At 66.1% G+C, this 53,909-nt stretch carries 59 protein-coding genes, 1 tRNA gene, 1 pseudogene and 1 riboswitch (1 of these 62 running past the window's edge); of the genes and pseudogenes, 40 read left to right on the top strand and 21 right to left on the bottom strand.

The window, feature by feature from the left end; translation table 11 throughout:
• The 4 genes in view from mnmG to F3H32_RS13085 are tightly spaced (at most 9 nt apart) and all read left to right on the top strand, a layout consistent with a single transcriptional unit that may run on beyond the window.
• Nucleotides 1-1,859: the 3' portion of a tRNA uridine-5-carboxymethylaminomethyl(34) synthesis enzyme MnmG gene (gene mnmG / locus F3H32_RS13100; protein ID WP_149766248.1), read on the top strand. The gene continues 1 nt to the left of window position 1, outside the view; only the last 1,859 of its 1,860 coding nucleotides appear in the window; only part of the start codon is in view: it crosses the left edge, with 2 bases visible at nt 1-2; it ends in the stop codon at nt 1,857-1,859.
• On the top strand, nt 1,856-2,434 hold the full coding sequence (rsmG, locus tag F3H32_RS13095; RefSeq protein ID WP_149766247.1) for a 16S rRNA (guanine(527)-N(7))-methyltransferase RsmG: 579 nt from the start codon (nt 1,856-1,858) through the stop codon (nt 2,432-2,434). The genes mnmG and rsmG overlap by 4 nt, the downstream gene beginning before the upstream one ends.
• The gene (locus tag F3H32_RS13090) at nt 2,427-3,203 is read left to right on the top strand and encodes a ParA family protein (protein ID WP_149766246.1); all 777 of its coding nucleotides are present in this window, start codon (nt 2,427-2,429) and stop codon (nt 3,201-3,203) included. Before rsmG ends, F3H32_RS13090 begins: the two co-directional genes overlap by 8 nt.
• Before the next feature lie 9 nt (nt 3,204-3,212).
• Entirely contained in the window at nt 3,213-4,091 is an 879-nt protein-coding gene (locus tag F3H32_RS13085) for a ParB/RepB/Spo0J family partition protein (protein WP_149766245.1), read from the top strand.
• A gap of 85 nt (nt 4,092-4,176) precedes the next feature.
• Here F3H32_RS13085 and F3H32_RS13080 read toward each other — a convergent pair whose 3' ends face one another.
• Both F3H32_RS13080 and hrcA read right to left on the bottom strand, forming a co-directional pair.
• Entirely contained in the window at nt 4,177-4,719 is a 543-nt protein-coding gene (locus F3H32_RS13080; RefSeq protein ID WP_181900502.1) for a nucleotide exchange factor GrpE, read from the bottom strand.
• Nucleotides 4,720-4,726: 7 nt separating this feature from the next.
• Nucleotides 4,727-5,779 carry a heat-inducible transcriptional repressor HrcA gene (gene hrcA / locus F3H32_RS13075; RefSeq protein WP_115754440.1) on the bottom strand — a complete coding sequence of 351 codons (1,053 nt, stop codon included), beginning with the start codon at nt 5,777-5,779 and terminating at the stop codon, nt 4,727-4,729.
• An 85-nt stretch (nt 5,780-5,864) separates the two neighbouring features.
• Here hrcA and rph point away from each other — a divergent pair, with 85 nt between their 5' ends.
• The 14 genes and pseudogenes from rph (at nt 5,865) to F3H32_RS13005 (ending at nt 16,920) form a co-directional block, all read left to right on the top strand.
• The gene (gene rph / locus F3H32_RS13070) at nt 5,865-6,587 is read left to right on the top strand and encodes a ribonuclease PH (protein ID WP_149766244.1); all 723 of its coding nucleotides are present in this window, start codon (nt 5,865-5,867) and stop codon (nt 6,585-6,587) included.
• Nucleotides 6,575-7,180, top strand: a complete 606-nt coding sequence (gene rdgB / locus F3H32_RS13065; protein WP_149766243.1) for an RdgB/HAM1 family non-canonical purine NTP pyrophosphatase — start codon at nt 6,575-6,577, stop codon at nt 7,178-7,180. The genes rph and rdgB overlap by 13 nt, the downstream gene beginning before the upstream one ends.
• A gap of 1 nt (nt 7,181) precedes the next feature.
• A pseudogene (locus tag F3H32_RS13060) lies at nt 7,182-7,295 on the top strand (RidA family protein); the annotation flags it as partial.
• Between the two features lie 8 nt (nt 7,296-7,303).
• Nucleotides 7,304-8,488, top strand: a complete 1,185-nt coding sequence (gene hemW / locus F3H32_RS13055) for a radical SAM family heme chaperone HemW (protein ID WP_149766261.1) — start codon at nt 7,304-7,306, stop codon at nt 8,486-8,488.
• Nucleotide 8,489: 1 nt separating this feature from the next.
• Complete coding sequence (locus F3H32_RS13050) at nt 8,490-8,843, top strand: YbaN family protein (protein WP_149766242.1); 354 nt, start codon at nt 8,490-8,492, stop codon at nt 8,841-8,843.
• A gap of 101 nt (nt 8,844-8,944) precedes the next feature.
• Entirely contained in the window at nt 8,945-9,529 is a 585-nt protein-coding gene (gfa, locus tag F3H32_RS13045; protein ID WP_149766241.1) for an S-(hydroxymethyl)glutathione synthase, read from the top strand.
• Nucleotides 9,530-9,629: 100 nt separating this feature from the next.
• A complete protein-coding gene (locus tag F3H32_RS13040; protein ID WP_149766240.1) occupies nt 9,630-10,757 on the top strand; it encodes an S-(hydroxymethyl)glutathione dehydrogenase/class III alcohol dehydrogenase in 1,128 nt (375 codons plus the stop codon).
• Nucleotides 10,758-10,832: 75 nt separating this feature from the next.
• Nucleotides 10,833-11,468 carry an ATP-dependent Clp protease proteolytic subunit gene (locus F3H32_RS13035; RefSeq protein WP_149766239.1) on the top strand — a complete coding sequence of 212 codons (636 nt, stop codon included), beginning with the start codon at nt 10,833-10,835 and terminating at the stop codon, nt 11,466-11,468.
• Nucleotides 11,465-11,998 carry a GNAT family N-acetyltransferase gene (locus tag F3H32_RS13030; protein WP_149766238.1) on the top strand — a complete coding sequence of 178 codons (534 nt, stop codon included), beginning with the start codon at nt 11,465-11,467 and terminating at the stop codon, nt 11,996-11,998. The genes F3H32_RS13035 and F3H32_RS13030 overlap by 4 nt, the downstream gene beginning before the upstream one ends.
• Nucleotides 11,982-12,821 (top strand): S-formylglutathione hydrolase, encoded by an 840-nt coding sequence (fghA, locus tag F3H32_RS13025; protein WP_149766237.1) that lies wholly within the window; start codon nt 11,982-11,984, stop codon nt 12,819-12,821. Before F3H32_RS13030 ends, fghA begins: the two co-directional genes overlap by 17 nt.
• 189 nt (nt 12,822-13,010) lie before the next feature.
• A complete protein-coding gene (locus tag F3H32_RS13020) occupies nt 13,011-14,813 on the top strand; it encodes a methanol/ethanol family PQQ-dependent dehydrogenase (protein WP_149766236.1) in 1,803 nt (600 codons plus the stop codon).
• A 99-nt stretch (nt 14,814-14,912) separates the two neighbouring features.
• Nucleotides 14,913-15,587 (top strand): c-type cytochrome, methanol metabolism-related, encoded by a 675-nt coding sequence (locus F3H32_RS17930; RefSeq protein WP_149766235.1) that lies wholly within the window; start codon nt 14,913-14,915, stop codon nt 15,585-15,587.
• Nucleotides 15,584-16,393 (top strand): substrate-binding domain-containing protein, encoded by an 810-nt coding sequence (locus tag F3H32_RS13010; protein ID WP_149766234.1) that lies wholly within the window; start codon nt 15,584-15,586, stop codon nt 16,391-16,393. The genes F3H32_RS17930 and F3H32_RS13010 overlap by 4 nt, the downstream gene beginning before the upstream one ends.
• Nucleotides 16,390-16,920 (top strand): PQQ-dependent catabolism-associated CXXCW motif protein, encoded by a 531-nt coding sequence (locus tag F3H32_RS13005; RefSeq protein WP_149766233.1) that lies wholly within the window; start codon nt 16,390-16,392, stop codon nt 16,918-16,920. Before F3H32_RS13010 ends, F3H32_RS13005 begins: the two co-directional genes overlap by 4 nt.
• Here the strand turns inward: F3H32_RS13005 and F3H32_RS13000 are convergent.
• Genes F3H32_RS13000 through F3H32_RS12990 form a run of 3 tightly spaced genes read right to left on the bottom strand, consistent with a single transcriptional unit; the run spans nt 16,901 to nt 18,888 of the window.
• The gene (locus tag F3H32_RS13000; RefSeq protein WP_149766232.1) at nt 16,901-17,818 is read right to left on the bottom strand and encodes a YncE family protein; all 918 of its coding nucleotides are present in this window, start codon (nt 17,816-17,818) and stop codon (nt 16,901-16,903) included. The genes F3H32_RS13005 and F3H32_RS13000 overlap by 20 nt on opposite strands.
• Nucleotides 17,815-18,366, bottom strand: a complete 552-nt coding sequence (locus F3H32_RS12995) for an SRPBCC family protein (RefSeq protein ID WP_149766231.1) — start codon at nt 18,364-18,366, stop codon at nt 17,815-17,817. The genes F3H32_RS13000 and F3H32_RS12995 overlap by 4 nt, the downstream gene beginning before the upstream one ends.
• A gap of 3 nt (nt 18,367-18,369) precedes the next feature.
• A complete protein-coding gene (locus F3H32_RS12990; RefSeq protein WP_223191445.1) occupies nt 18,370-18,888 on the bottom strand; it encodes a DUF3280 domain-containing protein in 519 nt (172 codons plus the stop codon).
• A gap of 190 nt (nt 18,889-19,078) precedes the next feature.
• Here F3H32_RS12990 and F3H32_RS12985 point away from each other — a divergent pair, with 190 nt between their 5' ends.
• From F3H32_RS12985 to mobA, 7 genes are all read left to right on the top strand, one after another.
• The gene (locus tag F3H32_RS12985) at nt 19,079-20,227 is read left to right on the top strand and encodes an ABC transporter substrate-binding protein (protein ID WP_223191444.1); all 1,149 of its coding nucleotides are present in this window, start codon (nt 19,079-19,081) and stop codon (nt 20,225-20,227) included.
• An 8-nt stretch (nt 20,228-20,235) separates the two neighbouring features.
• Complete coding sequence (locus F3H32_RS12980; RefSeq protein ID WP_149766228.1) at nt 20,236-21,207, top strand: YVTN family beta-propeller repeat protein; 972 nt, start codon at nt 20,236-20,238, stop codon at nt 21,205-21,207.
• A gap of 222 nt (nt 21,208-21,429) precedes the next feature.
• Entirely contained in the window at nt 21,430-21,804 is a 375-nt protein-coding gene (locus F3H32_RS12975) for a cupredoxin domain-containing protein (protein WP_394349621.1), read from the top strand.
• A 43-nt stretch (nt 21,805-21,847) separates the two neighbouring features.
• A complete protein-coding gene (locus F3H32_RS12970) occupies nt 21,848-22,567 on the top strand; it encodes an ABC transporter ATP-binding protein (RefSeq protein WP_149766226.1) in 720 nt (239 codons plus the stop codon).
• Nucleotides 22,564-23,382 carry an ABC transporter permease gene (locus tag F3H32_RS12965; protein ID WP_149766225.1) on the top strand — a complete coding sequence of 273 codons (819 nt, stop codon included), beginning with the start codon at nt 22,564-22,566 and terminating at the stop codon, nt 23,380-23,382. Before F3H32_RS12970 ends, F3H32_RS12965 begins: the two co-directional genes overlap by 4 nt.
• Nucleotides 23,379-23,981 carry a hypothetical protein gene (locus F3H32_RS12960; RefSeq protein ID WP_149766224.1) on the top strand — a complete coding sequence of 201 codons (603 nt, stop codon included), beginning with the start codon at nt 23,379-23,381 and terminating at the stop codon, nt 23,979-23,981. Before F3H32_RS12965 ends, F3H32_RS12960 begins: the two co-directional genes overlap by 4 nt.
• The gene (mobA, locus tag F3H32_RS12955) at nt 23,978-24,580 is read left to right on the top strand and encodes a molybdenum cofactor guanylyltransferase MobA (protein WP_149766223.1); all 603 of its coding nucleotides are present in this window, start codon (nt 23,978-23,980) and stop codon (nt 24,578-24,580) included. The genes F3H32_RS12960 and mobA overlap by 4 nt, the downstream gene beginning before the upstream one ends.
• On the opposite strand, the gene F3H32_RS12950 is transcribed toward mobA, so the two are convergent.
• Genes F3H32_RS12950 through thiD form a run of 10 tightly spaced genes read right to left on the bottom strand, consistent with a single transcriptional unit; the run spans nt 24,577 to nt 32,017 of the window.
• Entirely contained in the window at nt 24,577-25,308 is a 732-nt protein-coding gene (locus F3H32_RS12950) for an ABC transporter permease (protein ID WP_149766222.1), read from the bottom strand. The genes mobA and F3H32_RS12950 overlap by 4 nt on opposite strands.
• Nucleotides 25,305-26,096, bottom strand: coding sequence for an ABC transporter ATP-binding protein (locus F3H32_RS12945; RefSeq protein WP_149766221.1), 792 nt, complete (start codon nt 26,094-26,096; stop codon nt 25,305-25,307). Before F3H32_RS12945 ends, F3H32_RS12950 begins: the two co-directional genes overlap by 4 nt.
• Nucleotides 26,093-26,767 (bottom strand): TenA family protein, encoded by a 675-nt coding sequence (locus tag F3H32_RS12940; RefSeq protein WP_149766220.1) that lies wholly within the window; start codon nt 26,765-26,767, stop codon nt 26,093-26,095. The genes F3H32_RS12945 and F3H32_RS12940 overlap by 4 nt, the downstream gene beginning before the upstream one ends.
• Nucleotides 26,764-27,705 carry an ABC transporter substrate-binding protein gene (locus F3H32_RS12935; RefSeq protein WP_149766219.1) on the bottom strand — a complete coding sequence of 314 codons (942 nt, stop codon included), beginning with the start codon at nt 27,703-27,705 and terminating at the stop codon, nt 26,764-26,766. Before F3H32_RS12935 ends, F3H32_RS12940 begins: the two co-directional genes overlap by 4 nt.
• Complete coding sequence (locus F3H32_RS12930) at nt 27,705-28,682, bottom strand: HesA/MoeB/ThiF family protein (protein ID WP_149766218.1); 978 nt, start codon at nt 28,680-28,682, stop codon at nt 27,705-27,707. The genes F3H32_RS12935 and F3H32_RS12930 overlap by 1 nt, the downstream gene beginning before the upstream one ends.
• Complete coding sequence (locus tag F3H32_RS12925) at nt 28,661-29,257, bottom strand: thiamine phosphate synthase (RefSeq protein ID WP_149766217.1); 597 nt, start codon at nt 29,255-29,257, stop codon at nt 28,661-28,663. Before F3H32_RS12925 ends, F3H32_RS12930 begins: the two co-directional genes overlap by 22 nt.
• Nucleotides 29,258-29,268: 11 nt before the next feature.
• A complete protein-coding gene (locus F3H32_RS12920; protein ID WP_149766216.1) occupies nt 29,269-30,033 on the bottom strand; it encodes a thiazole synthase in 765 nt (254 codons plus the stop codon).
• A 1-nt stretch (nt 30,034) separates the two neighbouring features.
• Nucleotides 30,035-30,232 carry a sulfur carrier protein ThiS gene (gene thiS, locus F3H32_RS12915; protein WP_149766215.1) on the bottom strand — a complete coding sequence of 66 codons (198 nt, stop codon included), beginning with the start codon at nt 30,230-30,232 and terminating at the stop codon, nt 30,035-30,037.
• Nucleotides 30,216-31,193 carry an FAD-dependent oxidoreductase gene (locus F3H32_RS12910; RefSeq protein ID WP_149766214.1) on the bottom strand — a complete coding sequence of 326 codons (978 nt, stop codon included), beginning with the start codon at nt 31,191-31,193 and terminating at the stop codon, nt 30,216-30,218. The genes thiS and F3H32_RS12910 overlap by 17 nt, the downstream gene beginning before the upstream one ends.
• On the bottom strand, nt 31,190-32,017 hold the full coding sequence (thiD, locus tag F3H32_RS12905) for a bifunctional hydroxymethylpyrimidine kinase/phosphomethylpyrimidine kinase (RefSeq protein ID WP_149766213.1): 828 nt from the start codon (nt 32,015-32,017) through the stop codon (nt 31,190-31,192). Before thiD ends, F3H32_RS12910 begins: the two co-directional genes overlap by 4 nt.
• A 66-nt stretch (nt 32,018-32,083) precedes the next feature.
• Nucleotides 32,084-32,188: riboswitch (TPP riboswitch) on the bottom strand.
• 125 nt (nt 32,189-32,313) lie between these two features.
• Here thiD and F3H32_RS12900 point away from each other — a divergent pair.
• Both F3H32_RS12900 and F3H32_RS12895 read left to right on the top strand, forming a co-directional pair.
• The gene (locus F3H32_RS12900) at nt 32,314-32,916 is read left to right on the top strand and encodes an HAD family hydrolase (RefSeq protein WP_149766212.1); all 603 of its coding nucleotides are present in this window, start codon (nt 32,314-32,316) and stop codon (nt 32,914-32,916) included.
• 72 nt (nt 32,917-32,988) lie between these two features.
• The gene (locus F3H32_RS12895) at nt 32,989-33,960 is read left to right on the top strand and encodes a hypothetical protein (RefSeq protein ID WP_149766211.1); all 972 of its coding nucleotides are present in this window, start codon (nt 32,989-32,991) and stop codon (nt 33,958-33,960) included.
• Between the two features lie 56 nt (nt 33,961-34,016).
• Here F3H32_RS12895 and aroQ read toward each other — a convergent pair whose 3' ends face one another.
• The 3 genes from aroQ to F3H32_RS12880 are packed head-to-tail and all read right to left on the bottom strand — an operon-like array spanning nt 34,017 to nt 37,050.
• Nucleotides 34,017-34,451, bottom strand: a complete 435-nt coding sequence (gene aroQ, locus F3H32_RS12890; RefSeq protein ID WP_149766210.1) for a type II 3-dehydroquinate dehydratase — start codon at nt 34,449-34,451, stop codon at nt 34,017-34,019.
• A 27-nt stretch (nt 34,452-34,478) separates the two neighbouring features.
• On the bottom strand, nt 34,479-35,180 hold the full coding sequence (locus F3H32_RS12885) for a response regulator transcription factor (protein ID WP_149766209.1): 702 nt from the start codon (nt 35,178-35,180) through the stop codon (nt 34,479-34,481).
• On the bottom strand, nt 35,173-37,050 hold the full coding sequence (locus tag F3H32_RS12880) for a PAS-domain containing protein (RefSeq protein WP_149766208.1): 1,878 nt from the start codon (nt 37,048-37,050) through the stop codon (nt 35,173-35,175). Before F3H32_RS12880 ends, F3H32_RS12885 begins: the two co-directional genes overlap by 8 nt.
• 112 nt (nt 37,051-37,162) lie before the next feature.
• Between F3H32_RS12880 and F3H32_RS12875 the strand changes: the two genes are divergently transcribed.
• From F3H32_RS12875 to F3H32_RS12845, 7 genes are all read left to right on the top strand, one after another.
• Entirely contained in the window at nt 37,163-39,139 is a 1,977-nt protein-coding gene (locus tag F3H32_RS12875; protein WP_115754424.1) for an AMP-binding protein, read from the top strand.
• The gene (locus tag F3H32_RS12870; protein ID WP_149766207.1) at nt 39,136-39,945 is read left to right on the top strand and encodes an ABC transporter ATP-binding protein; all 810 of its coding nucleotides are present in this window, start codon (nt 39,136-39,138) and stop codon (nt 39,943-39,945) included. Before F3H32_RS12875 ends, F3H32_RS12870 begins: the two co-directional genes overlap by 4 nt.
• 9 nt (nt 39,946-39,954) lie before the next feature.
• Nucleotides 39,955-40,935: a branched-chain amino acid ABC transporter permease gene (locus F3H32_RS12865; RefSeq protein WP_149766206.1), complete on the top strand. Its 981-nt coding sequence runs from the start codon at nt 39,955-39,957 to the stop codon at nt 40,933-40,935.
• 143 nt (nt 40,936-41,078) lie between these two features.
• Complete coding sequence (locus F3H32_RS12860) at nt 41,079-42,155, top strand: branched-chain amino acid ABC transporter permease (RefSeq protein ID WP_115754427.1); 1,077 nt, start codon at nt 41,079-41,081, stop codon at nt 42,153-42,155.
• A gap of 45 nt (nt 42,156-42,200) precedes the next feature.
• The gene (locus F3H32_RS12855; protein ID WP_149766205.1) at nt 42,201-43,481 is read left to right on the top strand and encodes an ABC transporter substrate-binding protein; all 1,281 of its coding nucleotides are present in this window, start codon (nt 42,201-42,203) and stop codon (nt 43,479-43,481) included.
• Between the two features lie 62 nt (nt 43,482-43,543).
• Nucleotides 43,544-44,368, top strand: coding sequence for an ABC transporter ATP-binding protein (locus tag F3H32_RS12850; protein ID WP_149766204.1), 825 nt, complete (start codon nt 43,544-43,546; stop codon nt 44,366-44,368).
• 18 nt (nt 44,369-44,386) lie between these two features.
• A complete protein-coding gene (locus F3H32_RS12845) occupies nt 44,387-45,604 on the top strand; it encodes a phenylacetate--CoA ligase family protein (RefSeq protein ID WP_149766203.1) in 1,218 nt (405 codons plus the stop codon).
• Between the two features lie 253 nt (nt 45,605-45,857).
• Here the strand turns inward: F3H32_RS12845 and ykgO are convergent, their stop codons facing one another.
• Both ykgO and F3H32_RS12835 read right to left on the bottom strand, forming a co-directional pair.
• Nucleotides 45,858-45,983: a type B 50S ribosomal protein L36 gene (ykgO, locus tag F3H32_RS12840; RefSeq protein WP_024842876.1), complete on the bottom strand. Its 126-nt coding sequence runs from the start codon at nt 45,981-45,983 to the stop codon at nt 45,858-45,860.
• A gap of 82 nt (nt 45,984-46,065) precedes the next feature.
• Nucleotides 46,066-46,140 (bottom strand) — tRNA-Val (locus tag F3H32_RS12835).
• Between the two features lie 180 nt (nt 46,141-46,320).
• Here F3H32_RS12835 and F3H32_RS12830 point away from each other — a divergent pair.
• The 3 genes from F3H32_RS12830 to F3H32_RS18105 are packed head-to-tail and all read left to right on the top strand — an operon-like array spanning nt 46,321 to nt 48,373.
• On the top strand, nt 46,321-47,184 hold the full coding sequence (locus F3H32_RS12830; protein WP_149766202.1) for an N-formylglutamate amidohydrolase: 864 nt from the start codon (nt 46,321-46,323) through the stop codon (nt 47,182-47,184).
• 18 nt (nt 47,185-47,202) lie between these two features.
• Nucleotides 47,203-48,090 (top strand): SPFH domain-containing protein, encoded by an 888-nt coding sequence (locus F3H32_RS12825; RefSeq protein WP_149766201.1) that lies wholly within the window; start codon nt 47,203-47,205, stop codon nt 48,088-48,090.
• A gap of 10 nt (nt 48,091-48,100) precedes the next feature.
• The gene (locus F3H32_RS18105) at nt 48,101-48,373 is read left to right on the top strand and encodes a hypothetical protein (RefSeq protein ID WP_188128661.1); all 273 of its coding nucleotides are present in this window, start codon (nt 48,101-48,103) and stop codon (nt 48,371-48,373) included.
• Nucleotides 48,374-48,425: 52 nt separating this feature from the next.
• Here F3H32_RS18105 and pyrF read toward each other — a convergent pair whose 3' ends face one another.
• On the bottom strand, nt 48,426-49,118 hold the full coding sequence (gene pyrF, locus F3H32_RS12815; RefSeq protein WP_188128660.1) for an orotidine-5'-phosphate decarboxylase: 693 nt from the start codon (nt 49,116-49,118) through the stop codon (nt 48,426-48,428).
• Between the two features lie 156 nt (nt 49,119-49,274).
• Here pyrF and clpB point away from each other — a divergent pair, with 156 nt between their 5' ends.
• From clpB to F3H32_RS12800, 3 genes are all read left to right on the top strand, one after another.
• Nucleotides 49,275-51,902, top strand: a complete 2,628-nt coding sequence (gene clpB / locus F3H32_RS12810; RefSeq protein WP_149766199.1) for an ATP-dependent chaperone ClpB — start codon at nt 49,275-49,277, stop codon at nt 51,900-51,902.
• Nucleotides 51,903-52,033: 131 nt separating this feature from the next.
• On the top strand, nt 52,034-52,930 hold the full coding sequence (msrP, locus tag F3H32_RS12805; protein ID WP_149766198.1) for a protein-methionine-sulfoxide reductase catalytic subunit MsrP: 897 nt from the start codon (nt 52,034-52,036) through the stop codon (nt 52,928-52,930).
• On the top strand, nt 52,930-53,556 hold the full coding sequence (locus tag F3H32_RS12800; protein ID WP_149766197.1) for a protein-methionine-sulfoxide reductase heme-binding subunit MsrQ: 627 nt from the start codon (nt 52,930-52,932) through the stop codon (nt 53,554-53,556). The genes msrP and F3H32_RS12800 overlap by 1 nt, the downstream gene beginning before the upstream one ends.
• The last annotated feature ends 353 nt before the right edge of the window (nt 53,557-53,909 follow it).

The following is a 53,909-nucleotide window of genomic DNA, read 5'->3' as shown; positions in this document are numbered from 1 at the left end:
TGGAACAATTCGATGTGATCGTCATTGGCGGAGGCCATGCCGGCGTGGAAGCCGCCGCAGCCGCTACGCGTATGGGCGTCCGGACCTGCCTGGTCACGCTGAAGCAGGACGATATCGGAACCATGTCCTGCAATCCTGCGATCGGAGGGCTGGGCAAGGGTCATCTTGTGCGGGAAATCGACGCACTTGATGGGCTGATGGGGCGATTGGGGGATGCCGCTGGCATACAGTTTCGGCTGTTGAACCGCAGGAAGGGGCCGGCCGTGCAAGGTCCGCGCGCCCAGGCGGACCGGAAGCTGTATCGAGCCGCGGCAGCACGTGCCGTAGCGGCGCAAGATGGCCTTTCCTTGATCTTCGGCGAGGCTGATGAGCTGTTGCACGAGCAGGGGCAGGTCATTGGCTTGAAACTGGCAGACGGGCGGGAATTGGGTGCGCGGCAGGTCATCTTGACCACCGGAACATTTCTGAATGGAATCATCCATATAGGCCAAGTCAGCCGTCCGGCCGGACGGTGGGGCGGCCAAGCCTCCACAGGGCTGGCGGCGTCTTTGCACCCGCTCAACCTGCCCTTGGGACGATTAAAGACCGGGACACCGCCGCGGCTGTTGCGAGAAAGCATCAATTGGGAAAGCCTGGAGCAGCAACAGGGCGACGACAGCCCGGTGATGTTCTCGTATCTCAACACAGTTCCTGCTGTTCCCCAGATCAACTGCGCCATTACGCATACGAATGGTGAAACGCACCGCATCATCCGGGACAACCTGGCCTTGTCAGCCATGTATGGCGGGCGGATCGATGGGGTGGGGCCGCGCTATTGCCCCTCGATCGAAGACAAGATCGTCCGCTTTGCGGGAAAAGAGTCGCACCAGATATTCCTGGAACCCGAGGGGCTGGACAGCGACCTGGTTTACCCCAACGGCATATCCACCTCCTTGCCGGAAGAGGTCCAGCTTGCCTATGTCCGATCCATTCGCGGTTTGGAACAGGCGCAGATCGCCCAGCCGGGATATGCGGTTGAATATGACTATGTCGACCCGCGCGCGTTGACACCGTCGTTGGAAACAAAGGCGCTTTCCGGCCTGTTTCTGGCCGGGCAGATCAACGGCACCACCGGCTATGAAGAGGCTGGCGCACAAGGGCTGGTTGCCGGGCTGAACGCTGCGCTCAAGGCCCAGGGCCGTGAACCGCTGCATTTCAGTCGCTCTCAAAGCTATATCGGCGTGATGATCGATGACCTTATTACCCGCGGCGTGAGCGAACCTTATCGCATGTTTACCTCGCGGGCCGAGTTCCGGCTGTCCCTGCGCGCCGACAACGCCGATCAACGTCTGACCCCATTGGGGATCGACATCGGCTGCGTCGGTCAGGGGCGGCAGGCTGCGTTTCTGGACAAGATGCAGCGCTATGTCGCTGCTCGTGAGCGCGCAGAAACGGTTTCCTTCACGCCGGCTGAACTTTCGCGGTCAGGCATCGTTGTGCGGCAGGACGGCGCGCGCCGCAGCCTGTTTACCCTGCTTGCGCAGAAGGATATTGAACCAGATCAGATACTTGCCCTGGATGCCGATCTGGCCGCGCATGAGCCGGCGACCATTCGGCAATTGGCCGCGGATGCTCTTTACCATCAATACGCGGATCGCCAGGAACGCGACGCCAATATGCTGCGTAAGGAAGAAGCGGTCGTGATCCCCGCCGGGTTTGACTATGACGCCCTGCCGGGGCTTTCCAACGAGCTAAAATTCAAGCTTAACCAACACCGCCCTGCGAACTTGGCTGCGGCGGCGAATATCGAAGGCATGACCCCCGCGGCGTTGACTCTTCTGCTGGCAGTTCTTCGAGCAAATAAGCGTCGCGCCGGATGAGTGTTTCACGTGAAACAGAGAGGCTTCGCGGTTACGCCTCCATGCTGCGGAAATGGAACCCGGCCATCAATCTGGTCGCGCCATCCACGCTGGACCAGCTTGAAACCCGGCATATTGCGGATAGCTTGCATCTAGCTGAAATCGCAGAAAGCACCCCCGGAGACTGGCTCGATCTGGGCAGCGGCGGCGGCCTTCCGGGCATTGTTATGGCGATCATGCGCCCGGATTTTTCGCTGACGCTGATTGAAAGCGATCAGCGAAAGGCCGCATTCCTGCGAAGCGTCGTGCGCGAACTGTCTTTGGGCGCCAAGGTCATCTGTCAGCGTATCGAGGTTTTGGACGGGCTGGATGCCGCCAATATCAGCGCCAGGGCGCTTGCCCCTCTGCCGCAACTCATGGCATATGTGAATCGACATCTGCATCCTACCGGCACGGCGTGGCTGATGAAGGGCCGCAACTGGAGGGCGGAAGTCGCACAGGCAAGGAATAACTGGACATTCGACCTCAAGCCCCACCAAAGCGCGACAGATCCTGACGCGGCCATTCTGGAAATCACGGGAATACGCCATGCCTGACACCCGCATCGTTGCCGTCGCCAATCAGAAAGGCGGAGTCGGGAAAACCACGACAGCGATCAATCTGGGGGCCGCCTTGGCAGAGCAGGGGCAGCGCGTTGTCATCATTGACCTAGACCCACAGGGGAATGCTTCTACCGGGCTGGGGGTGCCGCTAGAGGACCGCGAGCTTACCTCTTATGATCTGCTGACCGGCGAGCCGATGGTGCAAGACATGCTTCGCGACACGGCTATCGCCAATCTTTGCATTGTTCCTGCAAATAGCGACCTTGCCTCTGCCGATGTCGAGCTATCCAGCCGCGCCGGGCGGACCCAGCTATTGCGGCGGAAACTGACCAATCCGGGCGAATTCGACTATATCTTGATCGACTGCCCCCCTGCGCTTGGCTTGCTGACGGTCAACGCCATGGTGGCGGCGGATAGCGTCCTGGTGCCGCTGCAAGCCGAATTCTATGCGTTGGAGGGGCTTTCACAGCTTCTGATGACCGTTCGCGAGGTGCGCCAGACCGCCAACCCGGATCTGCGGATCGAAGGGGTGCTGCTGACCATGTCGGACAACCGGAACAATCTTTCCCAGCAGGTCGAGGCGGACGCGCGCAGCACGCTTTCGGGTCTGGTTTATCAGACCGTGATTCCGCGCAATGTCCGCCTTTCCGAAGCGCCGTCGCATGCGATGCCGGTTTTGCAATACGATCCAAACTCCAAGGGAAGCCAAGCCTATCGCGAATTGGCAAAGGAGTTCCTGTCCCGTCAACTCGCGACCGCCTGAGGAGGCATCATGGCAGAGAACAAGCTGGAAAAGCGCGGCCTGGGCAGGGGCCTTTCGGCGCTTATGGCGGATGTCGACCTGATTCCGTCAGAGCGGCCGGCTCCGCGACAGATCCTTCCCGTCGAGCAGTTGACGCCGAACCCCGACCAGCCGCGGCGCAGCTTCGCCCCCGAAGCGTTGCAAGAGCTTGCCGATTCCTTGCGGTCGCGGGGGTTGTTGCAGCCGCTGATCGTGCGGCCGCACCCGTCAGATCGCGGCCTTTACCAGATCGTCGCCGGAGAACGGCGCTGGCGGGCGGCGCAGATAGCGCAGTTGCACGAAGTTCCGGTCATCATCCGCGAACTGGATGATACCGAAGTTCTGGAAGTCGCGATTGTCGAGAATATCCAGCGTGCCGATCTGAACGCAGTGGAAGAAGCGGCCTCTTATCGCCAATTGATGGAGCGGTTCGGCCATACGCAGGAAAAGCTGGCCGAGGCTTTGAACAAAAGCCGCAGCCATATCGCCAACCTGCTGCGTCTTTTGAACCTGCCGGACCAGGTGCAAGCCTGGCTGAAAGAGGGGAAGCTGACCGCCGGCCATGCCCGTGCGCTGATCACCGCTCCGAATGCTGTCGATCTTGCCCGCAAGGTGATGGAAAAATCCCTGTCCGTGCGCGAAACGGAAGATCTGGTGCGCCGCCAGGCCGAGGGGCCCAAGCCGCAGAAACCCAAAAGCGCCCGGCAGGAAAAGGACGCGGACACCCGCGCGCTTGAAGGCGACCTGTCAGCGCATCTGAAGATGAAGGTGGCGATCAACCATGCCGGCATGGACGGCGGCCAGATGGTCATCACCTATCGCGATCTGGACCAATTGGATCGGCTTTGCCAGTTATTGGCGGGAAACTGACGCGATATCTGGTATAAAAGCTAAAGATATGCACTAAATGCGGACCCCGGAACCTTCCGGGGTCTTCGCCGCTTTTCTTTCGGGTTCAGCTTGCCGGGGTCGAACTGACGCCCACCTTTGCCGGCCGCAACAGGCGGTCATGCAGCATGAACCCGTTGTCCATGACCTGGATGATATTGCCGGCCACGGTGCCGGGGACGGGCGCTTCGAACATCGCCTCGTGCTGCTGCGGGTCGAACTTTTCGCCCAGGGCAGGGGTGATGACCTTGATTCCGTGCTTGGCGAAAACGTTGTTCAACTCGCGCAGGGTCAGTTCGACGCCTTCGATCAGGGCCGCGGCCGCGGCGCGCTGTTCCTCGCCGGCCACATCCAGCGCGCGGGTCAATGCGTCATGCACCGGCAGCAGGTCGCGCGCCAGCCGCGAGCCGCCATATTGCTCGGCATCCCGGCGGTCCTTTTCGGCGCGCTTGCGGGCGTTCTCGGCATCGGCCAAGGCCCGCATGAAGCGGTCGCGGTATTCGTCCCGCTCGGCGACCAGGGCCTCGACATCGGGCGAAGGCGCGTCATCGGTCAGAGGGTCGATGATCTCCTCATCCAGCGGGCTGCCGTTCGGGTTTTCGTTCGTCATGTCCTCATCATCCTTTCCGACCGGACAGCACCCGGCCGACAAGCTGCGCAGTATAGTCGACGATCGGCACGATGCGGCCATAGTTCAGCCGCGTCGGACCGATGACGCCGACCGCGCCCACAATCTTTCGGTCGGCATTCATATAGGGTGAAACCACCAGAGAGGAACCGGAAAGTGAAAAAAGCTTGTTTTCCGAGCCGATGAAAATGCGCACCCCCTCGCCCTGTTCGGCCAGTTCCAGGAATTCGGCGATGTCGCGCTTGCGTTCCAGGTCGTCGAACAGGCTGCGGATCCGGTCCAGGTCGGCCAGCTCATGCGCCAGCAGATTGGCGCGGCCGCGCACGATCAGCCGGGGATCGGTGCTTTCCCCCTCCCACAGCGCCAGGCCCGAGGATACGAGCTGCGCCGCAATGCCGTCCAGCTTTTGCCGGCTGGCCTCGATCTCGCGCGCGATGCTGCGGCGCAGTTCCGCCAGGGTGCGGCCTTCTGCCACGGCGTTCAGGAAATTCGCCGCCTCGCGCATGGAACTGGCGGTGTGGCCGGGCGGGGGGGCAAAGACCCGGTTCTCGACCCGGCCGTCGGCAAAGACCAGCACCACCAAGGCCCGGTCCGGGGCCAGGCTGACGAATTCGATATGCCGCACCGGCGCTTCCTGCTTGGGCATAAGCACCAGCGATGCCCCCTGGGTCAGCGCCGACAGCGCCGTGCTGACCCGGTCCAGCATGACGCCGGTTTCGCGGTTGCCGTCCAGCGTCTCGTCGATCATCTCGCGGTCGCTGGCCGAAACCGGCCCGGCCTCCATCAGCCCGTCCACGAACAGGCGCAGGCCAAGCTGCGTGGGCATGCGCCCGGCCGAGATATGCGGGTGATCCAGAAGCCCCAGCAATTCCAGGTCCTGCATCACGTTGCGAATCGTCGCGGCGCTGACCTTTTCCGTCATCTCGCGCGTCAGGGTGCGAGAGCCGACCGGCTCGCCGGTGGCAAGATAGGCTTCGACCACGCGGCGAAAGACTTCGCGTGAGCGGTCGTTCAGATCGGAAAGCAGCGCTGTTTCGGGCATGGGCATGGTGTCAGGACATTCACGGGTTGCGGGCATGGGCTTCGGACCTGTATCTGAATGCCAAAACCCCCGAAAGGAATGAAAGATGCGTCCCTCTGGCCGGAATTTAAGCGATATGCGTCCGATTTCAATCGAAACGGGCGTCATGCGCCATGCCGAGGGCTCTTGCCTGATCACCTGCGGCCATACGCGCGTGCTGTGCTCGGCCAGCATCGAGGACAAGGCGCCCCCCTTCCTGAAGGGATCGGGCCAGGGCTGGGTGACGGCCGAATACGGGATGCTGCCGCGCGCGACCAACACCCGCAACCGGCGCGAGGCGGCGGCGGGCAAGCAGTCCGGCCGCACGCAAGAGATCCAGCGCCTGATCGGCCGCGCGCTGCGCGCCGGGGTGGACCGCCGCGCGCTGGGGGAACGGCAGATCGTCATCGACTGCGACGTGATCCAGGCCGATGGCGGCACCCGCTGCGCCGCCATTACCGGCGGCTGGGTGGCGCTGCGCCTGGCCGCAAACCGGCTTTTGAAGGCGGGGATCATCACCTCGGACCCGATCCTGGACCATGTGGCCGCCGTGTCCTGCGGCATTTACGCCGGACAGGCCGTGCTGGACCTGGACTATGCCGAGGATAGCGAGGCCGGGACCGACGGCAATTTCATCATGACCGGGGCCGGGCGGCTGATCGAGGTGCAGATGTCGGCCGAAGGCGCCACCTTCTCGCGCCCGGAAATGGACCAACTGCTCGATCTGGCCGAAGCCGGGGTGGCTGAACTGGTCCGCGCCCAGACCGAGGCGATGGCATGCGCAAACTGACGGAAAAGACCCTGCTGGTCGCCACCCATAACCGCGGCAAGCTGGACGAGATCCGCGCCTTGATGGCCCCGCATGGCATCAAGGTGGTTTCGGCCGGCGAGATGGGCCTGGCCGAGCCGGCCGAGACCGAGGACAGTTTCATCGGCAATGCCCGCATCAAGGCCCGCGCCGCCATGCAGGCGACCGGGCTGCCGGTCCTGGCCGATGACAGCGGCATCACCGTGGACGGGCTGGACGGCGCGCCCGGCGTCTATACCGCCGACTGGGCCGAGACTCCGCAGGGCCGCGACTTCATGCAGGCGATGACCCGCACCTGGCGTGAACTGGACGAACGCGGCGCGCCCGAGCCGCGCAGCGCGCAGTTCCGCGCCACGCTGGTCCTGCTTTGGCCCGATGGGCACGAGGAGATTTTCGAGGGCGTCGCGCCCGGCCGGCTGGTCTGGCCGCCGCGCGGGGTGCAGGGCCATGGCTACGACCCGATCTTCGTCCCGGACGGCCATGACCTGACCTATGCCGAGATGACGGCCGAGGAAAAGAACGCCATCAGCCACCGCGCCCGCGCCTTCAGCAAGCTGGAGACGCTGTTTGCATAGGCCGGTGCTGCGCGATGCGATGAAGGATGCGTTACCGGCTGCGACAATGGTTGTCGCCGGGCTCATCAGACCCGAAATGAAGGTCGAGATCGAAGTGACCGCCTTTCGGGAATGACCCTGTCCATGCCAGCCCCTGCCGCCTGCACCGCATCGCTTGCCCAGGATTGGCGGGCCGGCGGTTTCGCGCTTTACGTCCATTGGCCCTTTTGCGCCGCCAAATGCCCCTATTGCGATTTCAACAGCCATGTCGCGGCCGTGATCGACCAGGGCCGCTGGCTGGCCGCCTATCGCCGCGAACTGGCCCGGCTGGGTCGCGACACGCCGGGGCGGGTGCTCAACAGCATCTTCTTTGGCGGCGGCACCCCCAGCCTGATGGCGCCCGAGACCGTGGCCGGCGTGATCGAGGCCGCGCGCGCCGCCTGGCCCTTTGCCAATGACATCGAGATCACGCTGGAAGCCAACCCGACCAGCGTCGAAACCGGCCGCTTCCGCGCCTATGCCGATGCCGGCGTCAATCGCGTCTCGATGGGGGTGCAGGCGCTCAATGATGACGACCTGCGCCGGCTGGGCCGGATGCATTCGGCGGCCGAGGCCCGCGCCGCCTTCGACATCGCGCGCGATTGTTTCACGCGGGTCAGCTTCGACCTGATCTATGCCCGCCAGGACCAGGACCGCGCGCATTGGCGGCGCGAATTGACCCAGGCGCTTGGCATGGCCGTCGATCACCTTTCGGCCTATCAGCTTACCATCGAGCCGGGCACCGCCTTTGGCGCCCGCCACGCCAAAGGCGGGCTCAGGGGCCTGCCCGGCGACGACCTGTCCGCCGACATGTATCTGGACACGCAGGACATCTGCGCAGCGGCGGGGATGCCGACCTATGAAATCTCGAACCACGCCCGGCCCGGTGCGGAAAGCCGGCACAACCTGGTCTATTGGCGGCAAGGCGACTGGGCCGCGGTGGGGCCGGGCGCGCATGGCCGGCTGACGCTGCCCACGGGCCGCTGGGCGACCGAGGCGCACAGGGCGCCGGGCGAATGGCTCGACGCGGTCGAGGCGCGCGCCAATGGCGACAGCGCCCGCGAGATTCTGGACCTGCCGGACCGGGCGCTGGAATATCTGCTGATGTCCATGCGGCTGGTCGAGGGGCTGGAGATTGCGCGCTATCTGGCGCATGGCGCGAAATTGCCGCAGGATCGGCTGATGAATCTCAGCGAATTGGGCCTTATCTCGCTGCGGGACGGGCGGCTGGCGGCGACACCGGCCGGGCGTCCGGTGCTCAATGCGATCCTGCGCGAACTGGCGGAGTAAGATGCGATATCTGTGGCTCTCGATGGGCTGGCTGACCCTGACGCTGGGCGCGATCGGGATTTTCCTGCCGGTCTTGCCGACGGTGCCGTTCCTGCTGCTTGCGGTCTGGGCCTTTGCGCGCTCCTCGCCGCGGCTGGGGGCGCGCATCATGCGCCATCCCCGGTTCGGCCCGCCGATCCGCGCCTGGCGCAAGCGCGGCGTGATCAGCCGGAACGCCAAGATCTGGGCCGTGGCCGGCATGTCCGCGGGCGTGGCCTGGGCGATCTGGCTGGGACTCGATCCGCGGATCATCACCGTGCAGGTGCTGGCCTGCACCGCCATCGGGGCCTGGCTGGTCTCTCGCCCGGAAGCATAGGCCGACCGCGGCACGGGGGGGTTACAACCTTTTGCCCACTTGCCCCGGCCCTGCCGTGGCGCGAACCTCGGCGCAATGGCTTTAAGGGGAGGAACAGGACTATGGTGGACACATCGGGAGTAAAGATCCATCCCGCGGTCGACAACGGCATCAAGCCGGCCCAGCCCGGATTTACCGGCGGGACGCTGCAATGCAAATGCACCACGAATCCGGTCCGGGTCGCAGTCCGGTCGCAGACCGCGCATAACCATGTCTGCGGCTGCACCAAATGCTGGAAGCCCGAAGGCGCGATCTTTTCGCAGGTGGCCGTCGTCGGCCGCGACGCGGTGGAAGTGCTGGAAGGCGCCGACAAGCTAGAGGTCGTGAACGCCGAAGCGCCGATCCAGCGTTATCGCTGCCGCGATTGCGGCGTGCATATGTATGGCCGGATCGAAAACCGCGACCACCCGTTCTACGGGCTGGATTTCGTCCATACCGAACTGTCCGACCAGGACGGCTGGTCGGCGCCGGAATTCGCCGCCTTCGTCAGCTCGGTCATCGAATCGGGCGTCGATCCCAGCCGCATGGACGCGATTCGCGCCCGGTTGCGGGAATTGGGGCTGGAACCCTATGATGCGCTTTCGCCGCCGCTGATGGATGCGATCGCCACCCATGTCGCCAAGCGGTCCGGCGCTCTTGCGGCCTAAGCGCCTGACAGATCACGATACATGGCGGGGGCCGGTTTACCGGCCCCCGAGGCCATGAAAAGAACCACAAGGCCCAGCGCCGCCAAAAGGAGATAGGAACATGAGAACCCGTGCCGCCGTCGCGTTGGAAGCCGGCAAGCCGCTGGAGGTCATGGAGGTCAACCTGGAAGGTCCCAAGGCCGGCGAGGTCATGGTCGAGATAAAGGCCACCGGCATCTGCCATACCGACGAATTCACCCTTTCCGGCGCCGATCCCGAAGGCATCTTTCCGGCGATCCTGGGCCATGAAGGCGCGGGCGTGGTGGTCGAGGTCGGCCCCGGCGTCACCTCGGTCAAGCCGGGCGACCATGTCATCCCGCTTTACACCCCCGAATGCCGGCAATGCGCGTCCTGCCTGTCGGGCAAGACCAACCTTTGCACCGCCATCCGCGCGACCCAGGGCCAGGGCCTGATGCCCGACGGCACCACCCGGTTCAGCATGCTCGACGGCACGCCGATCTATCACTACATGGGCTGCTCGACCTTTTCGAACTACACGGTGCTGCCGGAAATCGCCGTGGCCAAGGTGCGCGAGGACGCGCCCTTCGACAAGATCTGCTATATCGGCTGCGGCGTGACCACCGGCATCGGCGCGGTCATCAACACCGCCAAGGTGGAAATCGGCGCCAAGGCGGTGGTCTTTGGCCTGGGCGGCATCGGGCTGAACGTGCTTCAGGGCCTGCGGCTGGCCGGCGCCGACATGATCATCGGCGTCGACCTGAATGACGACAAGAAGCCGATGGCCGAGCATTTCGGCATGACGCATTTCATCAACCCGAAGAATTGCGACAACGTGGTGCAGGAGATCGTCAACCTGACCAAGACGCCCTTCGACCAGATCGGCGGCGCGGATTACAGCTTTGACTGCACCGGCAACGTCAAGGTGATGCGCGATGCGCTGGAATGCACCCATCGCGGCTGGGGCCAGTCGATCATCATCGGCGTGGCGCCGGCGGGGGCGGAAATCAGCACCCGTCCGTTCCAGCTTGTCACCGGCCGGGTCTGGAAGGGCACGGCCTTTGGCGGCGCGCGCGGCCGCACCGACGTGCCGCAGATCGTCGACTGGTACATGAACGGCAAGATCGAGATCGACCCGATGATCACCCACACCATGCCCTTGGACGACATCAACAAGGGCTTCGACCTGATGCATGCGGGCGAGTCCATCCGCTCGGTCGTGCTTTACTGATCGTCAAGGGCTGCTTAGGTAAAAGGACGGCGGGGGCGGGCGACCGGCCCCGCCGTCAACATGAAAGGACCGATCATGGCACAGCACATCCGCCTGGACGACGATGACGACGATGACGATGACCGCCGCCAGGAGGGGTCGAAGGACGAAGGGCTTGGCCTGCCCGAGGGCGACAAGATCGGCAAGCTTTACTTCAAGTCGCGCACGGTGATCGTTGCCGGGGCCATTACCGACAAGCTGGCGCAGCGCACCGTCGCGCATCTGCTGGCCTTGGCCGAAGATGGCGACGCGCCGATCAACATGCTGATTTCCTCGCCCGGCGGCCATGTCGAATCGGGCGATATGATCCATGACGTGATCAAGTTCATCCGCCCCACCGTGCGGACCATCGGTTCGGGCTGGGTGGCCTCGGCCGGGGCGCTGATCTTTGTCGGCGCAGAGCGGGAAAACCGCTATTGCCTGCCCAATACCCGTTTCCTGATCCACCAGCCCTCGGGCGGGATCGGCGGCACGTCCTCGGACATGATGATCCAGGCCGAGCAGGTGCGGCTGATGCGCGACCGGCTGAACCAGATCTTCGCCGAGGCGACCGGCCAAAGCGCCGAGCGGATCGAAAAGGACACCCAGCGCGACTTCTGGCTGAACACGCAAGAGGCGCTGGATTACGGCCTTCTGGGCAAGGTCATCCGTTCGGTGGACGAGCTGGCATGACGGGCGGCGGGGCAGACATTCTGATCCGTCCCGCCACGTCCAACGATCACGAGGCGATCTGGGCCATCCTGGAACCCGCCTATCGCGCGGGGGAAACCTATTGCATCCCGCCTGACATTGGCCGCGATGAGGCGCTGGCGGACTGGTTCGCCGCGCCCTTCGCCGTCTTTCTGGCCGAACTGGGCGGGCGGGTGCTGGGCACCAGCCATGTCGGCCGCAACCGGCCCGGCCCGGCCTCCCATGTCGCCAATGCCAGCTTTGCCACCCATCCCGATGCCCGCGGCCGGGGCATTGCCGGCGCGCTGGTCGCCCAGGCCAAGGACTGGGCGCGGGCGCAGGGCTTTCGGGCGATGCAGTTCAACTTTGTCGTCGCGACCAATGCCGATGCCGTTCATTCGTGGCAGAAAGCCGGTTTCGATATTGTCGGCCGCTTGCCGGCTGCGTTTCTTCACCCCCGGCATGGCTATGTCGATGCGCTGGTCATGTTCCACGACCTGACAGAAGGGAAAAACCATGACGATGGCCTATGAAACCCTATCCGAGAACCGCTGCTTCGGCGGCATCCAGGGCGTCTATCGCCACCAGTCGCAGGCAACCGGCACGCCGATGACCTTTGCCGTCTTCCTGCCGCCCGAGGCACAGGGCGGCAAGGTGCCGGTGCTGTGGTATCTGTCGGGCCTGACCTGCACGCATGAGAATGCCATGACCAAGGCCGGTGCGCAGGAATGGGCGGCGGAATACGGCATCGCGCTGATCTTTCCCGACACCTCGCCGCGTGGCGAGGGCGTGGCCGATGACGAAGCCTATGACCTGGGGCAGGGCGCCGGCTTCTATGTCGATGCGACCGAACAGCCCTGGGCGCCGCATTTCCGCATGTGGCATTACATCACCCACGAATTGCCCGAACTGGTCTTCAACAACTTCCCGCTGGAGCGCGAGGCGCAGGGCATCACCGGCCATTCCATGGGCGGGCATGGGGCGCTGACCATCGCCATGACCTTCCCCGACCGCTACAAGTCGGTTTCGGCATTTTCGCCGATCGCGCATCCCAGCGAATCCGACTGGGGGCGCAAGCAGTTCACGGCCTATCTGGGCCAGGACCGCAGCGCCTGGGAACGCCACGATTCGACCCTGCTGATGCGCGAGCGCGGCTATCCGGGCGAGGTGCTGGTCGACCAGGGCGCAAGCGACCAGTTCCTGGATCTGCTGAAGCCCGAGGCGCTGGCCCATGCCATGGCCGAGCGTCGCCAGCCCGGCACCTTTCGCCTGCAACAGGGTTATGATCACAGCTATTTCTTTGTCCAAAGCTTCATGGGCGATCATATCCGCTGGCATGCCGAACGGCTGGGATAGGGTGGAACGGGGACTGGACCCCCTGGACAGGGGCCAATGCCCCATACCTATTGCCGAATTTCCCTAATACTTTGGTCCAAGGAAGCCCCCGGTCGCGTTGACGCAAATGCGACCGGGCCCGAACCTTTCCGCAGAAGGTGCTTGCGCAGGAGGACACGCGCAACCGCCGACATGCGGGAGGAAAAATCCATGAAAAAAGTTGTGAATGGCGCCTGTCTTGCGCTGCTCTTGTCCGGCACGGCGGCCTTGGCCAATGACAGCGTCATGGCCGCTATCGCCAAGCCCGAGCAATGGGCGATCCAGACCGGCGATTACGCGAATACGCGCTACTCGACCCTGGACCAGATCACCAAGGACAACGTCAAGGATCTGCGCGTCGCCTGGACCTTCTCGACCGGGGTGCTGCGCGGGCACGAGGGCGCGCCGCTGGTGATCGGCGACATCATGTATGTCCATACGCCGTTCCCCAACAACGTCTTTGCCCTGGACCTGAACGACAACGGCAAGATCCTGTGGCGCTATGAGCCGCAGCAGGACCCCAACGTCATCGCGGTCATGTGCTGCGACACCGTCAACCGCGGCCTGTCCTATGCCGACGGCATGATCCTGTTGGGACAGGCCGACACGACCGTGGTCGCACTGGACGCCGAGTCGGGCGAGGTGAAGTGGACCAACAAGATCGGCGATCCGGGCATCGGCGAGACGCTGACCGCGACCGTCGTGCCGATCAAGGACAAGGTCATGGTGGGGATCTCGGGCGGCGAATACGGCGTGCGCGGCCGGATGACCGCCCTGAACCTGGCCGACGGGACCGAGGCGTGGAAAGCCTATTCCACCGGCCCCGACGACGAAATGCTGGTCGATCCCGAAAAGACCACGCATCTGGGCAAGCCCATCGGCGCAGACAGCTCGCTCAACAGCTGGGAAGGCGACCAGTGGAAGATCGGCGGCGGGCCGATCTGGGGCTGGTTCTCGTATGACCCGGACCTGAACCTGGTCTATTACGGCACCGGCAACCCCTCGACCTGGAACCCCAGCCAGCGGCCGGGCGACAACAAGTGGTCGATGACCATCATGGCGCGCGATGTCGATACCGGCATGGCCAAGTGGTTCTATCAGATGACGCCGCATGATGAATGGGACTATGACGGCGTCAACGAGATGATCCTGACCAACCAGGAGTTCGACGGACAGGAACGCAAGCTCCTGACCCATTTCGACCGCAACGGCCTTGCCTATACCATGGACCGCGAAACCGGCGAATTGCTGGTCGCCGAAAAGTTCGACCCCGCGGTGAACTGGACCACCGGCGTGGACATGGACCCGAATTCGGAAACCTATGGCCGGCCGGCCGTGGTGGCCGAATATTCGACCGAACAGAATGGCGAGGACGAGAACACCACCGGCGTCTGCCCGGCCGCGCTGGGCACCAAGGACCAGCAGCCCGCCGCCTTCTCGCCCAAAACCAACCTGTTCTATGTGCCGACGAACCATGTCTGCATGGATTACGAACCCTTCCGGGTGGCCTATACGGCCGGCCAGCCCTATGTCGGCGCCACGCTGTCGATGTATCCCGCCCCCGACAGCCACGGCGGCATGGGCAACTTCATCGCCTGGGACAACATCAAGGGCGAGATCAAGTGGTCGCTTCCCGAACAGTTCTCGGTCTGGTCGGGTGCGCTGGCGACGGCGGGCGACGTGGTGTTCTACGGCACGCTGGAGGGCTATCTGAAGGCGATCGACGCCGAAACGGGCGAAGAGCTTTACAAGTTCAAGACCCCGTCGGGCATCATCGGCAACGTCATGACCTACGTCCATGACGGCAAGCAGTATGTCGGCATCCTGTCCGGTGTCGGCGGCTGGGCCGGGATCGGCCTGGCGGCGGGCCTGACCAATCCCAACGAGGGGCTTGGGGCGGTGGGCGGCTATGCCTCGCTGTCGCAATATACCGAACTGGGCGGTCAGCTGACCGTGTTCGAACTGCCCGGCTAATACTTTGGTGTAGAAATTCAAACTGTGACTCGAAACTGGCCGTTCCAGGTGTAGCTTGGGGCGGCCTTCATCTTCGGGTGACAGCCAGGGAGGATATTCATGACAAGCAAGACGACCGCCAGCCTGATGGCGATCTGTGTCGCGTATGCGGCTTGCGCCATGGCCGGGACGGCCCTTGCGCAGACTACGGGAACGGCCCTTGCGCAGACCACCGGGGCGGCCCCCGCACAGGCCGGGGCAGGGGCCGCCGCCGCCGTTTCGGGCGACGCCGCCGAGCAGCCCGCCGCCGAGGCCCCGGCCCCGGCGCAGGCATCCGCCACGCTGCCCAATGGCCAGGAGATCGCCGCGGACCATATGGAAAACGGTCGCTGGTATACGGCCGAGGACATCCCGACCTTCAAGATATCCGATGACGGCACGGTGGATTGGGCGACATTCTCGGGCTATCGCCGCTATTCGGCGGAATGCCATGTCTGCCACGGCCCGGACGGCGAAGGCTCGACCTATGCCCCGGCGCTGAAGACCTCGGTGCTCAATATGGGCTATTACGATTTCCTGGAAATCGCCGCCTCGGGCAAGCAAGAGGTCAACACGACCGCCAACCTGGTCATGCCGGCCTTTGGCACCAACCGCAACGTCTGGTGCTATATCGACGACATCTATGCCTATCTGGTGGCGCGGGGCGTGGGCGACCTGCCGCGCGGCCGTCCGGCGAAAAAGGAAAGCAAGTCCGACGAATTTGCCGCGCAGGAAGATTCCTGCATGAGCGGATGAGGCGCGCCCTCATCCTGGCCGCGCTGCTGGCCGGCGCGCTGCCGGCCGCGGCGCAAGTCGCCGACCTGCGCTCCAAGACCGAGTTTCGGGTCTGCGCCGATCCCGCCGCCGTGCCGATGTCGTCCGAGGACGGCCAGGGCTTCGAAAACCGCATCGCCCAGCTTTTCGCCGAAAAGCTGGGCGTGCCCGTCGCCTATACCTGGTTTCCGCAGGGTCCGGGCTTTATCCGCAAGACCCTGCGCGCCGGGCTGTGCGACGTCGTCATCGGCTATGCCCAGGGCGACGAGATGGTGCAGAACACCAACCATTACTATACCTCGGCCTATGGCATCGTGACGCGCAAGGACAGCCCGCTGGCCGCGGTCCAGGTGCTGGAGGATCCGGCGCTTAGGGATCATCCCATCGGCGTGGTGGCGGGCACGCCGCCCGCGACCAACCTGGCGCGGGCCGGCCTGGCCAAGAACATGCGCGGCTGGGATCTGTTCGTGGATCGCCGGACCGAGGACCCGGTGGGCGACATGCTGGCACAGGTCAAGTCGGGGGAACTGGCGGCCGCGGTGATCTGGGGCCCTCTGGCCGGCCCGCTGGTCAAGCAGGATCCCGAATTGCAGTTCACGCCGCTGCTGGGGGAAACCTCGGGGCCGCGGATGTTCTATCGCATCACCATGGGGGTGCGGCTGGGCGAGCAGGAATGGAAGCGACAGCTGAACAGCCTGATCCGCCGCCACCAGGACGAGATCGACGCCATCCTGCGCGATGCCGGTGTGCCGCTGCTGGATGATTACGGCAAGGCGCTGAAGGAATGACACGCTGGGCGGCGCTGGCAGCCTTGCTGGCTGGCGTCGCCGCCCAAGCCCAGGTGCCCGAACCGCAGGGGTTCCGGGGCGAGCCCTATCGCGCCGAAACCCCCGGCAGCCTGGCCGGCGCGCAAGTCATCGACACCGCCCAGGCGGTGGGGCTGCATCGGCAGGGCGTGCCCTTTATCGACGTGCTGCCGCGCACCGCCCGCCCGGCGGGCCTGCCCCAGGGCACGCTGTGGAACGAGCCGCCGCACCTGACCATCCCCGGCGCGACCTGGCTTTACGGCACCGGCTATGACCGGCTTTCCCCCGCCGAAGAGGCGCGGCTGGTCCAGGGGCTGGCCCGGCTGACCGGCGGCGACAAGGCGGCGCCGCTGGTGATCTTTTGCAAGCGCGGCTGCTGGATGGGCTGGAACGCCGCCAAACGCGCGGTGGCGCTGGGCTATCGCGGCGTGAACTGGTTCCCCGACGGGGTCGAGGGGTGGCAGGAACAGGGCGGCGCGCTGGAACCCGTCACTCTTGCCGGCCCGTGAACTGGCCAAAGGCCCGCGGACCGTCGGGCAGGTCGATCTCGCGCGTCACTTGCAGCGTGGCGGCGTCGATCCAGACCAGGCTGTTGGAATCCCAATGCGCCACCACCACGCCCGAACCGTCGGGCAGGGCCGCTACGCCTTCGGGATAGTCGCCCGTCTCGATCCGGTCCAGGACGTCCAGACTTTGCGGGTCGAAGACCGTCACCGTGCCGGCATATTGGTCGGTGACGAAGCCGCGCCCGCCGGCAAAGGCGATGCCATAGGGATGGCTGCCGGTCGGAACCTGGCCCAGCAGCCGGCCGGTGCCCGGCGCGATCACGCTGACCGTGTCGCCCATCACATCGGTGGTCCACAGCCGCTCGTCGTGAAAGGCCAGGGCATAGGGATGCTTGCCGACCGCGACCCGCGCCCTTAGCGCCCCGGTCCGGGCGTCGCGGATCGAAACTTGGTCGTCGTCGCGATCCGCCGTGGCGACCAGCACGCCGTTGCTGGCCACGCCCGCCGGGGCGCGGCCGGTGGGCACCTGCCAGACCGGGTCCAGCCCCGCATCCAGCCGCGTCAGCCGGTCGTTGTACCAGTCGGCGACGAACAGCCCGCCATCCGGCGCCAGGGCGATGCCGAATGTGCCCTCGGGCAGCGGCTTGCTGCGGATCACCCGGCCGGTTTCGTCCAGCACGCTCAGCCGGCCCGTCTCGGCCGAGATGACAAAGGCCCGGCCGTGCCGGGCATCATAGGCGACCGGGGCGGGCGCACCGCCGACCGGCGTTTCCGCCAGCACAGCGCCGCTTTCCAGATCGACGATCGAAACCCTGCCGGCGATCTGCGAGGTGACGAAGCCCAGGTCATCCGCCTGCGCCGCCGCGGCGCAGACCAGCAGCGCGGCCAAGATGCGGATCATTCCGCCGCGCCGAACCTTTCGGCCAGCGCGTCAAGCCCGGCCTGGTAAACCCCGCCGACGGCCTGGTTCGCCGCATCGTCGTTCAGTTCGGCCGGCGGGTCGTTGTTGGGATAGCCGCGATAGAAGCCGCCCTTCCAATGCACCAGGGCCTTGCCGCCCTCGTCCTTGACGCACAGGGTCGATGCGTAGTTCGTGACTGGCAGAACCGTCACCTCGACCGCCTGGATGCGATAGGCATAGCAGCGTTTTTCAGGCTGCCATTTCGACAGGACCTCGGTGATGGTCGGATCGCCGGCGTCGGATTTCAGATGCAGCACGCGGGTGGATTTTTCGGGCTGGTCGGCGGTGCCGTCGCCGGTCAGCTCCAGGCTGGTGATGGCGGGATGCCAGCTCATGTCGTCGAACCGGCCGATCACGGCCCAGACCTCGTCGGGCGTGGCGTCCAGCCTTTGCTGCATTTCCAGCTTCAGCCGCGCGGGTCCATGCGCCTGCGCCGCCGGAGCCAGCGCCATGGCCGTCCCCAGCGTCAGGGCCAGCAGTCGAATCATCCGTCATTCCTCCCGAAAGATGATGTTTTTCAAAAGATAAAGATAACCGCGGCGAAAGCTTTCGTCGGTATTGCCGCGAATATCGACCACGCCGGCACGCAGCGTTTCGCCGCTTTCCGCGTCGCGCAGGTAAAGGTTCAGCGTCAGGATCAGGTTCGAGACCTTCTGCACCTCGCCCGAGATGGCGTAATGCGCGCCCATCTGCCGCGCGATGCGGCTGTCACTGCCATTGGATTTGGTCGGATTCTTGATCTGCGCCACCTGTTCGGCAGGCGGCGCCATCAGGGTAAAGCCGCGGGCCTGCAAATCCTGGGCGATCACGTCTTCGGCGGTCTGGATGCGGCGGGCCTCGTCCTCGCGCGCGCCGTTGATCGCGCCTTCGGTCGAGGTGTCGATCAGATGCAGGCCAAACCAGGCGGCGGTGCCGGGCGGCGGCGGTCCGTGATCTTGCGGGTCCGCCCCGGCGCCCGATCCGGTCAGGGCGGCAACGCAGGCGATCAGGATGAGCCGCGAAAATGCCATGGCCGGACAATGCGCGCGGCCGGCCAGCCCGTCCATAGGACGAAAGTCCCTAAGACTTAGGTATCAGGTGATTTTCCCCGGTGAAATCAGGGGGATTTGCCGGGTTGGCGCAAGTCGATCCGCCCGTCATGATGCAGGCGGGAGGACGGCCGTGAAACGCAGAATCATCATACTTTTGGCTGGATTGTCCATGGCTGCCCCGGCCTTGGGACAAAATGCCGCAGAAACGCAAGCCGTGCGCGCGGCGGTGCTGCGGGTGGACGTGCCGCATCTGCCGCCGATCTCGCGGCTGGATGCCGCGCCCCAGGATCTGGGCTTTGCCGGTGCGCGGCTCGCCATCGAGGACAACGACACCACCGGCCGCTTCATGGGCCAGGATTTCGAGGCGCTGGAGATCACCGCCACGCCCGAGACGGCGGCGGCCGAGATGGACAAGCTGCTGGCCCAGGGCATCCCCTTTATCGTCACCCTGGCCGATGACGCGCAGACGCTGGCGCTGGCCGACCAGGCCGGCGACCGGGCGCTGGTGCTGAACGCGCGGGCGCGCGGCGACGGGCTGCGCGGCAAGGATTGCCGCTTCAACGTGATCCATGCCGCGCCCAGCCATGCCATGCTGGCCGATGCGCTGGCGCAGTTCCTGATGTGGAAGCAATGGCCCGACTGGTTCCTGATCGCCGGCAGTCACCCCGAAGACGTGGCGCTGGCCGATGCCTATCGCCGCGCCGCCGCCAAGTTCGGCGCGAAGATCGTCGAGGAACGGACCTATGAGGATACCGGCGGCAGCCGGCGCAGCGACAGCGGCCATGTGCAGGTCCAGCAGCAGATGCCGGTCTTTACCCAGCGCGCCGCCGATCATGACGTGGTGATCGCGGCGGATGAGAACGGCGTCTTTGCCGACTGGCTGCCCTATGCGACCTGGGATCCGCGCCCGGTCGCCGGCTCGGCCGGGCTGGTGCCGCGGTCCTGGGCGCCTTCGCTGGAAGCCTGGGGCGCGACGCAGTTCCAGAACCGTTTCGAAAAGCTTGCCGGCCGCCCGATCCGCGAAGAGGATTACCAGACCTGGGTCGCATTGCGCATGATCGGCGAGGCGGCGACGCGCACGCAAAGCACCGATCCCGCCGCGCTGAAGGACTTCATGCTGTCCGAGAATTTCGAGGTCGCGGGCTTCAAGGGCCAAAAGCTGACCCTGCGCGACTGGGACCACCAGTTGCGCCAGCCGATCCTGTTGGCCACGGGTTCCGTCACCGCCTCGGTCAGCCCGCAGGACCAGTATCTGCACCAAAGCTCGGCGCTGGACACGCTTGGCTTCGACCGTCCCGAAACCGAATGCAAATTCTGAGGCCGAAGATGAAAGTTTCAACCGCCATCCTGACCTCGGCGCTGTGCCTTGGTTTCGCCCTGCCTGGCGCGGCCAACCGGGTCTTTGTCAGCAACGAAAAGGGCAATGACGTCACCGTGCTGGACAGCGACACGCTGGAGGTGATCGGCACCTATCCGGTCGGCGCCCGCCCGCGCGGCATCACCATCAGCCCCGACGGCAAGGAACTTTACGTCTGCGCCTCGGATGACGACCTGGTGCGGGTCTTCAACCCCGAGACGATGGAGGAGACGCATACCCTGCCTTCCGGCCCCGACCCGGAACTGTTCGTGCTGCACCCTTCGGGCAACCCGCTTTACATCGCGAACGAGGACGACAACCTCGTGACCGTGGTCGATACCCAGACCCACAAGGTGCTGGCCGAAATCCCGGTCGGCGTCGAGCCCGAAGGCATGGGCGTCAGCCCCGACGGCAAGGTGGTCATCAACACCTCGGAAACCACCAACATGGCGCATTTCATCGACAGCGAAAGCTTCGAGATCTTTGCCAACGTTCTGGTGGATTCGCGCCCGCGCTTTGCCCAGTTCAACGATGCCGGGACCAAGCTTTACGTCAGTTCGGAAATCGGCGGCACGGTCAGCGTGATCGACCCCGAAACCCAGCAGATCGTCAAGAAGATCAGCTTTGAAATCCCCGGCGTCCTGCCCGAGGCGATCCAGCCGGTCGGCGTGCGCGTGACCGGCGACGGCAGCAAGGTCTTTGTCGCCTTGGGTCCCGCCAACCGCGTCGCCGTGATCGACGGCGAAACGGACGAGGTCCAGGATTACCTGCTGGTCGGCCAGCGCGTCTGGCAGATGGCCTTTACCCCGGACGAAAAATACCTGTTCACCACCAACGGCAATTCCAACGATGTCTCGGTGATCGACGTGGCGGCGCTGAAGGTCGTCAAATCCTTGCCCGTGGGCCAGCAGCCCTGGGGCGTGGTCGTCGCGCCCAACTGACACACCCAGAGGGAGAAAAGAACCATGACCCGTTTGCTGACCATCCTGTTCATCATGGCCGGACTGGCCGCGCCCGCGACGGCCCAGGACGCCGCGCCCGCCGCGGAACCCCAGGCCGGCGCCGCGGCCGAGGGCGCCGCCCCCGCCGCCACCGAAGAGGATGACGACGACGATGAAGATGGCGCGGCGACCGCCGAAGAAGGCGTGCACGAGGCCGGCTCGATGTTCGATTTCGGCTTTTCGGGCATCATGGCGCGCGACAACCGGACCCAGCTTGCGCCGCTGACACTCGCCTCGGGCAAGCCGGTGGCGGGCGCGGAATACAAGCTGAAATCCGGCGGCTTCTACCGCATCGACATCAATGCCGACGGCAGCCAGGAGCTGGCACTGTCGGGCGGCGATTTCTTCCGCGCCGTCTGGATCAACGAAATCGTCATCAACGATATCGAGATCCGGCCGATGGGCGTGCATTCGCTTGAATTCGACGATGCCGGCACCGCCACGATCAGCTTTATCGCCGTCGTGCCGGGCCGCTATACGCTGTCGATCCCCGGCAGCCAGGGCGAAACGCAGCAGGCGGTGTTCAACATCCAATAAGGAAGACGGGCGGGGCGCGCGCACATGCCCCGCCCTTTGCCAGATGCCGCAGGACGCGCTTTCCATCCAGAATGTCAGCCACAGCTTTGGCCGCTTTCAGGCGCTGAAGGACGTGTCGCTGACCGTGCCGCGCGGCGGGTTCACCGCGCTTCTTGGCGTGAACGGCGCCGGCAAGACCACGCTGTTTTCGCTGATCACCCGGCTTTACGCCAACCGCTCGGGCCGGATCGAGGTGGCGGGCCACGACCTGCACCGCCAGCCCGGCGCGGCGCTGGCGCGGCTGGGGGTGGTGTTTCAGTCCCGCGCGCTGGATGCCGACCTGACCGTGGCACAGAACCTGGAATATCACGCCGCGCTGCACGGCATTCCCCGGCGCGAGGCGCGGGCGCGCAGCCTTGAGGTGCTGGCCCAGGTCGAGCTGTCGGACCGGCTGCATGCCAGGGTCTCGGCGCTGTCGGGCGGCCAGAGCCGGCGGGCCGAGATTGCCCGCGCCCTGATCCACCGCCCCGAAATCCTGCTGCTGGACGAGCCCACGGTGGGCCTGGACGTGAAATCCCGCGCCGAGGTGGTGGCGCTGACCCGCGAATTGACGCGGGGCGGGGTCTCGGCGCTGTGGGCCACGCATATCCTGGACGAGATCGGCCCCGAGGACGGGCTGGTCATCCTGCACAAGGGCCAGGTGCTGGCCCGCGGCAATGCCGGCGCCATCGGCGGCGACGACCTGACCGCCGCCTTCCTGCGCCTGACCGGAGAGGCGGCATGAGCCATCGCCTGACCCCGCGCATGTGGCTGACCGCATTCCTGGGCATCGCCCGGCGCGAGACCCTGCGCTTCGTCAACCAGCGCGGCCGGTTCCTGGCGGCGCTGGTGCGGCCGCTGGTCTGGCTGTTCATCTTTGCCGCCGGGTTTCGCGCCGTGCTGGGCCTGTCGATCACGCCGCCCTACCAGACCTATGTGCTTTACGAGGTCTATGTGACCCCCGGCCTTTGCGCGATGATCCAGCTATTCAACGGCATGCAAAGTTCGCTTTCCATGGTCCATGACCGCGAGACGGGGGCGATGCGCACCCTGCTGGTCAGCCCGTTTCCGCGCTGGTTCCTGCTGGGGGCCAAGCTGGTCGCCGGGGTGATCGTGTCGATCATCCAGGTCTATGCCTTCCTGGCCATCGCCTGGTTCTGGGACGTGCAGCCGCCCGCCATCGGCTATCTGGCGGTGCTGCCGGCGCTGTTTTTGTCGGGGCTGATGCTGGGGGCGCTGGGGCTGTTCCTGTCATCCGCCATCCGCCAGCTTGAGAACTTCGCCGGGGTGATGAACTTTGTCATCTTCCCGATGTTCTTTGCCTCCAGCGCGCTTTACCCGCTATGGCGGATGAACGAAAGTTCGCCGCTGCTGCATGACATCTGCGCGGCCAATCCCTTCACCCATGCGGTTGAGTTGATCCGCTTTGCCCTTTACGGGCGCTTCGATCTGCTGTCCTTCTTGGTGGTGTCGGGCTGCCTGATCCTGTTCTTTGCAGGGGCGGTCATCATGTATGACCCGGCCAAGGGGCTGTGGGCCCGACGAAAGGGGGGAGCATGAGATACCTGGTTCTGGCGCTATGCGTCGCCGCGACGGGGGTCGCGGGGGCGGCGCAGGCGGAAAGCGGCACCGATCCCGACTGGCCCTGCGTGCAGCGCAAGCAGCCGCATCTGTCGCTGGGCCAGATGTGGAGCGGGCCTGAACCCGACGAGGCGGTGGGGGAACTTGCCCGCACGCCCAAGATCGCCGCCCTGGCCGACCGGCTGGAGCAGCGCCGCCTGCCGCTGGAAGAAGCCGAAGCCGAGATCGCGGAATTTGCCAAGACCGCCGACGACCGGCAATTGACCGCGCTGATGGTGGCGATCTTCGACCGGGTCGAGCCGCATCGCGCCGCGCTGATCGCCGGTATCGCGCGCTATGGTCACAAGCAGGTCGATCTGGCACAAAGGATCGACGCCCATCGCCAGAAGATGGAACAGCTGCAACAGGCCGAAGCGCCGGATTTCGACGCCGTCGATGCCCAAGAGGAACAGTTGGACTGGGATATGCGCATCTTTCAGGACCGCCAGCAGGCGCTGACCTATGTCTGCGAGACGCCGGTGATCCTGGAGCAGCGGGTCTTTGCCCTGGCCCGCGCCATCGCGGCGGGCCTGGAATGAGCGCGGCCCCCGCCGTCATCCTGGCCGGGGGGCTGTCGCGCCGCATGGGCGGCGGCAACAAGGCGCTGCGGATGCTGGCGGGCGAAACCTTGCTGGCGCGGGTGATCGCCCGGCTGGCGCCGCAATGCGGGCGGCTGGCGATCAATGCCAATGGCGATCCGGGGGCCTTTGCGGAATACGGGCTGCCGGTGATCGCGGACGGCATCGCGGGCTTTGCCGGGCCGCTGGCCGGGGTGCTGGCCGGCATGGAATGGGCCGCGGATCAGGGGGCGGACAGCGTCGTCAGCGTCAGCGTCGACACGCCGTTCCTGCCCCAGGACCTGGTGCATCGGCTGTTCGAGGCGCGCGGTCGTTCCGGCATGGCCATCGCCGCCAGTTCCGGTGACGGCGGGCGGCTGCGCGACCACCCGACCTGCGCGCTGTGGCCGGTGGCGCTGGCCCCGGAACTGCGCGAGGCGCTGGAATCCGGGCTGCACCGGGTCGGCCAGTTCGCGGCCGCGCATGATCCGGGACGGGCGGTCTTTGACAGCCGGCCGCTGGACCCATTCCTGAACCTGAACACGCCCGAGGACCTGGCCCGCGCCGCGCGCCTGGTCTAGACGCCATAGCGGCCGAGCAGCCGGTGCAGCGCGATGGCGACGGCCTTGGCGAAAATCACCGTCAACACCGACAGCACCAGCAGGGCGGCAAAGACCAGGTCGGTCTTCATCCTTCCGTTGGCATGGATCATCAGCGCGCCCAGGCCGCGGGCGCCGCCGACCCATTCGCCGATCACCGCCCCGATCGGGGCATAGACCGCCGCCAGCCGCAACCCGGTCGCCAGTCCGGGCAGCGCCGCCGGGATGCGCAGGTGGCGCATGATGCGGACGCGGCCGGCGCCCATCACCTGCGCCAGGTCCAGCGCCGCCTGCGGCGTGCGCATCAGCCCGTCCAGAAAGGCGCTGGCCACCGGGAAGAACACGATCAGCACCGTCATGGCGATCTTGGGCGCCATGCCGAAGCCCAGCCACAGCGTCAGGATCGGCGCCAGGGCAAAGACCGGGATGGTCTGGCTGAAGGTCAGGATCGGCCGCAGCACTCCGGTCAGCTTTTGCGAAAACCCCATCGCCACCGCCAGCGCCGCGCCCAGGGTCGCGCCCAGGGTGAAGCCCAGCGCCACCTCGGCCAGGGTGAAGCCGGCATGGCGGGCGATTTCGGCGCGGTTGATCCACAGCGCATCAAGCACCGCGGCCGGCGAGGGCAGCAGAAAGGGCGGCATGTCGCCCAGCCAGATAATGCCCTGCCACAGCATCAGCACGGTGACGACCAGCAGCATGGCGGTTTTCATGCCATCATTCCCCGCATCAGTTCGGTTTGCAGCGCCAGGACCTCGGGCGCGTCATAGGGCCGGGCGCCGCCCTGGGGACGCGGCGAGGGCGCGGGCCATTCGGTCAGCCCGGTCTCGCGCAAAAGCAGGATGCGGTCGCCCAGCCGCGCGGCCTCGGCCGGATCATGCGTGACCAAAAGCACCGTGCGGGTATCGAGCAGGCGCGCCGCCAGTTCCTGCATCTGCGCCCGCGTGCGCGCGTCGAGCGCGGAAAAGGGTTCGTCCAGCAGCACCAGCGGCCGATCCTCGAACAGGGTGCGGGCCAGGGCCACGCGCTGGCGCTGGCCGCCGGACAGGTTGGCGGGCAGGTGATGGGCGCGGTCGGCCAGGCCCACGGCCTGGATCAGATGGGCGGCGCGGGCTGCGGCGGTGGCCGGGGGCTTTGCCCCCCGCGCGTCCGGCCCCTGGTCGGGGCCGGACGCACGTCCCCCAGGATATTTGGGCACGAAAGAAGCCCGCAAGGTGCCCCGCAGCCGCGCGCCCAAGGTGACGTTGCCGGTCACGTCGAGCCAGGGGATCAGGCCGGGATCCTGCGCCATCAGGGCGACCGGGCGATCGCGTGTCACCTTGCCCTGGAAGCGCGCGCCGGTTTCCAGCCCGGCGATCAGGCGCAGCAGGGTCGATTTCCCCACCCCCGAGGGTCCGAGCAGGCAGGTCCAGCCGCCGGGCGTCAGCGCCAGGTCGACCGGCGCGAAAAGCGGCGTTTCGCCGACCCAGGCGCGGCCGCGGACGCGGGCGGCCGCCGTCATGGCCGGCCCAGGTCCCAAAACGCAGCCTCCAGCCGGGTGGCGGTGGCGAAACGATGCGATAGCGCCGGCCAGCGCGGGCTTTCCCGCGGTGCATCGCCCAGCCGCTTGCGGATGGCGCTGTCCAGAAGCGCGCCGGCCGAGGCGCAGGCCGCCTGGTACTCCGCCCCGGCATAGGTGTCGATCCATTCGCGATAGGGGGTGTCGGGCGCCGCCTCGGCCTGGAGGCGCAGGCCGATTTCGCCATAGCCGATCACGCAGGGCATCAAGGCCGCCAGCAGGTCCAGGAAATCGCCGGAATAGCCGGCTTCGAGCACGTAGCGGGTATAGGCGATATTGGTGACTGCCTCTGGCGTATCGGCCAGCGCCTTGGCATCCATGCCGGCGCGGGCGCAGGTCTGGACATGCAGGCCCATTTCATGGTCCAGAAGCGTGTGGACCGTGGCGGAACAGGCGCGCATTTCGTCAGGGTCGCCGGCCTTGACCACCGCCAGCGCCCAGGCGCGCGAGAAGTTCTTGAGGAACAGGTAGTCCTGGACCAGATAGGCCAGGAAGCCGGAATGCGGCAGCGTGCCGTCGCGCAGCCCTTCGACGAAAGGGTGGCGGGTATAGGCGTCCCAATCCGGCTGGGCCTCGGCGCGCAGGGCTGCGAAAGCGTCTCCGTAGCGGTTCATTGCGCCGCCCCCACGTCCAGCGCCAGGTCCGAGACCGGCAGCACGGCGTCCACCAGCCCGGCTTGGTGCAGGAAGGTTTCGAACCGCGCATAGCGGCCCTGGTCTAGCGCCGCCGGCGATTGCGAAAAGCGCGGCAGCGTGTCCTTCCACGCCTGGGCGTTCAGTTCGTCGCGCAGGTCGGGCGCGGTGGCCGAGAACAGCTTCCAAGCCTCGTCGGGGTGGTTGACCATGTATTGCGCGCCGCGTTCGACCGCGCTGAGCAGGCGGCGGGCCTGGTCCGTGTCCAGGTTGGCCGGGTTGGCGACGAAGATCAGCTCGTCATAGGTCGGCACGCCCTGTTCCTCGACGAAGAAACAGCGGCCCTCGGCGCCTTCCAGCCGCATCTGGGTCAGTTCGAAATTGCGATAGGCGCCGATGGTGGCATCGACCTGGCCGGCGATCAGCGCCGGCGCAAGCGACCAGTTCACGTTCACCATCTCGACATCGTCCATGGTCAGGCCGGCGGTGTCGAGGATCCGGCCGACCAGCGCCTCTTCCACGCCCGAGACGGAGTAGCCGATCTTCCTGCCCTTGAGGTCGGCGATGTCCTGCACCGGGCCGTCGGCCTTGACCATCAGGCAGTTCAGGGGCGTTGCGACCAGGGTGCCGATGCGTTTCAGCGGCAGTCCTTCATGCACTTGCAGGTGCAGTTGCGGCTGGTAGCTGATGGCGTAATCGGCCCGGCCGGCGGCGACCAGCTTGGGCGGGTCGGCGGGGTCGGCGGGGGCGACGACCTCGACCTCCAGGCCTTCGTCGGCGAAGAAGCCTTTTTCCTGGGCGACGATGATCGGGCCGTGGTCGGGGTTCACGAACCAGTCCAGGATCAGCGTGACCTTGTCCTGAGCCAGCGCGGGCTGGGCCAGGACGGCAAGGGCGGCGGCCAGGGCAACATGTTTCATCAATCGTTATCTCCTAGGGCAAGCAGGGTGATTTCGCCGTCCCAGCGCTGGGCAAGGGCGTCGGCGGCGCGCCATGAGCGCAGGCCGGAGCGGCAGGCCAGCACCACGCGGCCGCCGGGCGGGGGCAGGGGGCCGGTCGCGCCGTAATCGGGCAGGCGCAGCGCGTCGGGGGTGGCTTTCAGCGGTGCTTCGTCCTGCGGGCGCAGGTCGATGACCAGGTCGGCGGGGCGGATGTCCTGGGCGGCGACAAAGCGGGGGCCATTGGCTTCGGGCGCGGCGTCGAAGCGGAACTGGGTGAAGCGGCCATGGTCGAAGCGGGTGAATTCGCCCAGGGGCGATGGGGCCAGGCCCAGGATCAGCCGCAGCGCCATCTGCGCCTGGATGCAGCCGAGCATGCCCACCACCGGGCCCAGCACGCCGGCGGTGGCGCAGGTCTGGCCGCTGTCGGGCGGGTCGGGGAACATTGCGCGCAGGCTGGGGGCGCCCCCGCAAAAGCCCCCGACATAGCCCGAAAGCCCCAGCGCCGAGGCCGAGATCAGCGGCTTGCCCACGGCCAGGCAGGCATCCGACAGGGTGTAGCTGGCGGCATAACTGTCGGCGCAGTCCAGCACCACATCCGCCGCCGCGACCAGGGCCGGGGCGTTCCGGGGCGTCAGGCGGTCCGCCAGCGTCTCGACCCGGACGGCGGGGTTCAGCGCGGCCAGGGCCTGCGCCGCCGCCTGCACCTTGGGCTGGCCCAGGTCGGTCATGCGATAAAGCGGCTGGCGGTGCAGGTTGGTTTCCTCGACCGTGTCGGGGTCGATCAGGGTGATGCGGCCGATGCCGCTGCCGGCCAGGTATTGCAGCACCGGCACGCCAAGCGCGCCCGCGCCCACGACCAGCGCATGGGCGGCACCGATGCGGTCCTGGCCCTGGGTGCCGATTTCCGGCAGGACCATCTGGCGAGCATAGCGGTTCATGTCGTCACCCGCAGCCATTCGCGGATGCGGCCTTCGGGGTCGGGGTTCAGGGTGATGTCGGTCACGGCCGCGGCCACGTCGGCCCCGGCGGCGAATGCTTCCAGCGCGCGGTCCGGGGTCACGCCGCCGATGGCGACTAAGGGCGTCGCGCCGACCAGCCGGCGCCATTCGCGGACCCGGTCCAGCCCCTGTCGTTCCCATTTCATCTTTTTCAGGATCGTCGGCCAGACCGGCCCCAGCGCCACGTAATCGGGCCCAAGCGCCAGCGCCCGGTCCAGTTCGGCATGGTCATGGGTCGAGATGCCCAGCCGCAGCCCGGCCTTGCGGATCGCGGCGATGTCGGCCGTGTCCAGGTCCTCTTGCCCCAGGTGCAGGAAGTCGCAGCCCAGGTCGATGGCCTCGCGCCAATGGTCGTTGACGACCAGCGTAGCGCCATGGTCGCGGCACAGTTCCTGGCACAGCGCCAATTCGCCCATCAGCGGGGCGGGCGGCTGGTCCTTGATGCGGATCTGCACCAGCTTCACCCCCAGGGGCAGGGCGCGGCGCAGCCAGTCGCTGCTGTCGAAGATCGGGTAAAAGCGCGGCAATCTCATTCCGTTTCCCTTCATCCCAGCACCGCCATGCCGAACAGCGGTGTCGAAGGCGCGGCCATGTCGCGCGGCTCGATCGCGCCGGCACGACGCGCCAACTGCCCCGCCTCGATCGCCAGGGCCATGGCGCGGGCCATGGCCACCGGGTCGCCGGCCTTGGCGACGGCGGTGTTCAGCAGCACGGCGTCATAGCCCAGCTCCATCGCCTGGGCCGCGTGGCTGGGCAGGCCGATGCCGGCATCCACGACCAGCGGCACGTCGGGGAAATGCGCCCGCAGGCTGCGCAAGCCGTAAGGGTTGTTCAGCCCCCGGCCCGAGCCGATGGGCGCGCCCCACGGCATCAACACCTGGCAGCCCGCGTCCAAGAGCCGGCCGCAGACCGACAGGTCTTCGGTGCAATAGGGAAAGACCTGGAAGCCGTCGTCGGACAGCAGCCGCGCCGCCTCGACCAGGGCGATCACGTCGGGGCACAGCGTGTCGTCGTCGCGGATCACCTCCAGCTTGATCCAGGGCGTCTCGAACAGCTCGCGCGCCATCTGCGCGGTCGTCACCGCCTCGCGCACCGAATGGCAGCCGGCGGTATTGGGCAGGACCGGGACGCCCAGGTCCTTGATGAGGTTATGGAAATCCTGCCCGGCGCCGCCTTCGCGGCGCAGGCTGACGGTGGCGATGCCGGCGCGCGAGGCGCGGAACGCCTGCGCCATGATCGCGGGCGAGGGGTATTGCGCCGTCCCCAGCATCAGCGGGCTTTCGACCGCGGTTCCGTAAAAGACCGGCATCCTAGCCCCCCTGCATCGGCGCCACGACTTCCAGCGCGTCGCCATCCTTGAGCGTGGTTTCCGCCCGCGCCGCGGCCGGCAGGAAGGCGCCGTTCAGCGCCGTCGCCACCTTGGCCGCGCCCAGCCCGGCCTGGACCAGCGCGTCCTGCACGGTCGGGCCGGTCAGGTCGCGCATTTCTCCGTTAAGGGTGATCTTCATCCATGAACTCCGGTTTCCGGCCCTCGACAAGGTAATCGGCGGCCATGCGGGCCACGGCGGGGGCCAGAAGATAGCCGTGGCGGTAAAGGCCGTTTGCGTAAAGCGTGCCGCCGCGCCGACGCAGGCGGGGCAGGTTGTCGGGAAAGGCGGGCCGCGCGTCCGAGCCAAGCTCAAGGATCTCGGCCTCGGCAAAGCCGGGATGCAGCGCATAGGCGGCCGACAGCATCTCGACCGCCGAACGGGCGGTGACGCGATACTTGCCGCCCGTCTCCAGCATGGTGGCGCCGATCATGTAGACGCCATCGCCGCGCGGCACGACATAAAGCGGGATGCGCGGATGCAGCAGGCGGATGGTGCGGGTCAGCGTCACTTCCGGGCAGCGGATCACCAGCATTTCGCCGCGCACCCCGCGCAGGTCGGCCAGTTCGTCCTTGGCCGCCAGGCCGCGCGCATCCACCACCAGGCCGGTGGGCGTCCCCTCGGTTTCGATCTGGATGCCGCGTTCCCCCAGCCGGTCGCGCAGCGCCAGCAGGGCGGCGCGGGGGTTCAGATGCGCCTCGGTCGCGAAATGCAGCCCGCGCGGGAAGCGGCCAGAGAGTTCCGGCTCCAGCGCCGCGATTTCGTCGCCGTTCACCGGCTGATGCGCCTGGGTCAGGCGGGCGAAGCGGTCCAGTTCCGCCCGGTCGCGCGAGGGCGCTAGCACCAGCGTGCCGCGGCGGATGACCTCGGCCCCGTTCGCCTGCCACCAGTCGGCAGCATCCAGGCCCAGGCGCAGCACCGCCGGCTCGGCGCTTTCGGCCTCGCAATAAGGCGCCAGCATGCCGCCGGCGCGCCAACTGCACGCCTGCGATCCGGGCTTGCCGGCCGGGTCGATGATGCGCGGCAGCACGCCGCGGGCCGCCAGTTCGGTGGCGATGCAAAGCCCCATGACCCCGGCGCCCAGGATGGTGATCTGGCTCATGCCTGGCTCCAATATTCGTGGAAGTGATGGACCGGGCCATGGCCCAGCCCGACCGACAATTCGTCGGCGCGGGCGATGGCGGCTTGCAGCCAGCCATGCGCGCGGGTCACGGCATGGGGCACCGTCATGCCCTGCGCCAGCCCCGCCGCGATGGCCGAGGACAGCGAGCAGCCGGTGCCATGGGTGTTGCGGGTGTGCTGGCGCGGGGCGGTCAGGACCAGCGGCTCGGGCCCGATCAGCAGGTCGGTGCAATCGTCGCCCGCGCCATGGCCGCCCTTCATCAGCACATGGGCGGCGCCGAGCGCGCGCAGCGCCTGGCCCTGCGCCTGCATCTTTTCGGGGGTCGCGGCGGGGTCGCGGCCCAGCAGCCGCGCGGCCTCGGGCAAGTTCGGGGTCAGCACGGTCGCCAGCGGGATCAGCCTTTCGCGCAGGGCTGCGACGGCATCGTCGGGCAACAGCGCGCCGCCGGATTTCGCCACCATCACCGGGTCCAGCACCACCGGGACCGGGTTGTCGGCCAACAGCGCGGCCAGCCGGTCGGCGACCACCGTGATCGCATCCACGCCGCCGACCATGCCGATCTTGACCGCGCGCACGTCCAGGTCGCCGAAGACCGCGTCGAGCTGGGCCGCGACCATGGCCGGGCTGACCGCCTCGACCGCGGCGACGGTGCGGGTGTTCTGCGCGGTGATCGCGGTGATGACCGAGGCGCCATAGACGCCCAGCGCCGAGAACGCTTTCAAATCGGCCTGGATGCCGGCGCCGCCGCCGCTGTCCGAGCCGGCAATGGTCAGTGCGATGGGATGGGGCTGCAATCCCGACATGGCCCGCCTTTCTTTCGGCCGGGCATGGTGGCGCGGGGGGATTGCGGGCGGCCAAGGCATTCGGGGCCGCTTCACTCTACCCTTCCCTACGCCGGCATGACCCGGATCAGGTTCGATGGGTCGGTGCCTGGCACCTCTCAGCCCCGTTGCGGGGCTCCCCAAGTGTATGAGTCTTTCGCGGAACCCTAGGCCCTGGCGGTGGACTTGGCAAGGGCCGGGTGCAGGCTGCGGCATTTCGGGCTTTACAGCGCCCGCGGTTCCGGCCGATCTGGGGCCGGCGAAAACGGAAGGGTGCGATGAAAAGCGTGATCTTCGACCTGGGCGGGGTGCTGATCGACTGGGATCCGGCGCTGGCCTTTGCGGATGTGTTCACCAGCCGGGCCAAGGCCGAGGCCTGGTTGGCCCGCATCGACTTTCCCGGCTGGAACCGGATGCAGGACGGCGGGCGCAGCTTTGCCGAGGGGCTGGCCGCCGCCCGCGCCGAACATGGCGACGAGGCGCGGCACCTGGCCGGCTATCTGGCGGCCTTTCCCGTCACCATCGAAAAGACCGTCCCCGGCACCTGGGCCTTGGCCGAGGCGCTGCTGGCCCGCGGGGTGCCGCTATATGCGCTGACCAACTGGGCGGCCGAAACCTGGCCCCATGCGCTTGACGTGCATCCCCGGCTGGGCGGGCTGTTCGCCGACATCCTGGTTTCGGGCCAGGTCGGCGCGCTGAAGCCCGAGCCCGCGATCTATCGCCGGCTGATGGACCGCAACGGGCTGCGGCCCCAGGATTGCATCTTCATCGACGACGTCCTGGCCAATGTCGAGGGCGCCCGCGCGCTGGGCATGGACGGGATTCACTTTACCGGCGCCGAGGCGCTGGGCCGGGAACTGGCGCGGCGCGGGGTGATTTGAGGGGGAGGCTAGTCCGCTTTGCGAGACGGAGCGGACTCTCAAAAAATAAACGAAACTTCGAGGAGGTGATTTTTGAAAATAGACCACAAGAAGGCGTCTATGGCGCTATCTGCCATATGGGTTCTGATCTCTATACCCATATCCGAACACCTTTATCAGCAAGTCCTCGATGGCGGTTTGTTTATGCGAATATTTGCGTTGCTCACCGTGGCGTCCCCAGTGTGGCTACACTACGGTCTGCAATGGTTGACAAATGGAACGACGATACAAAGAAAGTATCTTGTGGGGATCATCGTATTAGGCGGTGGCCTTGCATTTATGTTCGCAGAAAGTCTTTACTGGGATGAACTTGCCTACATCCCCCTCATAACGACCATCTTCTTTGCAGTCCTCAGTCAGGCAAACTGCATCTTTTCAGGGCAAGGTATCGAAGCTCTACGCTCGCCGAAAAAGCGGTTAGATGCCCACATGATAGCACCCGACAAGCTTCAAAAGCTGGAAGCTGTAAGAAGTAAGGCAAGGCCTCTTCTTGACATCACCCATGACCTAGCAACGGAAATTCTGGGCCTGCTTCAATCGCACGGAGCACGCTCCCCAATGCCTGCGGCGATCCACGCCGATGCTGATGCTGTCAAAGCAGCCTATGCCCTAGTGTATGCAGCTTACATGCAGAAGTGTGTCAAGGACCCGGCGCACCCCCACACCGCCATTATGGTCATGTATCAAGCGACCATGTCTCAAAACCTTCTCCCCCTCGTAATTCCTAAAATCCCTAATACCCCACCGCTGAGCCAAAGCGACATGGAGAGCGAAGCTTTCCGTGCCCCAGTTAGGGAAATGATCAAGTTACAAGGGAAGCTTGCGACCGAAGCCCTCGCCAACATAGAGGCCAAAAACCCAAATCCGTTATTGCCGGTCTACCAGAATTTCAAACCTTTTTTTTCGCCTAAAACTACCGACGACGAACTTGCTGCAATGTTTGAAAAGAAGTTCAACGAGATGTTTGCCACCGCAAAAAAAGAAGTCTTCCTCGTCCTACTCTAACGCTCGTCCGACACTCATCATGACCGTCCGCTTCGGGCTCAAACCACCGCCCCACCCTATCCCACCAGTTTCGCCACATGGCGCAGCGCCAGCAGGTAGCCGTTGACCCCGAAACCGGCGATCACCCCCTCGGCGCGCAGGCTGACATAGGAATGGTGACGGAAGCTCTCGCGCTTGTGGACGTTCGAGATGTGCACCTCGATCACCGGCCCGTCAAAGGTGTTCAGCGCGTCCAGGATCGCCACCGAGGTATGGGTAAAGGCGGCCGGGTTGATGACGACGGCCTGGGCCGATCGCCGCGCCTCGTGGATCAGGTCGATGATCGCGCCCTCGTGGTTCGACTGGTGAAAGGCGATCTCCAGCCCCAGTTCGGCCGCCAGCGCCCGGCAGTCGCGTTCCACGTCGGCCAGGGTGGTGCTGCCATAGATCTCGGGCTGGCGCTGGCCCAGCAGGTTCAGGTTCGGGCCGTTCAGGACATAGACGGTGGGCATGGCGTTCTCCGGCAGCGATGGGGCAATCTAGCCCAGTTCGGCCAGGAAGATATAGCCCGCGCCGTAGATCGTCTTGATCAGGCGCGGGTTCCGGGGGTCCTCGCCCAGCTTGGTGCGCAGGCGCGAGATGCGCACGTCCATCGCCCGGTCGAAGCTTTCGCCCGCCGTGCCGCCCAGCGTCTCCAGCATCTGCGCGCGGGAAATCAGCCGGCGCGGATTGTCCAGGAACAGCCGCAGGACCTCGGCCTCGGCATGGCTGATCGGGGTCTCGGCGCCTTCGGGCGAGGTCAGGGAGTAGCGGTCGAAATCCGCCGACCAGCCGGCAAAGCGGACCTGCTGGCGGCCGGGGCCGGCATCGCGCTGGGGCTTGCGCAGCCGGGCGCGGATGCGGGCCACCACCTCGGCCGGCTCGAAGGGCTTGATGATGTAGTCGTCGGCGCCAAGTTCCAGCCCGGTCACGCGGTCCTGCACCTGCGCCCGGCCCGAGATGATGATGATCGCCGCGCCGCTTTCGCTGGCCAGCCGGTGGACCAGCGCCAGCCCGTCGCGGTCGGGCAGGCCCAGGTCGATCAGGCAGGCATCGGGCTGGATGCGGCGCAGCGCCGCCTCGAACTCGGTGGCGCGGGCGAAGCCCTGGGTGCGAAAGCCCGCCTCTTCCAGCGCCGCGGACAGCAGGCGGCGGATTTCGGGTTCGTCGTCGAGAATGGCGATCAGGGGGGCGTCAGTCATCTGTCTCTGCCATGGCCACGGCCAGTTCGGTGTCGCCAAAGGGCTTGGTCAGGACCGGGCAGTCAAGCCCCGATCTGCGCGGATCGCCCGGCGGCAGCGCCGTCATCAGCACCACGGGCAGGCCGCGGCCCCGCAATTCGGCGCCTGATCCGTCGCCCAGTTGCAAGTCCGACAGGATCATGGTCAGGCCGGCCAGATCGGTCAGCCCCCGCGCCTCGGCCAGCGAGCCGGCCTCGATCACCAGATGGCCCTGGGCGGTCAGCATCGCGCGGATATGGGCGCGGATGGCGTCGTCGTCTTCGGCCAGCAGCACCAGATGGGGGCGCGCGGCGCGCAGCGGCAGGCGGATGGTGACTTGCGCCCCGCCCCCCTTGGCATTGCCAAGCCGCAGCGTGCCGCCGGACAGCTTGATCTGGTCATAGACCATCGACAGGCCAAGCCCGGTGCCCTGGCTGCCCTTGGTGGTGAAAAACGGCTCGGTCGCGCGTGCCAGCGCCTCGTCGGAAAAGCCGGGTCCGGTATCGGCGACCGCGATTTCCAGCCAGCGCCCGGCGGGGCGCACGGTGACGCTGATGCGGCCGCGGCCCAGCATGGCGTCGCGGGCGTTCAGGATCAGGTTCAAAAGCGCATCCTGAAGCGCGCCGGGGTCCAGCATCACCCGCGCCGGCAGATCGCCGATGCGGGTGTCCAGCGTGACGCCCGCGCCCAGCGTCGGCCGGGTCATCGCCGCCAGGTCGTCCAGCATGGCGCGCAATTCGACCGGCTGCGGCTGGTGTTCGCGCCCCCCGGTCAGCGCCGAGATACCGTCGAGCAGCCGCACGCCGCGCCGGGCGGCGGCCAGCGTGGCCTGCACGTCCTCGGCCTGTTCGGGGGGCAGGCCGGCGCGGGCCAGCCGGCCCTGAAGCCCCAGGATGATGGTCAGCAGGTTGCCGAAATCATGCGCCAGCCCGGATGTCATCTGCGCCGCCACCGCGCGCTTGGCGGCATGGGTCAGCGCCTCGCGCGCCTGCACCTCGGCGGTGACGTCGGTGGACAGGATATAGACCCCGCGCCCGTTCTGGTCCGGGGTCAGCGCGATGCGGATGCGCCGCCCCGAGGGCGGGTGCGTGATCTCGAACACCTGCGGCTGGCCGGCGATGGCGCGGTCCAGATGCGGCCGGATGCGGCCAAATGTCTCGGCCCCCAGCACGGCTTCGCAGCGGCAGCCGATGACCGAGGCGCGGGCGCCCGGAAACACCATCGAGATCTGGTTGTTCGAAAAGGTATAGCGATAATCGCGATCCATATGCGCGATATGGGCCGGCACCATGGCAGTCACGTGGCGGGTTCGCGCCTCGGATTCGGTCAGAATGCGCTTGGCTTCCTCTAGCGCGGCGTTGGTGGCGGCCAGGGCGCGGTTGGCGGCCGACAGCCGCTCGGCATGGTTCAGCACCAGTTCCGACAGTTCTTCGGACCGGGCGCGCAGCAGTTCTTCCTGCCGCTTGATCTGGGTGATGTCGGTATAGACCGCGATCCAGCCGCCCTGCGACAGGGGCGCCCCCTCGACCGAGATCCAGCGGCCGTCGGCGCGCTTTCGTTCCATGTAATGCGGCTGGAAGGTGCGGGCCTGGTCGACGCGTTCGCGAATCGCGGCCTCGGGGTCGTCCTGGGGGCCGTATTCGCCGCGATGCACCAGGTAGCGGATCGTATCCTGGAATGTGGCGCCGGTGCGGGTCAGTTCATCGGGCAGGCCGAACATCGCCTGATAGGGGCGATTGCAGACCGCCAGCCGCAGCTTGGCGTCGAAGATCGAAATCGCCTGCTGGATCAGGTTCAGCCCCGAGCGGGTCAGCTCGGCGTGGCGGTCGTTGGCCATGTCCGTCCCTGGCATTGCGCAGTCCTTGTAACAATTCGTAGGATTCGGGAAAAACTGACGCAAGGATTGCCGCAGTAAGCTGCGATTGCCAGAGGGAAGAGGAGCCCGGACGGCAAGGGGAGGAACCATGCAGAACGCTCAGGCGGCACAGGCCGGCTTGCAGTCGATTCCGGCGTTGCTGGCGCGCAATGCCGAACGCTTCGGCAATCGGCCCGCCTATCGCGAAAAGGAATTCGGCATCTGGCAAAGCTGGACCTGGGCCGAGGCCGCGGACGAGATCCGCGCTCTGGCGCTGGGCTTTCTGGTGCTGGGACTGAACCGCGGCGACCATGTCGCCATCATCGGCCGCAACCGCCCGGCGCATTACTGGTCCATGGTCGCGGCGCAGATGTGCGGCGCGGTGCCGGTGCCGCTGTATCAGGACGCGGTGGCCGACGAGATGGCCTATGTGCTGGGCCATTGCGGCGCGCGATTCGTCGTCTGCGGCGACCAGGAACAGGTGGACAAGGTGCTGGAGGTGGGCGACCGCGCCCCTTCGGTGCAGCACCTTGTTTACACCGACAAGCGCGGGATGCGGAAATACGACCATTCCCGCATGAACGCGCTGGCCCATCTTCAGGCCGAGGGCCGCGCCGCCGAGCAGCGGCTGGGCGATGAGCTGGACGCGCGCATCGCGGCGCTGGGCTATGACGACACCTGCGTCATGCTGTATACCTCGGGCACCACCGGCAAGCCCAAGGGCGTGGTGCTGTCCAATCGCAACATCATCGAAACGGGAAAGAACACCGCCGGCTTCGATCACCTGACCGCCGCGGAAGAGGTCCTGGCCTATCTGCCGATGGCCTGGGTCGGGGACTTCATCTTTTCGATCGGGCAGGCCTATTGGGCCGGATTCACCGTGAACTGCCCCGAAGGCGCGCATACGATGATGACCGACCTGCGCGAAATCGGTCCGACCTATTTCTTCGCCCCGCCCCGCGTGTTCGAAGGGCAGCTGACCTCGGTGATGATCCGCATGGAGGATGCCGGCCGCGTCAAGCGCTGGCTGTTTCGGCATTACATGGACCTGGCCCGCCGCATCGGCCCGGCGCTGCTGGACGGCCAGCCGGTGAATATGCTGGACCGGCTGCGCTACGGCCTGGGCAGCCTGCTGGTCTATGGCCCGCTGAAAAATACCTTGGGCTATTCCCGCATCCGCGTCGGCTACACGGCGGGCGAGGCGATCGGCCCCGAAATCTTTGATTTCTACCGGTCGCTGGGCATCAACCTGAAACAGCTTTACGGCCAGACCGAGGCCAGCGTCTTCATCACCCAGCAGCCGGACGGGCAGGTGCGCTCGGACACGGTGGGCGTGCCCTCTCCGGGGGTCGAGCTGCGGATCGCCGAGAATGGCGAGGTCTTCTATCGCTCGCCCGGCACTTTCGTGGAATATTTCAACAATCCCGACAGCACGGCATCGACCAAGGACGCCGAAGGCTGGGTGGCGACCGGGGATGCCGGTTTCTTTGAACAGGAAACCGGCCATCTGCGCATCATCGACCGCGCAAAGGATGTGGGCCGCATGGCCGATGGCCGGATGTTCGCGCCGAAATATGTCGAGAACAGGCTGAAATTCTATCCCAACATCCTGGAGGCGGTGGTCTTCGGCGCCGGCCGCGACATGTGCACCGCCTTCATCAACATCGACCTGACCGCGGTCGGCAACTGGGCCGAGCGCAACAATATCGCCTATGCCAGCTACCAGGAACTGGCCGGCCATCCGCAGGTCTATGCCACGATCAAGCAGCATGTCGAGGCGGTGAACGAATCCGTGGCCGCCGACCCGATGCTGTCGGGCTGCCAGATCAGCCGCTTCCTGGTGCTGCACAAGGAACTGGATCCCGACGATGGCGAGATGACCCGCACCCGCAAGGTGCGCCGCAACATCATCGCCGAGAAATATGCCGACCTGATCGAGGCGCTTTATGACGGCCGCGATGCGGTCAGCACCCGCACCGAAGTGACCTATGAGGACGGCCGCAAGGGCGAGATCCGCGCCACGCTGACGATCCAGGACGCCCGGACCTTCCAGTCGCAGACCATGCAAAAGGTGGCCGCGGAATGACACAGGCGACAATCACCCCCGACGGCCGCCAAGCCGGCCCCGTCCTGATGGACCTTCGCAACATCACCCTGCGCTTCGGCGGCGTGACGGCGATCAAGGATATCAGCTTCGACATCCGCGAGGGCGAGATCCGCGCCATCATCGGCCCGAACGGCGCCGGCAAGTCCTCGATGCTGAACGTGATCTCGGGCTTCTACGTCCCGCAAGAGGGCGAGATCTGGTTCAAGGGCTATCGCCGCGGCCCGATGAAACCCTATGAGGTGGCGCGGCTGGGCATCGCCCGCACCTTCCAGAACATCGCGCTGTTCGACGGCATGTCGGTCCTGGACAACATCATGACCGGGCGGCTGAACCTGATGAAGGCGCGGATCTGGAGCCAGGCGCTGTGGTGGGGAGGCGCCGAGCGCGAAGAGATCGAGAACCGCGAGCAGGTGGAAAAGATCATCGACTTCCTGGAAATCCAGAACATCCGCAAGACCCCGGTGGGCCGGCTGCCTTACGGGTTGAAAAAGCGCGTCGAACTGGCCCGCGCGCTGGCAGCCGAACCCAGGATCCTGCTGCTCGACGAACCCATGGCCGGCATGAACGTCGAGGAGAAAGAGGACATGTGCCGCTTCATCCTGGACGTGAACGACGAATTCGGCACCACCATCGCGCTGATCGAACATGACATGGGCGTGGTCATGGATCTGTCGGACCGGGTGGTGGTGATGGATTACGGCCGCAAGATCGGCGACGGCACCCCCGACGAGGTGCGCAGCAATCCCGAGGTCATCAGCGCCTATCTGGGCGTGGAACACGCATAGGGGGCGGGAATGGAGTTTCTTTACGCAAGCGAGATCCTGCTGAACGGCCTGATGGCGGGGGTGATGTATGCGCTGGTCGCCCTGGGCTTCGTGCTGATCTACAAGGCGTCGGGCGTCTTCAACTATGCCCAGGGGGTGATGGCGCTCTTTGCTGCCATGACGCTGGTCGGCATCATGGAGGGCCGGGTGCCCTTCGCCCATCTGATCAACGCGGCCTTCGGCGTGCATGTCAGCAGCTTTGGCTGGACCGTGCCGGGGCTGCTGGCCATCCTGCTTACCGCGCTGGTCATGGTGGGGCTCGCCATCGTCATCGAAAAGCTGGTGCTGAAGCACCTTGTCGGGCAGGAACCGATCATCCTGTTCATGGCCACCATCGGCCTGGCCTGGTTCCTGGAGGGGCTGGGCGACGTGATGTGGGGCGCCGATGTCAAGATGCTGGATGTCGGCCTGCCGCAGGGCATTTCCGAAACGGTCGAGACGGCGACGAATAACTGGCTGGGCTATGGCTTCTTCATCGACCGGCTGGACATCTGGGCGACGGTGATCGCGGCGGCGCTGGTCGCGGCGCTGGTCGGTTTCTCGCAATATACCAAGCAGGGCCGGGCGATGCGCGCCGTGGCCGACGACCACCAGGCGGCGCTTTCGGTGGGCATCAGCCTGCGCTTCATCTGGATCATGGTATGGTCGATCGCCGGCTTCGTGGCGCTGGTCGCCGGCATCATGTGGGGCACCAAGTCCGGGGTGCAGTTCAGCCTGTCGCTGATCGCACTCAAGGCGCTGCCGGTGCTGATGCTGGGCGGCTTCACCTCGATCCCCGGCGCCATCGTCGGCGGGCTGATCATCGGCATGGGCGAGAAGCTTTTCGAATATTTCATCGGACCCATGGTCGGCGGCGCGACCGAGAACTGGTTCGCCTATGTGCTGGCGCTGATCTTCCTCGTCTTCCGGCCCCAGGGCCTGTTTGGCGAGCGCATCATCGAGCGGGTCTGAGGATGAAAAGATTCTATGCCTCCGGCGGGGATATTTGGACACGAAAGAAGCGCGGCGTCCCGCATTCTTCCGTGGGGAAATATCCCGCGGGGGCGTGGGGGCGCGAAGCCCCCACCAGCAAGATTTGAAGCCGGGAGGGGCAGATGTTCTATCGTGAGGCGGGCGACTTCAAGACGAGCTATCGCGATGATGGCCAGACCTTTCCGATCCGGCTGGATCGCTGGGGCTATTACGCGGTCCTGGCGGTGGCGTTCCTGGTCGTGCCCTTCGTCATCGACAGCTACTGGGCGAATGCGGTCCTGGTGCCCTTCCTGATCTATGCCATCGCCGCCATCGGGCTGAACATCCTGACCGGCTATGCCGGGCAGGTCAGCCTGGGCACCGGCGGCTTCATGGCGGTGGGGGCCTATGCGGTCTACAAGCTGATGACCGCCTTTCCGGGGGTGCCGATCGTCATTCATATCGTGCTGGCCGGCGCGATCACTGCCGTTGTCGGCATGTTGTTCGGCCTGCCCAGCCTGCGCATCAAGGGCTTCTACCTGGCGGTGGCGACGCTGGCGGCGCAGTTCTTCCTGGTCTGGCTGTTCAACAAGGTGCCGTGGTTTTACAACTATTCGGCCTCGGGCCAGATCAACGCGCCCGAGCGCACCATCCTGGGCTGGGCAGTGACCGGCCCTGCGACCTCGGCCTCGGCGAAATACCTGGTCTGCCTGGTCTTTGCCGTCGTGCTGGCCTGGGTGGCGCGCAACCTGACCCGCGGCAGCGTGGGGCGCAAATGGATGGCGATCCGCGACATGGACATCGCCGCCGAGATCATCGGGGTCAATCCGCTGACCGCCAAGCTGTCGGCCTTTGCCGTCTCCAGCTTCTTTGTCGGCATCGCCGGCGCGCTGCTTTTCGCCGTCTACCTGGGTGCGGCCGAGGCCAGCGAGGCATTCGGCATCAACAAGAGCTTCCTGATCCTGTTCATGGTCATCATCGGCGGGCTGGGCAGCATCTTCGGCAGCTTTGCCGGCGCCGCCTTCCTGGTGCTGCTGCCGGTGTTGCTGAAGAACGTGCTGGTGGCGCAGTTCGGCTGGCCGACCGACCTGGCCGCCCATATCGAACTGATGATCGTCGGCGCGCTGATCGTGTTCTTCCTGATCGTCGAGCCGCATGGCCTTGCCCGGCTTTGGGCGCTGACAAAGGAAAAGCTGCGGCTCTGGCCGTTCCCGCATTAACGACCGGACAACCGGCACAATCAAAACCTTGGGGAGGAGACCAAGATGAAGCTGAAACTTGCAACTGTCGCACTGGGCGCCGTCATGGCGGCGGCGCCGGCCATGGCCGACCTGGTGGTGCCCAACCTAAGCTATCGCACCGGGCCTTATGGGGCGAACGGCACGCAATATGCCGATGGGTTCAACGACTACTTCACCCTGCTCAACGAACGCGACGGCGGCATCGGCGGCGAAAAGGTCCGCACCCCGGAATGCGAGACCGCCTACAACACCGAAAAAGGCGTCGAATGCTACGAGGCGACCAAGGGCGACGGCGCGCTGGTCTATAACCCGCTTTCGACCGGCATCACCTATCAGCTGATCCCCAAGGTCTCGGTCGACCAGAAGGTGCTTTATACGCCCGGCTACGGCCGCACCTCGGCCAAGAACGGCAAGGTCTTCGAATGGATTTTCAACGCGCCGGCCAACTATTGGGACGGCGCCAGCGTGGCGATCAAATATCTGCTGGACCAGAACGGCGGCGACCTGAACGGCAAGAAGATTGCGCTGGTCTATCACAACTCGGCCTATGGCAAGGAGCCGATCCGCACGCTTCAGGACCTGTCGGCAAAGCACGGCTTCACCCTGACCGAACTGCCCGTCGATCCGCCGGGCCAGGAACAGAAAAGCCAGTGGTTGCAGATCCGCCGCGACAAGCCGGACTATGTCATCATGTGGGGCTGGGGCGTGATGAACCAGGCCGCCATCCAGGAAGCCGCCAACATCCGTTTCCCGATGGAGAATTTCATCGGCGTCTGGTGGTCGGGGTCCGAGGTGGACGTGCTGCCGGTCGGTGCTGCGGCGCATGGCTACAAGTCGCTGACCTTCAACGGCGTCGGCACCGATTATCCGCTGTATGACGACATGCAGAAATACGTCGTCGAGCCCGGCAAAGCCTCGCAAGGCGGCCAGTTCGTCGGCTCGTCGCTGTATTCGCGCGGCATGTATGCGGCCGTCGTCATCGCCGAGGCGATCAGGAAGGCCCAGGAACTGGCCGGCACCGCACAGATCACCGCCCCGCAATTGCGCGACGGGTTCGAGGCGCTGGACATCACCCCCGAGCGCCTGGCCGAGATCGGGCTGCCGGACTTTGGCCCCGAGATCAAGATGTCCTGCGACAACCATGGCGGCAGCGGCATGGCGCGGCTTCAGCAATGGGACGCCGAAGCCAAGAAATGGAGCCTGATCACCGAGTTCACCGCGCCCGACCAAGAGGTGCTGGACCCGCTGATCGTCGAAGACAGCGAAGCCTATGCCAAGGAAGCCGGCATCTCGCCGCGCTGCTGATCCCCGGCCCCGGCGGTTCGCCGCCGGGGTCCCTTGTCCTCGCGTCCTGAAAGGGAAAGCCCATGTTCGACGCCGCGCCCCGAGCCGAGACCCTGCTTGAGGTCAACAATATCGAGGTGATCTATAACCACGTCATCCTGGTGCTGAAGGGCGTCAGCCTGTCGGTGCCCAAGGGCGGCATCACCGCGCTGCTGGGCGGCAACGGCGCCGGCAAGACCACGACGCTGAAGGCGATCTCGAACCTGCTGCATTCCGAGCGCGGCGAAGTCACCAAGGGCACGATCAGCTATCGCGGCGAGCGGGTGCAGGAACTGGACCCGGCCAGCCTGGTCAGGAAGGGCGTGATCCAGGTGATGGAGGGGCGCCATTGCTTCGAGCACCTGACCATCGAGGAAAACCTGCTGACCGGCGCCTATACCCGCGGCGACGGCCGCGCCGCCATCGCCCGCGACCTCGAGATGGTCTATTCCTATTTCCCCCGCCTCAAGGAGCGCCGCAAAAGCCAGGCCGGCTATACCTCGGGCGGCGAACAGCAGATGTGCGCCATGGGCCGGGCGCTGATGTCGCGCCCCGAAACGATCCTGCTGGACGAACCCTCGATGGGCCTGGCCCCGCAACTGGTCGAGCAGATCTTCGAGATCGTCCGCGCGGTGAACGAGGGCGAGGGCGTCACCTTCCTCCTGGCTGAACAGAACACCAATGTGGCGCTGCGCTATGCCCATTACGGCTATATCCTGGAAAGCGGCCGCGTGGTGATGGACGGGCCGGCGGAGGCGCTGCGCGAGAACCCGGACGTCAAGGAATTCTATCTCGGCATGTCCGACCAGGGCCGCAAGAGCTTTCGCGACGTGCGGTCCTATCGCCGGCGCAAGCGCTGGCTGGCCTGAGCGCAGAAAGGCACCTTCATGGCATTCTATGACGAGTTTGAAACCCGCCGCGCGGAAGAGCGGGCGCTGTGGCTGGCGGCGGAACTGCCGGCCGCCATCGCCCGCGCGCGAACCGCGCCGGGGCTGGCGCGCATCCTGGGCGATGTCGAGCCCGCGCAGATCACCACGCGCGAGGCGCTGGCCCGGCTGCCGGTGATCCGCAAGTCCGAACTCTCGGCCGCGCAAAAGGCATTCCCGCCCTTTGGCGGCTTCACCACCCGGCCGGCGGCGGATTTCGAGAACGTCTTTCAAAGTCCCGGCCCGATCTATGAACCCGGCCGGCGCGGCGACGACTGGTGGCGGCTGGGCCGCTTCCTGCATGCGGCGGGCGTGGGGCGGGGCGACATCGTCCACAATTGCTTTGGCTATCACCTGACCCCGGCGGGGATGATGTTCGAAAGCGCCGCCCGTGCGGTCGGGGCCGCCACCCTGCCGGCCGGCACCGGCCAGACCGAATTGCAGGTCCGCGCCGCGGTGGACATCGGCACCACGGTCTATGCCGGGACGCCCGATTACCTGAAGATCATGCTCGACAAGGCCGACGAGCTGGGCGAGCGGCTGCGCTTCACCCGCGCCGCGGTTTCGGGCGGGGCGCTGTTTCCCGCCCTGCGCCAGGCCTATGCCGATCGCGGCATCGCCACGACGCAATGCTATGCCACAGCCGACCTGGGCCTGATCGCCTATGAATCCCCGGCCATGGAGGGGATGATCGTGGACGAGCGGGTGATCGTCGAAATCGTCCGGCCCGGCACCGGCACCCCGGTCCCGGATGGCGAGGTGGGCGAGGTCGTCGTCACCACGCTGAACCCGGACTATCCGCTGGTTCGCTTTGCCACCGGGGATCTTTCGGCGGTGCTGCCGGGGATCAGCCCCTGCGGCCGCACCAACATGCGCATCAAGGGCTGGATGGGCCGCGCCGACCAGACCACCAAGATCAAGGGCATGTTCGTGCGTCCCGAACAGGTCGCGGCGCTGATGGCGCGTCATCCGGAAATCGCGCGGGCTCGGGTGGTGGCGGACAGGGCCGGGGACATGGATGTGATGACGGTGCTGCTGGAAACCGGGGCCGATGATGCGGCAAGATACGAGGGAACGGTGCTCGACACGCTGAAACTTCGCGGCCGGGTGGAACTGGTTGCGCCGGGCTCGCTGCCCAATGACGGCAAGGTGATCGAGGACCGGCGCAGCTACGACTGACCGCGGCCCCGACCGGGCGGCATGCCGGCGCGGCTGGCCGGAATCGCATCACAGGCACCGGCGCCGATCCAGCCGACGCCCTCATCGCGCTTCCCGGCAATATGGGTCGCGCGCCCGGCCTTCTTTCGTGCTGAAATATCCACGGGGGTGTGGGGGCAGTCAGCCCCCACCTGCGGCGCGCCGGCCTTGCCGAATGAAAAACGCCCGCGGCGCGGGGCCGGCGGGCGTTTCCGAATCGAACCAGGCGGCAGCTTCAGCCCTGGCGGGCCTTGAAGCGCGGGTTGGTCTTGTTGATGATATAGATGCGGCCCTTGCGGCGCACGACCTGGCAATCACGGTGGCGGCTCTTGAGCGAGCGGAGCGAATTGCGAACCTTCATCGGTCTTCTCCTATCGCGGCGCATCGCTAGGTCGCGCCTTGAAAACGAAATACCCCCGAAAACCCTCGGGGGCGCGAAAGAATGGTGGGCGGTACTGGGATCGAACCAGTGGCCACTACGATGTCAACGTAGTGCTCTACCGCTGAGCTAACCGCCCCCCGACAGGTGATTCTGCCGGCTCGTGCCGCCAGATCCCTTGATCGGCGTGTCTATAGCCACCTCCTCCACGGGTTTCAAGCCCTCAATCGACAGCTATTGGCGCGGCTCGATCATGGTTTATAAACTTCCTGTCTCGACCACCCAGGAAGGGCGCAATCGCCGTGGGGGAAAGCCGGAAATGACCAGGCCAGAGCCGACCTATGATCTGACGCGGCCGCAGCAATGGCTGGGCGGGGTGATCTTTGCCTCACCCCATTCAGGACGCGCCTATCCGGGGTGGTTCCTGGCCGAATCGCGGCTGGACGCGCAGCTTCTGCGCTCGTCCGAGGATGCTTTCGTCGACCGGCTGATCCGGCCGGCGCTGGATCACGGCGCGGTGCTGCTGACCGCGCGGGTGCCGCGCTGCGTCGTGGACCTGAACCGCGGCCCCGAGGAAATGGACCCCCTGGTGGTCGCCGGGGCGGCGCCGGTGATGACCAATCCGCGCATCATGGCCGGGCTTGGGGTGATTCCGCGCGTCGTCTCGCAGGGCCGCGCCATCCGCGACCGGCCGATCCCCAGGGCCGAGGCCGAAAGCCGCATCGCCCGGCTTTGGCATCCCTACCACCGCGCGCTTGCGGCGCTGATCGACGAGGCGGTGGCGCGATTCGGCGGCGCCATCCTGTTCGACATGCATTCCATGCCGCGCGACGCGCTGACCCATCTGCCCCGCCCGCGGCCCGACATGGTGCTGGGCGACCGCAACGGCGTCTCGGCCGCGCCACGCATCAGCGCCGGCGTGGTCGAGGCGGTGACGGCCGAGGGCTTTCGGCTGCGGCGCAATTCGCCCTTTTCCGGCGCCTATATCACCCAGACCTATGGCCGGCCGCGCAACAATGTCCATGTGGTGCAACTGGAACTGGACCGCTCGCTTTACATGGACGAGCGCCGGATCGAGCCGCGCCCCGATTTCGACCTGTTCCAGGCGCGTTTCGCGCGTATCGTCGAGCGGCTGGCGCGGCTGCGGCCGGATGCAAGCGATTCGGCCGTCGCGGCCGAGTGACCCAGGAAAGGAAAAGCGATGCCGCCCGAAATCGCCGAGATGATCGGCCAGAACCTGGCGCTGGTGGTGCTGGCGCTGGTGATCCTGCTGGCCGTCAGCCGCGCCGTCCGCATCGTCCCGCAATCCGAAAAATACGTCGTCGAGCGCTTCGGCCGGCTGCATGCGGTGCTGGGGCCGGGGATCAACTTCATCGTTCCCTTCCTGGACCAGGTCGCGCATCGGATCTCGGTGCTGGAATGCCAGCTTCCGACCTCGCGCCAGGACGCGATCACGGCCGACAACGTGCTGGTCCAGGTGGAAACCAGCGTCTTTTACCGCATCATCGAGCCGGAGAAGACCGTCTATCGCATCCGCGACGTGGATGCGGCGATCACCACCACGGTGGCGGGGATCGTGCGCTCGGAAATCGGCACCATGGAATTGGACCAGGTGCAGTCCAATCGCGCCCCCCTGATCGAACGCATCCGCGAATCGCTGGCCAATATCGTCGACGACTGGGGCATCGAGGTGACGCGGGCCGAGATCCTGGACGTCAACCTGGACGAGGCGACGCGGGCCGCCATGCTGCAACAGCTTAACGCCGAGCGCGCCCGCCGTGCCCAGGTGACCGAGGCCGAGGGCCGCCGCCGCGCGGTGGAACTGGCCGCCGACGGCGATCTTTACGCCGCCGAGCAGCAGGCCAAGGCCAAGCGGCTGCTGGCCGATGCCGAAGCCTATGCCACCGCGGCCATTGCCACGGCCATCCGCGACGGCGGGATCGAGGCGGCGCAATACCAGGTCGCCATGCGCCAGGTCGAGGTGCTGACCGAGGTCGGCAAAGGTCAGGGCAAGCAGACCGTTATCGTCCCCGCCTCGGCGCTAGAGGCGCTTGGGGACGCTTTCCGCATGTTCCGCGGCGCGAAGTAAGGGGGCGCGGATGAGCTGGGCGAATGGCTGGATCTGGATCATCGCGGCGCTGGTCCTGGCGGCGCTGGAACTGGCGCTGCCGGGCTGGTTCTTTCTGGGCCTGGCCGGTGCGGTGCTGCTGATGGGGCTGGCGCTGGTCCTGGGCCTTTGGCCCGGCGGGCTGCCGATGGCGCTGGTGGTCACGGCGGTGCTGACCGGGGTGATCTGGCTGGCGCTGCGGCGCATCTTCGGCAGGAACCGGGGCGAAGTCCGGCGCTGGACCCGCGACATCAACGACAATTAGGCGCGGCTAGCCGATCGGGATGCGCGGGTCAGCGATGGCGCAGCCCCGCGGGTCAGCGCCCGGCCAGTTCCGCCTGGATCGCCTGCGCCGCGGCGCGCGGGTCCGCCGCCTGCCAGATCGGTCGGCCGACGACGATATGGTCGGCGCCGTTGGCGATGGCGGTCGCCGGCGTCTCGATCCGCTTCTGGTCGCCGGCATCGCTGCCGGCCGGGCGCACGCCGGGGGTGACGATCAGCCGGCCCGCCGCCTGGGGCAGGGCGCGGATCAGGGCTGCCTCGCGCGGGCTGGCGATGACGCCGTCCGCCCCGGCCTCGAAGGCGCGGGCGGCGCGGGTCGCCACGATGTCCGCCACGTCGCCCGGCACGATCAGCCCGGCATCCAGGTCGGCCCGGTCCAGCGAGGTCAGGATGGTCACCGCCAGGATCTTGAGCCCCGACCCGCTTGCACCCTGTTTCGCCGCCCGGACCACATGCGGGTCGCCATGCACGGTCAGGAAATCCAGGTCGTATTGCGCGATGCCTTTCACCGCCGCCTCGACCGTGGCGCCGATGTCGAAGAACTTCATGTCCAGGAAGATACGCTTGCCATGTTCCTGCTTCAGCTCATTGGCCAGCGCCAGGCCGCCGCCGGTCAGCATGCCCAGCCCGATCTTGTAGAAACTGGCGGCGTCGCCGATCCTTTCGGCCAGTTCCAGCCCGGCCAGCGCGTTCGGCACGTCCAGCGCCACGATCAGACGGTCGTCCATGTTTTCCCTTTGGCCCCTGCGACAAACGGGCCGCTTATAGGGGGGAACCCTCTGTCTTGAAACCCCGTTTCCTCCTGCCCATGTCACAGGCAGGACCCGAGCCGGATCGTGCCAATGCGGGCGATCCAAAGCGGGGGCTGAGGAAAGGATTTTCATATGGATATGGAAAAGTTCACGGAACGGTCGCGGGGCTTTCTGCAAGCGGCGCAGACCATCGCCATCCGCGAGGAAAACCAGCGCGTGATGCCCGAACACCTGCTCAAGGCGCTGATGGATGATGACCAAGGCTTTGCCAGCAACCTGATCGCGCGGGCCGGGGGCGATGCCCAGGCCGTGCGCCAGGCCGTCGACCAGGCGGTGGCCAAACAGCCCAAGGTCAGCGGCGGGCAGGGGCAGGTCTATGTCGACCCGTCGATGGTGCGCGTGCTGGACGAGGCCGAGAAGCTGGCCAAGAAGGCCGGCGACAGTTTCGTGCCGGCCGAGCGGGTGCTGACCGCGCTGGCCATCGTCAACACCAATGCCCGCGATGCGCTGACGGCGGGCAAGGTGACGGCGCAGGGGCTGAACAGCGCGATCAACGACATCCGCAAGGGGCGCACGGCCGACACCGCCAGCGCCGAGGACAGCTATGAGGCGCTGTCGAAATACGCCCGCAACCTGACCGAGGCCGCGGCCGAGGGCAAGATCGACCCGATCATCGGCCGGGACGAGGAAATCCGCCGCGCCATGCAGGTGCTGTCGCGGCGCACCAAGAACAACCCGGTGCTGATCGGCGAACCCGGCGTCGGCAAGACCGCCATCGCCGAGGGGCTGGCGCTGCGCATCGTCGATGGCGACGTGCCCGAATCCCTGCGCAACAAGCAGCTTTGGGCGCTGGACATGGGCGCGCTGATCGCCGGCGCGAAATACCGCGGCGAGTTCGAGGAGCGGTTGAAATCCGTCCTGAAGGAGATCGAGAACGCCGCCGGCGAGGTGGTGCTGTTCATCGACGAGCTTCACGTCCTGGTCGGCGCCGGCAAGACCGACGGCGCCATGGATGCCGCGAACCTGATCAAGCCGGCCTTGGCGCGGGGCGAATTGCATTGCGTCGGCGCCACCACGCTGGACGAATATCGCAAATATATCGAAAAGGACGCGGCGCTGGCCCGGCGCTTCCAGCCCGTCATGGTCGAGGAGCCGACGGTCGAGGACACCATCAGCATCCTGCGCGGCATCAAGGAAAAATACGAACTGCACCACGGTGTTCGTATCAGCGATGCCGCGCTGGTGGCCGCCGCGACGCTGTCGCATCGCTACATCACCGACCGCTTCCTGCCCGACAAGGCGATCGACCTGGTGGACGAGGCGGCAAGCCGGCTGCGCATGGAGGTGGACAGCAAGCCCGAGGAACTGGACCAGTTGGACCGGCAGATCTTGCAAATGCAGATCGAGGCCGAGGCGCTGAAAAAGGAAGACGACGCGGCATCCCAGGACCGGCTGGAAAAGCTGGAAAAGCAGTTGTCGGAATTGCAGGAGAAATCCGCCTCGCTGACCGCGCGCTGGCAGGCCGAACGTGACAAGCTGGAAGGCTCGCGCACGCTCAAGGAGCGGCTGGACCGCGCCCGCGCCGAACTGGACCAGGCCAAGCGCGAAGGCAACCTGGCCCGCGCCGGGGAACTCAGCTACGGCATCATCCCCGGCCTTGAGCGGCAACTGGCCGAGGCCGAGGGCCATAACGACGGCCTGCTGGTCGAGGAAACCGTCCGCCCCGAGCAGATCGCCGAGGTGGTCGAACGCTGGACCGGCATCCCCACCAGCAAGATGCTGGAGGGCGAGCGCGAAAAGCTGCTGAAGATGGAGGACGTGCTGGGCAATCGCGTCATCGGCCAGTCCGAGGCGGTGACGGCGGTGTCCAATGCCGTGCGCCGGGCGCGGGCGGGGCTGAATGACCCCAAGCGGCCCCTGGGCAGCTTTCTGTTCCTGGGTCCGACCGGGGTCGGCAAGACCGAACTGACCAAGGCCATCGCCCAATATCTGTTCGACGACGACAGCGCCATGGTCCGCATCGACATGTCCGAATTCATGGAGAAGCATTCGGTCGCGCGGCTGATCGGCGCGCCCCCCGGCTATGTCGGCTATGACGAAGGCGGCGTCCTGACCGAGGCGGTGCGGCGCCGCCCCTATCAGGTGATCCTGTTCGACGAGGTCGAAAAGGCGCATCCCGACGTCTTCAACGTGCTGTTGCAGGTTCTGGACGACGGCCAGTTGACCGACGGCCAGGGCCGGACGGTGGACTTCAAGCAGACGCTGATCGTGCTGACCTCGAACCTGGGGGCGCAGGCGCTGTCGGCCTTGCCCGAAGGGGCCGATTCGGGCCAGGCGCGCGCGCAGGTGATGGATGCGGTCCGGGCGCATTTCCGGCCCGAGTTCCTGAACCGGCTGGACGAGATCATCATCTTCCACCGGCTGACGCGCGAGAACATGGACGCCATCGTCCGCATCCAGCTTGCGCAGCTGGAAGGCCGGCTGGCCCAGCACAAGATCGGGCTGGAGCTGGACGAGGCGGCGCTGAAATGGCTGGCCGACGAAGGCTATGACCCGGTCTTCGGCGCCCGGCCGCTGAAGCGGGTGATGCAGCGCAGCTTGCAGAACCCCCTGGCCGAGATGATCCTGGCCGGCGAGGTTCTGGACGGCCATGCCGTGCATGTCACCGCCGGCCCCGAGGGGCTGGTGGTCGGCAACCGCGTCTCTTCGGCCCATCTGGGCTCGGCGGATGAAAGCGGGCCGCGGGTACCGCTGCACTAAGGAAACAAAGGGGGCGGCTGCGCGGCATCCGCCCCTTTTCCCGCCCGGCGCTCGCGCGGCAATCACGCGGAGTTTCATCGGCATCGGCCGGGTCGGGTGGCATGATATGCGCAACGACGGGGGGAACCGCCATGAAGCTGAAATGGTCCGATGTGACGCCCCAGGCGGACTATCTGAACCGCCGCGCCTTTCTGGCCGCGGGCATGGCGGCATTGGCGACGCCCGCCCTGGGGCTGGAGGGCCGGCCCTCGGCCTTTTCGACCGACGAGGCGCTGAACAGCCTGGAAGACATCGCGCATTACAACAATTTTTATGAATTCGGCACCGGGAAAAGCGATCCGTCGCAACATGCCGGCGGCCTGAAGACCTCGCCCTGGTCGGTGACCATCGACGGCATGGTGGACCGGCCCGGCAGCTATGGCGTCGAGGACCTGGCCCCCGACGCGGCGCTGGAAGAGCGCATCTACCGCCTGCGCTGCGTCGAGGGCTGGTCGATGGTCATCCCCTGGCTGGGCGTGCCGCTGGCCGGCGTGCTGGACAAGGCGGGGGTGCAGCCGGGCGCGAAATTCGTTTCCTTCCAGACGCTGCATGACCCCGAGCAGATGCCGGGCCAGCGCCGGCCGATCCTGGACTGGCCCTATCGCGAGGGGCTGCGGCTGGACGAGGCGATGAACCCGCTGGCCATCCTGGCGACCGGACTTTACGGGCGCGTGCTGCCCAACCAGAACGGCGCGCCGATCCGGTTGGTGGTGCCGTGGAAATACGGCTTCAAGTCGATCAAGTCGGTGGTCAGGATCTCGCTGACCGACAGCCAGCCGGAATGTAGCTGGCAGATGGCGCAGCCCAGCGAATACGGATTTTATGCCAACGTGAACCCGCAGGTGGACCACCCCCGCTGGTCGCAAGCGACCGAAAGGCGCATCGGCGGCGGGCTTTTCGGCGGCCGGCAAGACACGCTGATGTTCAACGGCTATGGCGAACAGGTGGCCGGGCTTTACGCGGGCATGGACCTGGCGAATCATTACTGATGGCGCAGCGCCTCAATCGCTGGCTGCGGCGGGTTCCGGTCTGGGCGGTCTGGCTGGCGGGGCTGATCCCGCTGGGCTTGCTGGTCTGGGACACGCTGCACGGCAATCTTGGCGTCGATCCGGTGCGCGACATCGAACACCGGCTGGGCCGCACCGCGATCTATTTCCTGCTGGCGACCCTTGCGGTCACGCCGCTGTTGCGCATTACCCGCCTGAACATGATGCGGTTTCGGCGCGCGCTGGGCCTGCTGTGCTTTACCTATGCCGCCTGCCATGTCGGGGCCTGGGTGGTCTTCGACATGAGCTTCCTTTGGGCGCAGATGCTCAGGGACGTGGTGAAGCGGCCCTATCTGGTCTTCGGCATGTTGGGTTTTGGCATGATCCTGGTGCTGGCGGCGACGTCGAACGGGTTCTCGGTGCGCCGGCTTGGTGCGCGCTGGAGGCAGCTGCACCGGCTGGTCTATCCGCTGGCGATTCTTGCCGCGGCGCATTGGCTTTGGGCGCTGAAGGTCTGGGAACCCTGGCCGCTGGCGATTCTTGCGGCGATTCTGGGGCTTTTCGGGCTGCGAATTTGGGTTTTCGCCGCAAAAGCCCGGTCCCCCAAAATGGCGCGCAGCCATGGCTGACGCCGCGTGTTCCGAAAATCCCTTATATTTCACTCACTTCCCTAATATTGTCATTTTTTTGAATTTTGTCTCTTGCGGGTTTTGGGCGGGGGGCCTAAATACCCGCTCACCGAGACGACGGGACGGTCGGAACGGGACGGGACGCGGCGCTTGACGCGCGGTTCTGGGACAATCTGGGAATGCACGACCGGACGGTGCGTCGCTTGTTAGGCGCCTCTTCCGTGATTTTGTTTCCCCTGCTTTTTGACATTGCTGTTTCATGAAGGGATATGCGGGCGGTCTGGTCGTTTTCGACGGGAAGCTTGCGTATCGGCCTGGTAGGGGTGACCCGATGATCCAGGTGTCAGCTTCAC

The organism is Paracoccus thiocyanatus (assembly GCF_900156255.1).
In the GTDB taxonomy this organism is placed as follows: Bacteria; Pseudomonadota; Alphaproteobacteria; order Rhodobacterales; family Rhodobacteraceae; genus Paracoccus; species Paracoccus thiocyanatus.
Note: the sequence above shows the minus strand (reverse complement) of the source record. Positions and strands in the feature narration are given on the sequence as shown.

Bases quoted from the DNA above. Each gene is read 5' to 3' on its own strand.
- F3H32_RS12860 (WP_115754427.1), top strand. From the start codon at position 41,079: ATGTTCTATCGTGAGGCGGGCGACTTCAAGACGAGCTATCGCGATGAT.
- F3H32_RS12995 (WP_149766231.1), bottom strand. From the start codon at position 18,366: ATGATTCGACTGCTGGCCCTGACGCTGGGGACGGCCATGGCGCTGGCT.
- msrP (WP_149766198.1), top strand. From the start codon at position 52,034: ATGAAGCTGAAATGGTCCGATGTGACGCCCCAGGCGGACTATCTGAAC.
- ykgO (WP_024842876.1), bottom strand. From the start codon at position 45,983: ATGAAGGTTCGCAATTCGCTCCGCTCGCTCAAGAGCCGCCACCGTGAT.
- F3H32_RS12930 (WP_149766218.1), bottom strand. From the start codon at position 28,682: ATGGCTGCGGGTGACGACATGAACCGCTATGCTCGCCAGATGGTCCTG.
- F3H32_RS13035 (WP_149766239.1), top strand. From the start codon at position 10,833: ATGGCACAGCACATCCGCCTGGACGACGATGACGACGATGACGATGAC.
- F3H32_RS12950 (WP_149766222.1), bottom strand. From the start codon at position 25,308: ATGAAAACCGCCATGCTGCTGGTCGTCACCGTGCTGATGCTGTGGCAG.
- F3H32_RS12975 (WP_394349621.1), top strand. From the start codon at position 21,430: ATGTTCGATTTCGGCTTTTCGGGCATCATGGCGCGCGACAACCGGACC.
- F3H32_RS12945 (WP_149766221.1), bottom strand. From the start codon at position 26,096: ATGACGGCGGCCGCCCGCGTCCGCGGCCGCGCCTGGGTCGGCGAAACG.
- F3H32_RS12940 (WP_149766220.1), bottom strand. From the start codon at position 26,767: ATGAACCGCTACGGAGACGCTTTCGCAGCCCTGCGCGCCGAGGCCCAG.
- F3H32_RS12965 (WP_149766225.1), top strand. From the start codon at position 22,564: ATGAGCCATCGCCTGACCCCGCGCATGTGGCTGACCGCATTCCTGGGC.
- F3H32_RS12925 (WP_149766217.1), bottom strand. From the start codon at position 29,257: ATGAGATTGCCGCGCTTTTACCCGATCTTCGACAGCAGCGACTGGCTG.
- gfa (WP_149766241.1), top strand. From the start codon at position 8,945: ATGGTGGACACATCGGGAGTAAAGATCCATCCCGCGGTCGACAACGGC.
- F3H32_RS12935 (WP_149766219.1), bottom strand. From the start codon at position 27,705: ATGAAACATGTTGCCCTGGCCGCCGCCCTTGCCGTCCTGGCCCAGCCC.
- F3H32_RS12855 (WP_149766205.1), top strand. From the start codon at position 42,201: ATGAAGCTGAAACTTGCAACTGTCGCACTGGGCGCCGTCATGGCGGCG.
- F3H32_RS12880 (WP_149766208.1), bottom strand. From the start codon at position 37,050: ATGCCAGGGACGGACATGGCCAACGACCGCCACGCCGAGCTGACCCGC.
- aroQ (WP_149766210.1), bottom strand. From the start codon at position 34,451: ATGCCCACCGTCTATGTCCTGAACGGCCCGAACCTGAACCTGCTGGGC.
- hrcA (WP_115754440.1), bottom strand. From the start codon at position 5,779: ATGCCCGAAACAGCGCTGCTTTCCGATCTGAACGACCGCTCACGCGAA.
- F3H32_RS12910 (WP_149766214.1), bottom strand. From the start codon at position 31,193: ATGAGCCAGATCACCATCCTGGGCGCCGGGGTCATGGGGCTTTGCATC.
- F3H32_RS12865 (WP_149766206.1), top strand. From the start codon at position 39,955: ATGGAGTTTCTTTACGCAAGCGAGATCCTGCTGAACGGCCTGATGGCG.
- F3H32_RS13040 (WP_149766240.1), top strand. From the start codon at position 9,630: ATGAGAACCCGTGCCGCCGTCGCGTTGGAAGCCGGCAAGCCGCTGGAG.
- F3H32_RS13085 (WP_149766245.1), top strand. From the start codon at position 3,213: ATGGCAGAGAACAAGCTGGAAAAGCGCGGCCTGGGCAGGGGCCTTTCG.
- F3H32_RS12830 (WP_149766202.1), top strand. From the start codon at position 46,321: ATGACCAGGCCAGAGCCGACCTATGATCTGACGCGGCCGCAGCAATGG.
- F3H32_RS12980 (WP_149766228.1), top strand. From the start codon at position 20,236: ATGAAAGTTTCAACCGCCATCCTGACCTCGGCGCTGTGCCTTGGTTTC.
- F3H32_RS13000 (WP_149766232.1), bottom strand. From the start codon at position 17,818: ATGATCCGCATCTTGGCCGCGCTGCTGGTCTGCGCCGCGGCGGCGCAG.
- F3H32_RS12850 (WP_149766204.1), top strand. From the start codon at position 43,544: ATGTTCGACGCCGCGCCCCGAGCCGAGACCCTGCTTGAGGTCAACAAT.
- thiD (WP_149766213.1), bottom strand. From the start codon at position 32,017: ATGTCGGGATTGCAGCCCCATCCCATCGCACTGACCATTGCCGGCTCG.
- hemW (WP_149766261.1), top strand. From the start codon at position 7,304: ATGCCAGCCCCTGCCGCCTGCACCGCATCGCTTGCCCAGGATTGGCGG.
- F3H32_RS13005 (WP_149766233.1), top strand. From the start codon at position 16,390: ATGACACGCTGGGCGGCGCTGGCAGCCTTGCTGGCTGGCGTCGCCGCC.
- F3H32_RS12960 (WP_149766224.1), top strand. From the start codon at position 23,379: ATGAGATACCTGGTTCTGGCGCTATGCGTCGCCGCGACGGGGGTCGCG.
- F3H32_RS12920 (WP_149766216.1), bottom strand. From the start codon at position 30,033: ATGCCGGTCTTTTACGGAACCGCGGTCGAAAGCCCGCTGATGCTGGGG.
- F3H32_RS12870 (WP_149766207.1), top strand. From the start codon at position 39,136: ATGACACAGGCGACAATCACCCCCGACGGCCGCCAAGCCGGCCCCGTC.
- F3H32_RS12800 (WP_149766197.1), top strand. From the start codon at position 52,930: ATGGCGCAGCGCCTCAATCGCTGGCTGCGGCGGGTTCCGGTCTGGGCG.
- rdgB (WP_149766243.1), top strand. From the start codon at position 6,575: ATGCGCAAACTGACGGAAAAGACCCTGCTGGTCGCCACCCATAACCGC.
- F3H32_RS12970 (WP_149766226.1), top strand. From the start codon at position 21,848: ATGCCGCAGGACGCGCTTTCCATCCAGAATGTCAGCCACAGCTTTGGC.
- F3H32_RS13050 (WP_149766242.1), top strand. From the start codon at position 8,490: ATGCGATATCTGTGGCTCTCGATGGGCTGGCTGACCCTGACGCTGGGC.
- F3H32_RS12900 (WP_149766212.1), top strand. From the start codon at position 32,314: ATGAAAAGCGTGATCTTCGACCTGGGCGGGGTGCTGATCGACTGGGAT.
- F3H32_RS12845 (WP_149766203.1), top strand. From the start codon at position 44,387: ATGGCATTCTATGACGAGTTTGAAACCCGCCGCGCGGAAGAGCGGGCG.
- F3H32_RS12875 (WP_115754424.1), top strand. From the start codon at position 37,163: ATGCAGAACGCTCAGGCGGCACAGGCCGGCTTGCAGTCGATTCCGGCG.
- F3H32_RS18105 (WP_188128661.1), top strand. From the start codon at position 48,101: ATGAGCTGGGCGAATGGCTGGATCTGGATCATCGCGGCGCTGGTCCTG.
- F3H32_RS17930 (WP_149766235.1), top strand. From the start codon at position 14,913: ATGACAAGCAAGACGACCGCCAGCCTGATGGCGATCTGTGTCGCGTAT.
- F3H32_RS12985 (WP_223191444.1), top strand. From the start codon at position 19,079: ATGGCTGCCCCGGCCTTGGGACAAAATGCCGCAGAAACGCAAGCCGTG.
- F3H32_RS13020 (WP_149766236.1), top strand. From the start codon at position 13,011: ATGAAAAAAGTTGTGAATGGCGCCTGTCTTGCGCTGCTCTTGTCCGGC.
- F3H32_RS13090 (WP_149766246.1), top strand. From the start codon at position 2,427: ATGCCTGACACCCGCATCGTTGCCGTCGCCAATCAGAAAGGCGGAGTC.
- rsmG (WP_149766247.1), top strand. From the start codon at position 1,856: ATGAGTGTTTCACGTGAAACAGAGAGGCTTCGCGGTTACGCCTCCATG.
- fghA (WP_149766237.1), top strand. From the start codon at position 11,982: ATGACGATGGCCTATGAAACCCTATCCGAGAACCGCTGCTTCGGCGGC.
- F3H32_RS12885 (WP_149766209.1), bottom strand. From the start codon at position 35,180: ATGACTGACGCCCCCCTGATCGCCATTCTCGACGACGAACCCGAAATC.
- F3H32_RS13010 (WP_149766234.1), top strand. From the start codon at position 15,584: ATGAGGCGCGCCCTCATCCTGGCCGCGCTGCTGGCCGGCGCGCTGCCG.
- pyrF (WP_188128660.1), bottom strand. From the start codon at position 49,118: ATGGACGACCGTCTGATCGTGGCGCTGGACGTGCCGAACGCGCTGGCC.
- F3H32_RS13030 (WP_149766238.1), top strand. From the start codon at position 11,465: ATGACGGGCGGCGGGGCAGACATTCTGATCCGTCCCGCCACGTCCAAC.
- mobA (WP_149766223.1), top strand. From the start codon at position 23,978: ATGAGCGCGGCCCCCGCCGTCATCCTGGCCGGGGGGCTGTCGCGCCGC.
- F3H32_RS12825 (WP_149766201.1), top strand. From the start codon at position 47,203: ATGCCGCCCGAAATCGCCGAGATGATCGGCCAGAACCTGGCGCTGGTG.
- F3H32_RS12990 (WP_223191445.1), bottom strand. From the start codon at position 18,888: ATGGCATTTTCGCGGCTCATCCTGATCGCCTGCGTTGCCGCCCTGACC.
- rph (WP_149766244.1), top strand. From the start codon at position 5,865: ATGCGTCCCTCTGGCCGGAATTTAAGCGATATGCGTCCGATTTCAATC.
- thiS (WP_149766215.1), bottom strand. From the start codon at position 30,232: ATGAAGATCACCCTTAACGGAGAAATGCGCGACCTGACCGGCCCGACC.
- F3H32_RS13080 (WP_181900502.1), bottom strand. From the start codon at position 4,719: ATGACGAACGAAAACCCGAACGGCAGCCCGCTGGATGAGGAGATCATC.
- clpB (WP_149766199.1), top strand. From the start codon at position 49,275: ATGGATATGGAAAAGTTCACGGAACGGTCGCGGGGCTTTCTGCAAGCG.